General features: G+C 67.1%; 47 protein-coding genes and 1 tRNA gene (1 of these 48 running past the window's edge). 13 read left to right on the top strand and 35 right to left on the bottom strand.

Translation table 11 applies throughout. The annotated features are described in order from the left end of the window. On the top strand, nt 1–781 hold the 3' portion of the coding sequence (locus Q0Z44_RS03335) for a deoxyribodipyrimidine photo-lyase (RefSeq protein WP_298010277.1). The gene continues 779 nt to the left of window position 1, outside the view; 781 of the gene's 1,560 nt are visible here — the last part of the coding sequence; its start codon lies beyond the left edge, outside the window; it ends in the stop codon at nt 779–781. Between the two features lie 27 nt (nt 782–808). On the opposite strand, the gene Q0Z44_RS03330 is transcribed toward Q0Z44_RS03335, so the two are convergent. The 7 genes from Q0Z44_RS03330 to Q0Z44_RS03300 form a co-directional block, all read right to left on the bottom strand. Next, nucleotides 809–1,927, bottom strand: coding sequence for a GGDEF domain-containing protein (locus tag Q0Z44_RS03330; RefSeq protein ID WP_298010273.1), 1,119 nt, complete (start codon nt 1,925–1,927; stop codon nt 809–811). 11 nt (nt 1,928–1,938) lie between these two features. Beyond that, entirely contained in the window at nt 1,939–8,760 is a 6,822-nt protein-coding gene (locus Q0Z44_RS03325) for an Hpt domain-containing protein (RefSeq protein ID WP_298010270.1), read from the bottom strand. A gap of 18 nt (nt 8,761–8,778) precedes the next feature. Then, nucleotides 8,779–11,109, bottom strand: coding sequence for a methyl-accepting chemotaxis protein (locus Q0Z44_RS03320; protein ID WP_298010267.1), 2,331 nt, complete (start codon nt 11,107–11,109; stop codon nt 8,779–8,781). Nucleotides 11,110–11,160: 51 nt separating this feature from the next. Then, nucleotides 11,161–11,697 (bottom strand): chemotaxis protein CheW, encoded by a 537-nt coding sequence (locus tag Q0Z44_RS03315; protein ID WP_298010263.1) that lies wholly within the window; start codon nt 11,695–11,697, stop codon nt 11,161–11,163. A 13-nt stretch (nt 11,698–11,710) separates the two neighbouring features. Further along, nucleotides 11,711–12,076: a response regulator gene (locus Q0Z44_RS03310; RefSeq protein WP_109037213.1), complete on the bottom strand. Its 366-nt coding sequence runs from the start codon at nt 12,074–12,076 to the stop codon at nt 11,711–11,713. 97 nt (nt 12,077–12,173) lie between these two features. Next, nucleotides 12,174–12,551, bottom strand: a complete 378-nt coding sequence (locus Q0Z44_RS03305; protein ID WP_109037214.1) for a response regulator — start codon at nt 12,549–12,551, stop codon at nt 12,174–12,176. A gap of 86 nt (nt 12,552–12,637) precedes the next feature. After that, nucleotides 12,638–12,790 (bottom strand): rubredoxin, encoded by a 153-nt coding sequence (locus Q0Z44_RS03300; RefSeq protein ID WP_109037215.1) that lies wholly within the window; start codon nt 12,788–12,790, stop codon nt 12,638–12,640. Between the two features lie 129 nt (nt 12,791–12,919). Here Q0Z44_RS03300 and Q0Z44_RS03295 point away from each other — a divergent pair, with 129 nt between their 5' ends. The 3 genes from Q0Z44_RS03295 (at nt 12,920) to mpl (ending at nt 16,640) form a co-directional block, all read left to right on the top strand. Further along, entirely contained in the window at nt 12,920–13,867 is a 948-nt protein-coding gene (locus Q0Z44_RS03295; protein WP_298010259.1) for a hydroxymethylpyrimidine/phosphomethylpyrimidine kinase, read from the top strand. Continuing rightward, on the top strand, nt 13,857–15,149 hold the full coding sequence (gene hemL / locus Q0Z44_RS03290; RefSeq protein WP_298010256.1) for a glutamate-1-semialdehyde 2,1-aminomutase: 1,293 nt from the start codon (nt 13,857–13,859) through the stop codon (nt 15,147–15,149). Before Q0Z44_RS03295 ends, hemL begins: the two co-directional genes overlap by 11 nt. A 114-nt stretch (nt 15,150–15,263) precedes the next feature. After that, a complete protein-coding gene (gene mpl / locus Q0Z44_RS03285; protein WP_298010253.1) occupies nt 15,264–16,640 on the top strand; it encodes a UDP-N-acetylmuramate:L-alanyl-gamma-D-glutamyl-meso-diaminopimelate ligase in 1,377 nt (458 codons plus the stop codon). An 81-nt stretch (nt 16,641–16,721) separates the two neighbouring features. Here mpl and ugpQ read toward each other — a convergent pair whose 3' ends face one another. Further along, complete coding sequence (gene ugpQ, locus Q0Z44_RS03280; RefSeq protein WP_298010250.1) at nt 16,722–17,537, bottom strand: glycerophosphodiester phosphodiesterase; 816 nt, start codon at nt 17,535–17,537, stop codon at nt 16,722–16,724. A gap of 285 nt (nt 17,538–17,822) precedes the next feature. On the opposite strand from ugpQ, the gene Q0Z44_RS03275 reads away from it, so the two are divergent. After that, entirely contained in the window at nt 17,823–21,830 is a 4,008-nt protein-coding gene (locus Q0Z44_RS03275) for an FAD/FMN-binding oxidoreductase (RefSeq protein WP_298010247.1), read from the top strand. Nucleotides 21,831–21,832: 2 nt separating this feature from the next. Further along, nucleotides 21,833–22,291, top strand: coding sequence for an HIT family protein (locus Q0Z44_RS03270; protein ID WP_298010244.1), 459 nt, complete (start codon nt 21,833–21,835; stop codon nt 22,289–22,291). 86 nt (nt 22,292–22,377) lie between these two features. On the opposite strand, the gene Q0Z44_RS03265 is transcribed toward Q0Z44_RS03270, so the two are convergent. The 4 genes from Q0Z44_RS03265 to Q0Z44_RS03250 all read right to left on the bottom strand — a co-directional run bounded on the left by Q0Z44_RS03265 (nt 22,378) and on the right by Q0Z44_RS03250 (nt 26,026). Next, the gene (locus Q0Z44_RS03265; protein WP_298010240.1) at nt 22,378–22,854 is read right to left on the bottom strand and encodes a chemotaxis protein CheW; all 477 of its coding nucleotides are present in this window, start codon (nt 22,852–22,854) and stop codon (nt 22,378–22,380) included. 29 nt (nt 22,855–22,883) lie between these two features. Continuing rightward, nucleotides 22,884–25,061, bottom strand: coding sequence for a chemotaxis protein CheW (locus tag Q0Z44_RS03260; RefSeq protein ID WP_298010236.1), 2,178 nt, complete (start codon nt 25,059–25,061; stop codon nt 22,884–22,886). 56 nt (nt 25,062–25,117) lie between these two features. Next, nucleotides 25,118–25,480 (bottom strand): response regulator, encoded by a 363-nt coding sequence (locus Q0Z44_RS03255; RefSeq protein WP_109037223.1) that lies wholly within the window; start codon nt 25,478–25,480, stop codon nt 25,118–25,120. A gap of 96 nt (nt 25,481–25,576) precedes the next feature. Beyond that, the gene (locus tag Q0Z44_RS03250; protein WP_298010231.1) at nt 25,577–26,026 is read right to left on the bottom strand and encodes a hypothetical protein; all 450 of its coding nucleotides are present in this window, start codon (nt 26,024–26,026) and stop codon (nt 25,577–25,579) included. A 284-nt stretch (nt 26,027–26,310) separates the two neighbouring features. On the opposite strand from Q0Z44_RS03250, the gene Q0Z44_RS03245 reads away from it, so the two are divergent. Next, nucleotides 26,311–27,450: a response regulator gene (locus Q0Z44_RS03245; protein ID WP_298010378.1), complete on the top strand. Its 1,140-nt coding sequence runs from the start codon at nt 26,311–26,313 to the stop codon at nt 27,448–27,450. Between the two features lie 4 nt (nt 27,451–27,454). Further along, nucleotides 27,455–28,084, top strand: a complete 630-nt coding sequence (locus tag Q0Z44_RS03240; protein WP_298010228.1) for a response regulator transcription factor — start codon at nt 27,455–27,457, stop codon at nt 28,082–28,084. A 30-nt stretch (nt 28,085–28,114) separates the two neighbouring features. Here the strand turns inward: Q0Z44_RS03240 and Q0Z44_RS03235 are convergent, their stop codons facing one another. From Q0Z44_RS03235 to Q0Z44_RS03200, 8 genes are all read right to left on the bottom strand, one after another. Next, the gene (locus Q0Z44_RS03235) at nt 28,115–28,660 is read right to left on the bottom strand and encodes a Dps family protein (RefSeq protein WP_298010225.1); all 546 of its coding nucleotides are present in this window, start codon (nt 28,658–28,660) and stop codon (nt 28,115–28,117) included. A 157-nt stretch (nt 28,661–28,817) separates the two neighbouring features. Beyond that, complete coding sequence (locus tag Q0Z44_RS03230; protein ID WP_298010222.1) at nt 28,818–29,549, bottom strand: hypothetical protein; 732 nt, start codon at nt 29,547–29,549, stop codon at nt 28,818–28,820. Between the two features lie 47 nt (nt 29,550–29,596). Continuing rightward, nucleotides 29,597–32,080, bottom strand: coding sequence for a UvrD-helicase domain-containing protein (locus Q0Z44_RS03225; RefSeq protein WP_298010219.1), 2,484 nt, complete (start codon nt 32,078–32,080; stop codon nt 29,597–29,599). Between the two features lie 50 nt (nt 32,081–32,130). Beyond that, on the bottom strand, nt 32,131–33,372 hold the full coding sequence (locus tag Q0Z44_RS03220; protein ID WP_298010216.1) for a nitronate monooxygenase family protein: 1,242 nt from the start codon (nt 33,370–33,372) through the stop codon (nt 32,131–32,133). Nucleotides 33,373–33,450: 78 nt separating this feature from the next. Next, nucleotides 33,451–33,867, bottom strand: coding sequence for a YqjK family protein (locus Q0Z44_RS03215; protein WP_298010213.1), 417 nt, complete (start codon nt 33,865–33,867; stop codon nt 33,451–33,453). Further along, a complete protein-coding gene (locus Q0Z44_RS03210) occupies nt 33,864–34,289 on the bottom strand; it encodes a phage holin family protein (protein ID WP_298010210.1) in 426 nt (141 codons plus the stop codon). Before Q0Z44_RS03210 ends, Q0Z44_RS03215 begins: the two co-directional genes overlap by 4 nt. Nucleotides 34,290–34,310: 21 nt before the next feature. Next, nucleotides 34,311–34,622 carry a DUF883 family protein gene (locus tag Q0Z44_RS03205; RefSeq protein WP_298010207.1) on the bottom strand — a complete coding sequence of 104 codons (312 nt, stop codon included), beginning with the start codon at nt 34,620–34,622 and terminating at the stop codon, nt 34,311–34,313. Between the two features lie 37 nt (nt 34,623–34,659). After that, on the bottom strand, nt 34,660–35,109 hold the full coding sequence (locus Q0Z44_RS03200; RefSeq protein ID WP_298010204.1) for a universal stress protein: 450 nt from the start codon (nt 35,107–35,109) through the stop codon (nt 34,660–34,662). 249 nt (nt 35,110–35,358) lie between these two features. Between Q0Z44_RS03200 and Q0Z44_RS03195 the strand changes: the two genes are divergently transcribed. After that, the gene (locus Q0Z44_RS03195; RefSeq protein ID WP_298010199.1) at nt 35,359–38,193 is read left to right on the top strand and encodes a valine--tRNA ligase; all 2,835 of its coding nucleotides are present in this window, start codon (nt 35,359–35,361) and stop codon (nt 38,191–38,193) included. Nucleotides 38,194–38,308: 115 nt separating this feature from the next. Here the strand turns inward: Q0Z44_RS03195 and Q0Z44_RS03190 are convergent, their stop codons facing one another. Genes Q0Z44_RS03190 through Q0Z44_RS03165 form a run of 6 tightly spaced genes read right to left on the bottom strand, consistent with a single transcriptional unit; the run spans nt 38,309 to nt 44,015 of the window. Further along, nucleotides 38,309–38,857 (bottom strand): shikimate kinase, encoded by a 549-nt coding sequence (locus Q0Z44_RS03190; protein WP_298010196.1) that lies wholly within the window; start codon nt 38,855–38,857, stop codon nt 38,309–38,311. A 10-nt stretch (nt 38,858–38,867) separates the two neighbouring features. After that, nucleotides 38,868–41,003 carry a type IV pilus secretin PilQ gene (locus tag Q0Z44_RS03185; protein WP_298010193.1) on the bottom strand — a complete coding sequence of 712 codons (2,136 nt, stop codon included), beginning with the start codon at nt 41,001–41,003 and terminating at the stop codon, nt 38,868–38,870. Between the two features lie 23 nt (nt 41,004–41,026). Next, on the bottom strand, nt 41,027–41,560 hold the full coding sequence (locus tag Q0Z44_RS03180) for a pilus assembly protein PilP (RefSeq protein ID WP_245932784.1): 534 nt from the start codon (nt 41,558–41,560) through the stop codon (nt 41,027–41,029). Further along, nucleotides 41,560–42,234, bottom strand: coding sequence for a type 4a pilus biogenesis protein PilO (locus tag Q0Z44_RS03175; RefSeq protein ID WP_298010190.1), 675 nt, complete (start codon nt 42,232–42,234; stop codon nt 41,560–41,562). The genes Q0Z44_RS03180 and Q0Z44_RS03175 overlap by 1 nt, the downstream gene beginning before the upstream one ends. A gap of 9 nt (nt 42,235–42,243) precedes the next feature. Next, complete coding sequence (locus Q0Z44_RS03170; RefSeq protein ID WP_298010187.1) at nt 42,244–42,939, bottom strand: PilN domain-containing protein; 696 nt, start codon at nt 42,937–42,939, stop codon at nt 42,244–42,246. Beyond that, the gene (locus tag Q0Z44_RS03165; RefSeq protein WP_109038388.1) at nt 42,936–44,015 is read right to left on the bottom strand and encodes a pilus assembly protein PilM; all 1,080 of its coding nucleotides are present in this window, start codon (nt 44,013–44,015) and stop codon (nt 42,936–42,938) included. Before Q0Z44_RS03165 ends, Q0Z44_RS03170 begins: the two co-directional genes overlap by 4 nt. Before the next feature lie 243 nt (nt 44,016–44,258). Here Q0Z44_RS03165 and Q0Z44_RS03160 point away from each other — a divergent pair, with 243 nt between their 5' ends. Continuing rightward, entirely contained in the window at nt 44,259–46,658 is a 2,400-nt protein-coding gene (locus Q0Z44_RS03160; protein ID WP_298010181.1) for a penicillin-binding protein 1A, read from the top strand. A gap of 16 nt (nt 46,659–46,674) precedes the next feature. On the opposite strand, the gene cyaY is transcribed toward Q0Z44_RS03160, so the two are convergent. Beyond that, entirely contained in the window at nt 46,675–47,037 is a 363-nt protein-coding gene (cyaY, locus tag Q0Z44_RS03155; RefSeq protein WP_109037239.1) for an iron donor protein CyaY, read from the bottom strand. A 24-nt stretch (nt 47,038–47,061) separates the two neighbouring features. Here cyaY and Q0Z44_RS18285 point away from each other — a divergent pair, with 24 nt between their 5' ends. Together Q0Z44_RS18285 and lysA are read left to right on the top strand one after the other, a co-directional pair. After that, a complete protein-coding gene (locus tag Q0Z44_RS18285) occupies nt 47,062–47,277 on the top strand; it encodes a lipoprotein (RefSeq protein WP_109037240.1) in 216 nt (71 codons plus the stop codon). Continuing rightward, nucleotides 47,274–48,545: a diaminopimelate decarboxylase gene (gene lysA, locus Q0Z44_RS03150; RefSeq protein ID WP_298010176.1), complete on the top strand. Its 1,272-nt coding sequence runs from the start codon at nt 47,274–47,276 to the stop codon at nt 48,543–48,545. The genes Q0Z44_RS18285 and lysA overlap by 4 nt, the downstream gene beginning before the upstream one ends. Before the next feature lie 140 nt (nt 48,546–48,685). On the opposite strand, the gene Q0Z44_RS03145 is transcribed toward lysA, so the two are convergent. Next, a complete protein-coding gene (locus Q0Z44_RS03145; RefSeq protein WP_298010173.1) occupies nt 48,686–49,972 on the bottom strand; it encodes a porin in 1,287 nt (428 codons plus the stop codon). A gap of 274 nt (nt 49,973–50,246) precedes the next feature. Further along, nucleotides 50,247–51,293, bottom strand: a complete 1,047-nt coding sequence (locus Q0Z44_RS03140) for a porin (RefSeq protein WP_298010170.1) — start codon at nt 51,291–51,293, stop codon at nt 50,247–50,249. A 313-nt stretch (nt 51,294–51,606) separates the two neighbouring features. Between Q0Z44_RS03140 and ruvB the strand changes: the two genes are divergently transcribed. Further along, the gene (gene ruvB, locus Q0Z44_RS03135) at nt 51,607–52,722 is read left to right on the top strand and encodes a Holliday junction branch migration DNA helicase RuvB (protein ID WP_298010167.1); all 1,116 of its coding nucleotides are present in this window, start codon (nt 51,607–51,609) and stop codon (nt 52,720–52,722) included. A 34-nt stretch (nt 52,723–52,756) separates the two neighbouring features. Here ruvB and Q0Z44_RS03130 read toward each other — a convergent pair whose 3' ends face one another. The 6 genes from Q0Z44_RS03130 to Q0Z44_RS03105 form a co-directional block, all read right to left on the bottom strand. Continuing rightward, nucleotides 52,757–52,996, bottom strand: a complete 240-nt coding sequence (locus tag Q0Z44_RS03130) for a sulfurtransferase TusA family protein (RefSeq protein ID WP_298010371.1) — start codon at nt 52,994–52,996, stop codon at nt 52,757–52,759. 38 nt (nt 52,997–53,034) lie between these two features. Continuing rightward, complete coding sequence (gene cysM, locus Q0Z44_RS03125) at nt 53,035–53,937, bottom strand: cysteine synthase CysM (RefSeq protein WP_298010164.1); 903 nt, start codon at nt 53,935–53,937, stop codon at nt 53,035–53,037. Nucleotides 53,938–53,983: 46 nt separating this feature from the next. After that, nucleotides 53,984–54,068, bottom strand: a tRNA-Leu gene (locus Q0Z44_RS03120). Between the two features lie 52 nt (nt 54,069–54,120). Next, complete coding sequence (locus Q0Z44_RS03115) at nt 54,121–55,392, bottom strand: amidohydrolase family protein (protein ID WP_298010161.1); 1,272 nt, start codon at nt 55,390–55,392, stop codon at nt 54,121–54,123. A 15-nt stretch (nt 55,393–55,407) separates the two neighbouring features. After that, nucleotides 55,408–56,049, bottom strand: a complete 642-nt coding sequence (gene upp / locus Q0Z44_RS03110; protein ID WP_298010158.1) for a uracil phosphoribosyltransferase — start codon at nt 56,047–56,049, stop codon at nt 55,408–55,410. A 24-nt stretch (nt 56,050–56,073) separates the two neighbouring features. After that, on the bottom strand, nt 56,074–57,324 hold the full coding sequence (locus Q0Z44_RS03105; protein ID WP_298010155.1) for a DUF1688 family protein: 1,251 nt from the start codon (nt 57,322–57,324) through the stop codon (nt 56,074–56,076). Nucleotides 57,325–57,671 lie beyond the last annotated feature (347 nt).

Here is a 57,671-nt window from a genome sequence, read left to right as displayed (position 1 = left end):
CCTGTCGACCCACCTGCGCTTCGGCACCGTGTCGGTCCGGCAGCTCGCGGGCCTGGCCTGGGAGCGCATGCAGGCCGGCTCGGCTGGCGCGCAGACGTGGCTGTCGGAACTGATCTGGCGCGATTTCTATCACCAGATCCTGCACCACCACCCGCATGTGGTCGGCCATGCCTACAAGCGCGAGTACGACCGCATCAAGTGGGCGCACGGGGCGAAGGCAGAAGCCCACTTTCAGGCCTGGTGCGGCGGCCGCACGGGCTACCCGCTGGTGGACGCGGCCATGCGCCAACTCAACCAGACGGGCTACATGCACAACCGCCTGCGGATGGTGACGGCCAGTTTCCTCGTCAAGGACCTGGGCATCGACTGGCGGCGCGGCGAAGCTTACTTTGCCGAGAAGCTGCTGGATTTCGACCTGGCAGCCAACAACGGCGGCTGGCAATGGGCGGCCTCCACCGGCTGCGACGCCCAGCCCTACTTCCGCATCTTCAACCCCATCAGCCAGAGCGAGAAGTTCGATCCGCAGGCGCGCTTCATCCGCCGCTACGTGCCCGAGCTGGCCGCCCTCCCGGACGCAGCCCTGCACGCCCCGTGGCTGGCGCGCCCGGCCGATCTGGCCGCTGCCCAGGACGTGGTGCTGGGACGCGACTACCCGCACCCCATCGTGCAGCATGACGAAGCTCGTGCCGAGACGCTGGCGCGTTACGCGGTGGTGAAGGAAGGAACGGAGCCCGGCCGCGCCGGCGCCCGCAAGACCCCGGCGCGCAAACGCGCGAAGTGAGCCCGGCGCACAGGCAGCCGTGGCCGGTCAGAACAGCTCGACGTCGCCGATGTGCTGCCCGTTGTCCGTCAGCAGGCCCGAGCGCACCAGCGACTCGAAGCCCACTACCCGGTTGCGCCCCTGGTGCTTGGCGAGATAGACCGACTGGTCGGCGCGCGAGAACGCGGCGTTGGGCGTGTCCTGCAGTTGCACCTCGGTGAAACCGATGCTGACCGTGACCCGGCCAACCTGCGGGAAGGCGTAACCCTCGACCAGTTCGCGGAAACGCTCGAAGGCGCCGAAGGCATCGGCCTCGGTGCCGCCGCGCAGCAACACCACGAACTCTTCACCGCCGAAGCGGTAGAGCCGGTCGGAGTGGCGAAAGGTTTGACGCATGATGCGGGCCAGCAGCACCAGCACCTCGTCACCGATCAGGTGGCCGTAGCCGTCGTTGACTTTCTTGAAATGGTCAATGTCGATGACGCCAAGCCAGTAGCCGGTGGTGCCGCCCACGCGGCGCTCAGGCTCGACTGGCACGCCACCCCGCTCGGAAGGCATCGAGGCCCGCAGAAAGGTGGCGTCGAAGGTCTGGCGGTTCAGCAGGCCGGTCAGGGCATCGCGCTGGCTGGACTCCAGCAGGCTCTGGAAATTGGCGAACACGCGCAGCAGCGTCTGAATCGGGCGCAGCGCGGCCGGGGTGAGCGGGCGCTCCGAACGCACTTCGAGCACCCCGGGCGAGCCGATTTCGACCAGCAGGGGCAGCACGCAGACGAATCGCCCTTCGGTTTCCGGGCCGGCCGACGCAGGCAACTCGGCCTGGGCGATGGCCCGATTGCCCACCGCCTGTTGCCGCAAGGGGAAATGGCTTTCGCTCGGCAAGGCGTCCATGTCGGCCCACACCGGATCGCTCACGGTGAGCTGACCGCGCCGAGCCAGGCCGCTGCACAGCCAGTGCCGCGCTTCCTCTTCCGGCCCCACGAGGCGGTACACCCCCACACTCGCGGCCCCCAGCAACTCCAGCACCCCTTGTGCGAGGGAGACGTCCAGCAACTCGCGATCGCGCTGGGCCGTGAGGGAGGCCAGGTGCGAGATCGCGTCGTCTGCCAGCGGCTCCCCCGACGAGAAGGGCGCCGGGGCGGGGTGAGAGGGACGGTGAGAGGCGTTCACAAAGTGGGCAGTCAGACCAGCTCCGGTCGCTTCAGAGCATAACGCGCAACCAGCGCCAGCAGCTCTTCTTCGCCATACGGCTTGCCAAGGTAATGGTTCGCGCCGAGCTCCATCGCGACATCGCGGTGCTTCTGCGCGATCCGGGAGGTGATCATGATGACCGGCAGATCGGCCAGCTGCCCGTCGGCGCGGACGTTGCGCAGGAGGTCGAAACCGTCCATGCGCGGCATCTCGATGTCGGACAGGACGACGGTCGGGCGTTCCTGGGCGAGGCGCTCCAGGGCTTCCAGGCCGTCCTTGGCCAGAATGACGCGGTAGCCTTCGCGCACCAGCAGGCGCTGCGTGACCTTGCGCACCGTGAGCGAGTCGTCCACCACCAGCACCAGCGGCGCCTCCGTCTCGGACGCCGCCGGGGGCACATCAGGGTCGACCGTGGTCGACGGCGCGGCATGCGACAGCCAGCCTTGTGGCGATGCGCCCAGCGCCTGCAGCGACGCCGCCGTGGCCGCCCGCGCAGCATCGCCGTACACCGTGGCCAGGGCCACCGGGTTGTAGATGAGCGAGACGGCGCCGGAGGCCAGCAGCGTCATGCCGGCCAGACCGGGCAGGCGCGACAGCTGGGGGCCGAGGTGCTTCACGACCACTTCCTGGTTGCCCAGCACTTCGTCGACGTGCAGGGCCACGCGCTGCTGCGCCGAGCGCACCACCACCACCGGCAGGCTGCGGCCGCCCTCGCTGCCCCGTGGCGACGCGCTCAGCAGGGCCCCCAGCCAGTAGAACGGCAGCACGTGGTCGCCGAAGGGGAAGCGGCCCTCGCGGTAGGCCTGCTCGACTTCCTGCGGTCGGGCGCGGCGCACGATCTCGATCAGGTGCGTGGGCACCGCCACGGTGGCCGTGCCGAAGCGCAGCATCACCACCTTCGTGACGGCCGTCGTCAGGGGCAGCACCAGCGTGAAGCTCGTGCCCTGGCCCGCGGCCGAAGCGGTCTCAATGCGGCCGCCCATCGCGTTGACTTCCGATCGCACCACGTCCATGCCGATCCCGCGGCCGGCCAGCTCCGTCACCACCTCGGCTGTCGAGAACCCAGGCGTGAAGATCAGCTGGGCCAACTCGGCCTCGGTGGGCTCGGCATCGGCGGCGAGTAGCCCCGACGCGCGTGCCCGGGCGGCGATGCGCTGGAGGTCGAGTCCAGCGCCGTCATCCCGGAAGGAGATGACAACTTCGTTGCCTTCCTGCTTGAGTGCCACGGTAATCTGGCCGCTGGCGTCCTTGCCTGCAGCCTGACGCTGTTCCGGCGATTCGATGCCATGGGTGATGCAGTTGCGCAGCAGGTGCTCGAATGCGCCGGTCATGCGCTCCAGCACGCCGCGGTCGACTTCGGTCTGCCCGCCCACCACGTCCAGGCGCACCTGCTTGCCGGTTTCCTTGGCCGCCTGCCGCACGACACGGTAGAGGCGATCGGACAGGCTGTCGAACTCGACCATGCGGGTACGCAGCAGGTCGTCTTGCAGGTCGCGCGTGAGGCGGGCCTGGGCGGCGAGCTGGTCTTCTGCGGTTTCGAGGTTGCGCTGCAATGTGCGCTGCACCGTGGCCACGTCGTTGACCGACTCGGCCATCATCCGCGTCAGCTCCTGGAAGCGGGTGTAGCGGTCGAATTCGAGCGGATCGAAATTCTGGGCGGCCGCACGGGCGGCTTCCATGCGGGTGCTCAGCTGGGTCTCGGCCTGCAGCTCGATGTCCCGCAGCTGCTGACGCAGACGATCCAGGTTGTCCGTCAGATCGGTCAGCGACCCGCGGATCTGACCCACCTGCGACTGCAAACGGGTGCGGGTGATCGACACCTCGCCAGCGTGGTTCACCAGGCGGTCGAGCAGCTGGGGGCGTACGCGCACCGCAGCCTGGGAAGGCTGGGCTGGTGCGTCACGCGCCGTGCGCACGGCGGGCGCCGAGGCCGGTCGATCCAGTTGCGTCCAGTCGATGCCCTGGCCCGTTTCGGGAAGCGATGCCCCTGGCTCTTCCGACGTGGCCCCGGGAGGCACGCCGTCCGCCGTGCGAGGTCGTCCGCCTTCGGGCTCATCTGCCGCGGGATGCGGCGATGCATCCATGTCCGGAGACTGCTCGGTCGCGCCGTCGCCCACCGGTTCGGGTGACACGGGCTCAGCGAACGGCTCGGGGGAGGCCTCCGGCCAGGGCGGCACCAGGTCCTGCGACTCCTTGTGGCGCAGCCCTTCGAACAACTCCACAAGGCGATCCACACGCGACTCCAGCGGCGCGACGTCGTCATGCTGGACGGATTCGGCTGCCAGCAGGCGCTCGATGCGCGACTCCAGCCGATGCGCGAGTTCGCCGAGGCGCATGGCCCCCGCGAGGCGCGCGCCGCCCTTGAAAGTGTGGAGCGTGCGCATGCACGCAGTGGCGGCTGCCGGGTTCTCGGGCATGTCCAGCCACTGGCGGATCTGGTTGGCCAGCTGGGGCAGCAGCTCTTGTGCCTCTTCCTCGAAAATGGGGAACAGGTCCGGGTCGACGTGGTCTTCCGCATCGACGTCGGCCTCGTCATCCCAGTCGGCCTGGCTGGAGAGCGCGGCGGCAGACGGAGGGAGCTGCCCTGGCTGAGGCACGGGCACCTCATCCAGCGCGCGGAACTCGGGCACGCCCAGGGGCGCGGGCTGCGTGTAGCCCGGGGCTGCCGCGTCGAGCTCGATCACCTCGTCGGGCTGGGCCATGGCATCCGGTGTGATCGTGTCAACGGGCGCATCGTTGGTGGCGGGCGCGTCACTGGCGGTCGCTGCTTCGGCTTCGGCAGCATCCAGTGCAGGCGCTTCCTGGACTTCGTTGAGCTCGCCGAGATCAAGGTCGATGTCGATCCCGACCTGCGTCTCCGTCTCCGTCATCGGCTCGTCCAGCGGCATCAAGGGCTGGGGCGTCGTGCTGGGCTCCTCGGCATCGGCGACCGTGTCGTCCACCTCGGTGGCGATTGGCTCATCGGCGGAATGCACCAGCCGCAGGTGACCACGGCCGGAAGGCGCCGCCAGGTCGTCGTCGCCCGACTCGATGGGATCGCCGCGCAGGCTGCGCGCCTCGAGCTGCTGCGACGCGGCCTGATCGTAATCGGCCAGGCGGGCCAGCAGGTCCGGGTCCGGGCTCTTGAGGAAACCGGCCGCGAACTGGTGCAGCAAGCGCCGGATCTCGTCAGCCGCCTCGTTGAAGAGCGTGGCCGCATCGGTGTCGCCCGGGCCGAGCGCCTGTGAGCGCATCAGCGCGTGCTCCAGCAGGCGGGCCAGCTGGGACAGCCCGGTGTAGCCCACGGTGGCCGAATTGCCCGCCAGGGAATGCGCGAGGGCGATGGTGTCGTCGCTGACGGGGTGATGCAATTCGAGCGCCCATTCACCGAGTTGCGTGCACAAGCGGCGCGATTGTTCGTCTGCCTCGTTGAGGTAGATGTTGAACAGCGGGATGCTGATGCGCAGCGGCCCCACCACCTTCACTTGCTCGTCAGATGCTTCCGGCTCGGGCTCGGACTGCACTTCCGCCTGAGCCACAACATCCGACTCCACGGGGCCCTCCACGGGCGGGAGGGTGTCCGGCTGCGTGGCAGCGGCCTCCGACAGGTCACCAAAGTCCGAGGGCTCGAGCAAATGCATCTCAGGCATGGGCAACGCGTCCCCGGCCTCGGTTCCCGACGCCGTGGTCTCGTCATCCAGAGGGATGTCGAGCGACTCCGGGATGGACTCGAGCGTCGGTGCCGCGTCAACCGCGTCGGTCCCGGGCACCGGGGGAAACTCCCCCAGGCCATCGTCCTCCCGCATGTCGAGATCGAGGCTCAGGCGCTCGATCACGGTCTCGTCCGGCACGCCCGAGTCGGCCTGAGGCAGCGTGTCGGGCGCCGAAGCCAGTGTCAGGTCTTCGCCAGGCAGGGTCTGCTCGAAATCGAACGGGGCATGCGCCAGGGCTTCGGGCGAGGCCGGAACCGGCTCATCCAGCAGCGCGACGGGCGCCATGGCGTCCTGTGCACCAGGCAGGCGGCCCTCGTCGGCCAGCCGGGCCAGGGCCTCGCTCACCACCTCGTCCGTGGCCCAATTGAGCACGGGCACGTCGGCAGGGGCGTCAACCGTCGGCAGCGGGTCGACCACAGACAGGTCAAGTGCCAGATCCAGTGACGGCAGTGGGCCCGGATCCGCAGCAGGCTCCGGCTCCGGGTCGTGCTCGAGCTCAAGCTCGGGCACGACCTCGGACTCGGACTGGGTCATCAGCCCGATGCGCTCGCCGCGAAGGCGCAGCGCATCGGCCGCCGCGATCACGGGTTCGGCCTGCCAGGCGGCATCGTTGTGGCGGGCGATCGCGTCGGTCCAGGCGGCAAAGTGGTCGAACAGTTCGTCGCTCAGGCCCAGCAGGTCGGCGCTCGCCGGTTCCTGGGCCGCGAGCGCCGCGTTGTAGAGTTGCTCGCAAGCCCACGCGGCCTCGCCGTACACCTTCAGCCCGACCATGCGCGAGCTGCCCTTGAGGGTGTGGAACGCCCGGCGCACGCCCGTCATGGCCTGCACATCGGCGGCGTTGTCCCGGAGGGCGCTCAACGCCTGTCTGGCTTCGGCAATGACCTCGGCGGCCTCTTCCAGGAAGATGCCGCGCATCTCGTCGTCTTCTTCCAGGCCCGTGGCCTGGGGAGCCGCCACCGGCGTGGGCGCCAGCGGTGCCTGCGGCGGGAAGGCGGGCGCCTCGGGCTCGACCAGTTCCGGCTCGGCGGGCGTCAGGTCGGACAGAACCTGGGCCACCTGCTCCCGCGCGGCCTCCAGCGCGGCGCCGTCGGACTGTGCCTGCGCCTCGGCCAGCGCGGCCTGTGCCGCAGCCAGGTTGTCGGCCAGCTCGCTCTGCACCTGCAGGTGCGGCGTCTCGGCCAGCTTCTGCAGTTGCTCGCTCACGTCTTCAATCGGCGCATCCGGCTGTGCCAGCGCCTGCGCCACTTCCTCGGCGACCGCCTGGGCTTCCTCGCGGTGCACCTGCTCGACATGCTGGGCCGCGGCTTCGACCGGATCCTCCTGCTGCACGCCCAGGCCCTTCTTCTCGCGGCCCATCAGCGGTGACAGCACGCCCGAGTCCTCGTCCAGCGAGAACAGGCTCTTGGCCAGCCCAGGCTGCACGCCCATCATGTCGATCAGAAAGCCGAGCGCGCCCAGGTTGCTCGCCAGACGGTCGAACACGCCCTGACGGGCCGCCTCATCCAGGTCGGCGTCGGGTTGCAGCAGGTGTTCGACGTCGCCGCGCATGCGCACGACGGCCTGCGAGGCCTGATCCAGCCCCAGCACGGCGAGCACGCCTCGCATGGACTGAAGCTGCGACGGCACGTTGACCAGCGGCGTGCGGTCCTCCGGGGCGCGGAAGAAGGCATCAATGTGCTTCTCGCACTCGCCCAGCGTGCTGCGCAACTCCTGCACCACGCTGCCCATGGTCTGGCGATCGGAGACCCGACGATACAGGTCCTCCATCCAGCCCTCCAGAGGCTCGGCTGGCTGGCCCGCATTGACATGGCGGATGCGCTCGGCCATGCGGCTCACACGCTGTACCTGCTCCGGATGCTCGAATTCGCCATCCTCCAGCGCCGCCTCCAGGTACAGCAGGCTGGTGGCCACTTCCATGGCCAGACTGGGCTCGGGCGACTGCGCCGAGTGCACCGTGCGCTGCACGGCATCGACCAGGGCATCTGCCAGGCGGTCGCCGCTCGGGAAAAGACGACGCAGCGAATCCCCGACCAACGAGAACTGCTCGTTGAGACCCGCCATGCGCAGCATCTCGCCGGCTGCCACGGCCGACCAGCCATCCTTGGCACCGGCCACACGCTTGGTGGCCTGTGCAATCCAGGACGGATCGAAGCGGCCCAACGGCGACGCTTGCAGATCGACCGGCTGGTGGCGCTCCAGCCCGAAGGTCTGGCGCACGCGGGCCAGCACCGAACGCGGGGACGCTGGCGCCTGCCCCGCCTGGGCACAGAAGAACAGCAATTCGCTGGCCAGCCGGTCCGACGGCACGCCCTGCCCCTTTGCAAGGCTACGCAGCTGGCTCAGCAGCGAGGACAGCACCCGTTTGGCATGCACGTTCAAGGGCACATGCTGCTCGGCCACGCCTTCGAGAAAGCCGCTCGCCAACAGCCAGGTGGCAGACTCCCGGTGGGCATGGCGCTCGGCGGCTCCGCTGGCCAGTGCCGTGCAGAGTTCAGCCAGGGCCACAGCGTCGGCCGGCTGGTTACGCTTGAGCAGCGACAGCAACCCCATCTCGAAGTCGCCGATGGTGACCTGATCGGCCTGGCGCGGCGACACGTCGTCCGGCGGCGCCAGCGGCGCTTCGAGGGACACCGTGGGCCAGTCCTGGCTCCACAGATCGGTCGGCCGCGGCAGCGGCCCGCCCGCCCGGGTGGCCAGCGCCTCGTATTGCGGGAACAGCGCCAGCGCCGACACGGGCTTGCCCGCCAGCTTGCGGCCGATGTAGTCCAGCAGGGCGAACGAGCCCTTTTCAACGTCGCGCACCGCGTCTTCGGTGATGGCCTGCGGCCGGTTCACGAACTTCTGCACCACCGCCTCGCTGGCGCGCAGTAGCGTGGCGCCCGCGGACAGCCCGGCCAGCTCCAGCGCCCCGACGCCCTGGTGAATCTGCTGGCGCGCCGTGCGCAGCACAGCCGGGTCGAGCGCGTCGAGGTCGGACAGCCCCGCGGCAGCCGAATCCTTCAGCACACGGTGCAGCGCCTTGTGCGCCGCATCCAGCGACTTGCGGAGCTCCTCATGCACCCAGGCCAGGGCACTCAGGTCATCCGAGGCAAGCGGGGCGTCTTCGTGCAGGTTGTCCATGCGTCATCCCGGGTCGGGTCAGGGAGCGATCTTGAATCGGGCCACCGATTGCTGCAGTTCTTCAGCGGTCTTGGACAGCTCGCGCACGAGCTGCGTGGTCGACCGCGTGCCTTCACCGGTCTGCTCCGTCACCGCGAAGATGTGCTGGATGTTGGCCACCACCACATTGGCGGACTCGGCCTCTCTCAACGCCTGCGCCGAGATCTGCTCAATCAGTTCAGCGAGTCGGCGGGACACGCGGTCGATGTCACCCAGTGCGGAACCGGCGGCGTCAGACAGCCGGGCCCCTTCCACCACCCCTTGCGTGGAGCGCTCCATGGCGGCCACGGCGTCCTGGGTGTCGGTCTGAATGGTACGCACCAGCGCGGCAATTTCGCGGGTCGCGTCGGCCGAGCGTTCGGCCAGACGCTGCACTTCTTCGGCCACCACCGAGAAACCGCGACCGGCTTCACCGGCCGAGGCCGCCTGGATGGCGGCGTTCAGCGCCAGCACGTTGGTCTGTTCGGTAATGTCCGAGATCAGCTCGGTGATTTCACCGATCTCCTGCGACGATTCACCCAGTCGCTTGATGCGCTTGGAGGTTTCCTGGATCTGCTCGCGAATGGTGTCCATACCGCCGATGGCGTTCTGCACGGCCTGCAGGCCCTGGTCGGCAGCGTCCAGCGACTGGCGCGCCACTTCAGCGGAATGCTGTGCCTGAGCCGACACCTCGTTGATTCGCCCAGCCATCTGCAGCACCGATTCACCTGTTTCGCGGATCTCGCGCAGCTGCTCGTCGGAGGCGGCCAGCAGTTCGGTCGACGTCGCATCCACCTGCACAGTCGTTTCGGTCACCCGTTGCACCGTGCCCTGCACCTGCGCCACCAGCGTGCGCAGCTCTTCCACCGTGAAGTTCACCGAGTCGGCGATGGCGCCCGTGATGTCTTCGGTCACGGTGGCCTGCTGTGTCAGGTCACCTTCGGCCACCATCTGCAGTTCGTTCATCAGCCGCAGAATGGCCGCCTGGTTGGCGTCGTTCACGCGCTTGGCTTCACGCTCCTGGCGCTCGGCCTCCTGGCGCTGGAATTCGGCAATGCGGGCGCGGTGGCGCTGGTCGGTCAAGAAGACGCGCAGCAGGCCCCAGGCGGAGGCCGCCGTGGCCAGCAGGAAGACCAGAATCATCGCGACGTTCAGGCCACCGATGCCGGCTCCGTCGTTCAGGCGCTTCTGCACCTCTTCCAGGCCCTTGCGCAGCGGCTCGGAGTCGTCGATGACGGCCACCTGTGCATCACGGGCAGCCACCAGGCCCTGCAGCGAACCCAGGATGAAGGTCGACTGCGTGCGGGTGCGTTCGAAGATCTTCAGCAGCGCTTCCAGCTGCTCGCGCAGCGCCGGGTCGCGCGCGGCGCTCAGTTGCAGCTCGGCGTTGCCCGACAGCAGGCCTTCGCCAAGTTCCTTGAAGGCATTGAGGTCCTTGCCCAGCAGGAACACGGCCTCGGTCGACACGCCTTCCACCGTCAGGAATTCGTTGGCCGACTTGCCGATGCGCTGCGTCAGCATCACGAGCTGGTTCAGCGCCAGCGATTCAGCGGGGGGCACGCCGCCCTTTTCGAGGCGCGCGGTGGCGATGCCTTCGGCCAGGTCCAGCAGCTCAGAAGACTGGGCGTTGACCTCGCGCAGCGCCTGGCTCACCTGCGTCAGCGTCTGCTTCTGCGACAGCACGAAGTTGGCGTTCTTCTCGGCACGGTCGACCAGCTGCAGCAGGGGCGTCAGCGCCTCGCGGGCACCGCCGGACACCTCACTGAGGCCCAGCGTGCTGTCTCCCTTGGCCAGACCGCGCACGTTCGCGGCCAGCACCTTGGCGCTCTCGGACACTTCCGAGAAGGCCTGGGCGCGACCCACCAGCGCCTGGGACACCGACTTCGCCAGCCGCTGGGATTGCATCAGCGCCTGGCCGGTGGCCCCCGTCTGTGCGGCACGGCGGTCGGCAGAGTTCACCGACAGAAACGCGCTGAGCATCAAGCCCAGCACGCCGACGGCCAGCGCGCCACCGAGCACGCGCTGCTGGCGGTCCAGGCGGAGGTGGCCCACCAGGGGCAGCCCCGACTGTGGCTCCAGACTGGCGCCGTCCATGGCGTCGTCGCGACGGCGGTTGTCGAGGTAGTCCGCCGGAAACTCCGACGGTGCGGCCTCGGAAATCACCGAGTCCGCTGTGGTGCCGCCAGGCTGGAGCGTCGACTGCGCCGACTGCGTGTCCACCGTCTGGACGCCAGACGCCACCACCAGCCTGTCGGCGCTGAGGGCCTCGGGCTGGACTTCGTCCTCTTCACGTGGCTTGCCCAGCTCCTTGATACGACTCAGGAAACTCATGTGAACTTGCTCCAAACTGACTACGGGTGTGCCTGCGGCGTGGGGTGCCGCTCAGGCATCGATCTTGAGAAACGCTTCGTCGGACGCGAGCGCGGCCAGGTCCAGCTCGTACCAGACGCGGCCCTGGGTGTCGGCCAGCTCCTGGACCACGAAGTGGGGGGCGCTGCGGCCTCGCTCGGTGGGGTGCATCGCCCCGGCCTGGCGCAAACCCAGCAGGCGATCCACCAGGAGGCAGGCGTTGACCTGAAGGCCCTGGTTGAAGGCGATGAGCCGTCCGGCATCGCGGGCCTGCGGCTCGGTGGGCAGGCGCGGTGTGCGCCGGCTCAGCCCCAGGAAGCCGCTGAGGTCAACCACGCCATGAAGCTGGCCGCGCAAGTTGGCCACGCCGAGAAACCAGGGCTGGCTGTGCGGCACGGTCTGGACAGCGCCCAGCGGGAAGATCTCGCCGGCCTGGTCCAGCGGCAGCAGGAACCCGTGTCCGGCCATCTCGACGGCCAGCCAGTTTCGCGTGGGCGCCTGCTGACGCACCTTCTGCAGCCGGTCGGCCAGGCGCTGCTGCAGTTCCCGAAGGGCTTCCTTGTTGGCCATGTGCCCTGCCCTCTCAGCCGAAGGCCTTGATCTTCGACAGCAGCTCTTCCGGGTTCACGGGCTTGACCACGTAGTCGCGCGCGCCCTGGCGCATGCCCCAGACGCGGTCGGTTTCCTGGTTCTTGCTGGAACAGATGATCACCGGGATCGACGCGTACTGCGGATCTCGGGTGATCGTGCGCGTGAGCTGGAAGCCGTTCTGGCCGGGCATCACGACGTCCATCAGGATCAGGTCGGGCTTGTCTTCCTGCAGGCGGCGCAGCGCCTCCTCGCCGTTTTCTGCGGTGCGGACCTGGTAACCCTTTTTGGTCAGCAGGTCGGACAGCACGTGCAATTCGGTCTTGGAATCGTCGACAAGCAGTATTTTCTGGATCGGCATGCAATTACCTCAACACACCACAGGCTGCCACAAGGTCGTGGCCGCATATGTTTCCAAACATCAACAGCGCGCCGGATGGCGACACGCCGCGCTCACCTCAGGCTCCCATGTACTGGGAAACGGCCTGCAGCAGCTGGTCTTTCGTGAACGGCTTGGTCAGGTAGTCCTGCGACCCCACCATGCGGCCACGCGCCTTGTCGAACAGGCCGTCCTTCGAGGACAGCATGATCACAGGCGTGCGCGCAAAACGCGGATTGCGCTTGATGATGGCGCAGGTCTGGTAGCCATCGAGCCGCGGCATCAGGATGTCGCAGAAGATGACATCCGGCGCGTGGTCGTTCACTTTCGAGAGGGCATCAAAGCCATCCTCGGCCAGCACGACCTCGTACCCACCCTGCTTCAGGAAGATCTCGGCGCTGCGCCGGATGGTGTTGCTGTCGTCGATGACGAGCACCTTCCTGACGCTGTTTTCCATTTCAGACACGGACCCGCTCCTCCAAACTTCGAGACCCGCATCGTGGGCGGGTCGCCGTGGTCACAGCTTATATCGGCCGGAGGTCGTCAGACCTGAACCATCTCAAAGTCTTCCTTGCGGGCGCCACATTCCGGGCACACCCAGTTCATCGGCACGTCTTCCCAGCGGGTTCCGGCGGGAATGCCCTCTTCCGGTACGCCGGCGGCCTCGTCATAAATCCAGCCACAGATCAGGCACATCCAGGTTCGGAATTCGGTCACGTCTGCAAGTTCAGCTTGAATACAATGGGCCGATTGTAGCCACCCCCCGCCCCGGAAAATCCCAGGGTTTGTGGGCACGGCTCGCCCATCTGAGATACCGTTGAACGCATGAATTCACCCCAGAACAGCGCTGAAACCGCCCCGGTTGCCGGCGAACAGGATTCCGGTGCGCCGGCATGCGTCCTGAGCTTCAATGCCAATGACCCGAGCGGCGCATCCGGCATCGGCGCCGACATCGCCACGATTGCCGCCATGGGCGCGCATGCCCTGCCCGTGGTCACCAGCCTGCTGATCCGCGACACCGCCGAAGTGTTCGAGTCTCATGAGATCGACCCGGACGCCGTGGTCGATCAAGCGCGATCCATCCTCGAAGACTGCACGATTGCCGCCTGGAAGGTGGGCTTCCTGGGCAGCGCCGAGGGCGTCAGCGCGGTGGCGGAGATCCTGTCGGATTACTCGGACGTGCCGCTCGTGTCCTTCCTCCCCAACCTGTCGTGGATGGACGAAGACCCGCAGATGGCCTACCTGGATGCCTTCCGCGAACTGATCCTGCCCGCCACGCGGGTGTTGGTCGGCAGCCACAAGACGCTCACCGACTTCCTGCTGCCCGAGTGGGACGCCGAGCGCCAGCCTTCTGCACGCGAGCTGGCTGTGGCCGCCGGCGAACTCGGTTCAGACTATGTGCTCGTCACCGGCATCCAGCTGCCCGACCAGTTCATCGACAACGTGCTGGCCTCCCCCCAGGGTGCCCTGTGCGGCGAGCGCTTCGAGCGCTTCGACACCGCCTTCGTGGGCGCGGGCGACACGCTCTCGGCCGCGCTGGCTGCCATCCTTTCGTCGGGCACCGAGCTCGACGTCGCCGTGTCCGAGGCGCTGAGCTTCCTTGACCAGGCGCTGGACGCCGGCTTCCGCCCCGGCATGGGCGGCGTCGTCCCTGACCGATTCTTCTGGGCCCTGCCGCCCGGCGAGCAACCCGCCGAGGGCGAAGCCGCCCCGGAGCAGGGTCCCACGCTCGATGACACCACGTCCCCGCCATCTTCCCGCCATGTCCACTAACACCCAGTTGTTCGAGCGCGCCCAGCGCGTCATCCCGGGCGGCGTGAACTCGCCCGTGCGCGCTTTCCGCGCCGTCGGCGGCACGCCCCGCTTCATTCAGCGCGCCCAAGGCGCCTACATGTGGGACGCCGAAGGCACCCGCTACATCGACTACATCGGCTCGTGGGGTCCGATGATCCTGGGTCACGGCCACCCCGAGGTGCTCGAGGCGGTGCAGAAGGCGGCCGTCGACGGCTTCTCGTTCGGCGCCCCCACCGAGCGCGAGGTCGAACTGGCCGAGGCCATCCTGGCCCACGTGCCCAGCGCCGAACAGGTGCGCCTGGTCAGTTCGGGCACCGAAGCCGGCATGAGCGCCATCCGCCTGGCGCGCGGCGTGACCGGCCGCAGCAAGCTGATCAAGTTCGAGGGCTGCTACCACGGCCATGCCGACGCCCTGCTGGTCAAGGCCGGCTCGGGTCTGGCCACCTTCGGCCACCCCACCAGCGCCGGCGTGCCCCCTGAGGTGGTGCAGCACACGCTGGTGCTCGAGTACAACAACATCGAGCAGATCGAGCACGCGTTTGCCACGCAGGGCGACGAGATCGCCTGCGTGATGATCGAGCCGATCGCCGGCAACATGAACTTCGTGCGCGCCAGCGTGCCCTTCGTGAAGCGCATTCGCGAGTTGTGCGACCAGCACGGCGCGCTGTTCGTGTTCGACGAGGTGATGAGCGGCTTCCGCGTGGCCCTGGGCAGCGCGCAGAGCCTGTACGCGCAGGCCATCCCCGGCTTCCGCCCGGACATCAGCGTGTTCGGCAAGGTGATCGGCGGCGGCATGCCGCTGGCCGCGTTTGCCAGCACCCGCGCCATCATGTCCAAGCTGGCGCCGCTGGGCCCGGTCTACCAGGCCGGCACGCTGTCGGGCAACCCGGTCGCCACGGCCTGCGGCCTGACCACACTCAAGCTCATCAGCCAGCCGGGCTTCTTCGACATGCTGGGCGAACGCACCCGCAGCCTGATGTCCGGCCTGGACGGCGCCGCCCGGGCCGCCGGCATCGACTTCTGCACCGACAGCCAGGGCGGCATGTTCGGCTTCTTCTTCGCGCCGGAACTGCCTCAGCACTACCAGGCCGTGATGGCGCGTGGCACCGACACGTTCAACCGCTTCTTCCACCTGATGCTGGACCAGGGCGTGTACCTGGCCCCGGCCATGTACGAAGCCGGATTTGTCAGCGCGGCGCACACCGAGCAGGACATCGCCGACACGGTGGCAGCCGCCGCCAACGCCTTCCGCCAGCTCTGAACTCGGATCAAGGCCTCTCCGGCCCTCGTCCTTTCAGCCCAGCCACCCCTCAGCGGGTGGCCTTTGCATTCGGAAGCACAAGAACGTGCCGGTGCGCTGCCTACAATGCGCGCCATGCACATCCACATCCTTGGCATCTGCGGCACCTTCATGGGTGGCGTGGCCGCTCTGGCCCGTGAGGCGGGCCACCGTGTGACCGGCTGCGACGCCGGCGTCTATCCGCCGATGAGCGACCAGCTGCGCGCCCTGGGCATCGAGCTGATCGAAGGCTACACGGTGGACCAGCTCGCACTGAAGCCCGACCTGTTCGTGATCGGCAACGTCGTCAGCCGGGGCAACCCGTTGATGGAAGCCATTCTGGACGGTGGCCTGCCGTACACCAGCGGCCCGCAGTGGCTGAGCGAAAACGTGCTCCAGGGACGCCATGTGCTGGCCGTGGCCGGCACGCACGGCAAGACGACCACGACGTCGATGCTGACCTGGATTCTGGAACACGCCGGCAAGCAGCCCGGCTTTCTGGTGGGCGGCGTGCCGCAGAATTTCGGCGTGTCGGCCCGGTTGGGCGACACCCGCGCCGAGACGCGCCCGGCCAGCGGCCACCCCTTCGTCATCGAAGCCGACGAGTACGACACGGCCTTCTTCGACAAGCGCAGCAAGTTCGTGCACTACCGTCCCCGCACGGCGGTGCTCAACAACCTCGAGTTCGACCACGCCGACATCTTTGCCGACCTGGCGGCGATCGAGACGCAGTTCCACCACCTGGTGCGCACCGTGCCGGCCAGTGGCCGCCTGGTGGTCAATGCGCGCGAAGAAGCGCTGCAGCGCGTGCTGGACCGCGGTTGCTGGAGCGATGTCGCGCGCTTCGGTGTGCGCGGTGACACGCCGGGCTTCCGCGCACGCGGTGAGCCCCACGCCTTTGACGTGCTGAAGGCCGGCGTGCTGGTGGGCCGCGTGGAGTGGGCGCTGCTGGGCGAGCACAATCAGATGAACGCGCTGGCCGCCATCGCCGCCGCTGAGCACGTGGGTGTGGCGCCGCAGCAGGCGTGCGAGGCCCTGGGGCAGTTCGCCAACGTGAAACGCCGCCTTGAACTCCGCGGCGAGGTGCGCGGCATCACCGTGTACGACGATTTCGCCCACCACCCCACCGCGATCCGCACCACGGTGGACGGTCTGCGTCGCAAGGTGGGCCCGGACGCGCGCATCCTGGCCGTGTTCGAGCCGCGTTCCAACACCATGAAGCTCGGCACGATGAAGGCGCTGCTGCCTTGGTCGCTGGAAGAGGCCGACCTGGCCTTCTGCCACAGTGGCGGCCTCGGCTGGGACGCCCACGAAGCACTGGCCGAGATGGGCGCACGCGCCGTGGTGGCCGACACCATCGACGTGCTGGTGGCCAAGGTGGCCAAGGTGGCGCGTCCGGGCGACCAGATCCTGTGCATGAGCAACGGCGGCTTCGGCGGCATCCACGACAAGCTGCTGGCCGCACTGGCCTGACGCTCAGCGCAGGCACCAACAAAAACGGCGACCTTGCGGGGTCGCCGTTTGACTTTCGGCGCATCGCGCCAGGGATGCCGATCAGACGGCCAGCGCGTCGGCCGCCAGCGTCATCAGACGGGCCGGGTTGGCACCCAGGCGCGCCTGCGGCTCGAAGGTGTCCACGCGGTCGGTGATCAGTCCATCCAGCCCCGACAACCACAGCGCCGCGGCCTGCCCCGGTTCGTTGACGGTGTAGGTCAGCACTTTCAGGCCAGCCGCCTGCGCGGCGCGGATGCGCTCACGGTCCAGTTCGGGGTGGTGCACGACAATCGCCTGGCAACCCAGGTCGAGCGCGAGCTTGACGCCGTCGACCGCCCAGCGCTCGAGCAGGAGCGCGCGCGGCAGATCGGGGCAGGTGCGCTGCACCGCCCGCAAGGCCTCGACGCTGAAGGAGCTCAACAAAGGCTTCACATGCGCATGGGCCCACAACCGCGCCACATGTTCAGCCACGACGCGGCCCGTGCGCTGTTCGTCGCCCGGCGTGGGCTTGATCTCGAGGTTGACCAGCAGCCCCAGCGACTGCAGCCAGCGCGAGAGGGCCTCCAGGCGCAGCAGCGGCTCGCCAGCGTACATGCGGCCGTGCCAGCTGCCGGCGTCCAGGCGGGACAGCGCATCCCACGAGTGCGCACCGGCCACGCCGCGCCCGTTCGTGGTGCGATCGAGTTCTGCGTCGTGCAGCAGAAAGGGCTCACCGTCGGCGCTGAGCTTCACATCGCACTCGAACATGGCAAACCCGTGCTCGGCCCCCATGCGGAAGGCCGCGAGGGTGTTTTCCGGCGCCAGCTTGCCGGCGCCACGGTGGGCGATCCAGCAGGGATAGGGCCAGGCAGGGGTCGAACGGGAAGAAGGGCTCATGACTGCTTGATAAGAGACCGGTGGAACGGGGATGCCCCTTCGCCACCAGCCGCGGCCGCCGGAGAGAAACATCGCATGACAGTCAGGATAGCCATTCTGCGCCCGGGGCAAAGCCCGCCACAAGGCCGTGAGGAGTGCCCATTTCTGGCGCATGGGGGATGGGGGTGCGGTACCATCTCGCCTCAGGCGCGAAAACCACCCCCACTGGACAACGTGCCTGGGTGCATCCCCGGCCCCAGGCGCGTTCATCTTTTCTGTATCAGGCACTTCGCACCTGGCGCCCGCATGAACGCACTGACCGAGCTGACCCACATGACCGCCCAGGCCGCCGACGCTCACGCCGCCGGCCAGCCCCGCCTGCGCGAGATCCCCTACAACTACACTTCCTTCTCGGATCGCGAAATTGTCCAGCGCCTGCTGGGTCAGCGCGCCTGGGAGGTTCTGAGCCAGTTGCGCACCGAGCGCCAGACGGGCCGCTCGGCCCGCATGCTCTACGAGGTGCTGGGCGACATCTGGGTGGTGCAGCGCAACCCCTATCTGCAGGACGACCTGCTGGACAATCCCAAGCGCCGCGGCCAGCTGATCGACGCCCTGCACCACCGCCTCGGCGAGGTCGACAAGCGCCGCACGCCCAGCGCCGACGCCTCGCGCGACAAGCTCGTGGCCGAATTGCTGGATGCCGCCCGGGTCACCGTGGACCGCTTTGCGCGCGCCTTCGATGACATGGCCGCCCTGCGCGAACGCGCCACCCGTGTTCTGCGCAAGGTCACGCGGCACGACAACATCAAGTTCGACGCGCTGAGCCGCGTCTCGCACGTGACGGACGCCACCGACTGGCGCGTCGAGTACCCCTTCGTCGTGCTCACGCCGGACACCGAGGCCGAAATGGCCGCGCTGGTCAAGGGCTGCGTCGAACTCGGGCTCACCATCATCCCGCGCGGGGGTGGCACCGGCTACACCGGTGGCGCCGTGCCGCTGACCTGGAAGAGCGCGGTCATCAACACCGAAAAGCTCGAACAGATGACCGAGGTCGAGCTGGTCGACCTGCCGGGCGTGCAGCACAAGGTGCCCACCATCTGGACCGGCGCCGGCGTCGTCACGCAGCGCGTGGCCGATGCGGCCGAGCGTGGCGGCTACGTCTTCGCGGTCGACCCGACCTCGGCCGAGGCCAGCTGCATCGGCGGCAACATCGCGATGAACGCGGGCGGCAAGAAGGCCGTGCTGTGGGGCACCGCGCTGGACAACCTCGCCTCGTGGCGCATGGTCACGCCCGATGCCGAGTGGCTGGACGTGGTCCGCATGGACCACAACCTGGGCAAGATCCACGATGTGGCCGAGGCGCGCTTCGAGCTGCGCTACTTTGCCGCCGATGGCAAGACGCCGCTGCGCACCGAAACGCTGGTCATCCCCGGCAGTGTCTTCCGCAAGGAAGGCCTGGGCAAGGACGTCACCGACAAGTTCCTGGCCGGCCTGCCCGGTATCCAGAAGGAAGGCTGCGACGGCCTGATCACCAGCGCGCGCTGGGTCGTGCACCGCATGCCCAAGCACGTGCGCACGGTGTGCCTGGAGTTCTTCGGCAACCCGACGGAATGCGTGCCGTCGATCGTCGACATCAAGGACTTCATGTTCGAGGAGATGAAGCAGCCGGGCGGCGCCATCCTGGCCGGGCTGGAGCACCTCGACGACCGTTACCTGCGCGCCGTGGGCTACGCCACCAAGAGCAAGCGCAATGTGGGCGGCTCGGGCCTGCCCAAGATGGTCCTGATCGGCGACATCGTCGGTGACGACGAAGACCGCGTGGCCCGCGCCACCAGCGAAGTCATCCGCCTGGCCAACGGCCGCTCGGGTGAAGGCTTCGTGGCCGTCAGCGCCGACGCTCGCAAGAAGTTCTGGGCCGACCGCAAGCGCACCGCCGCCATCGCCAAGCACACAAACGCCTTCAAGGTGAACGAAGACGTCGTGATCCCGCTGCCGCGCATGGGCGAGTACACGCTGGGCATCGAGCGCATCAACATCGAACTGAGCCTGCGCAACAAGCTCGCGCTGCTGGATGCCATCGACGCCTTCTTCGGCAGTGGCCGCCTGACTGTGGCCGCCGCGCTGCGCAAGGCCGAAGACCCGATCGAACTGCCAAGCGCAGAGCAGCTGGAAGAGAAGATCGCCGCCGCCCAGGCTCATCTGGCCGAGGTGCGCGCACGCTGGACCTTCCTGCACGACCAGCTCGACGCGCCGCTGGCCGAGGTGGACGACCGCCTGGCCGCGCTGGGCTACACCCAGCACCGCGATGGCCGCTACGTACCGCAGCCTGGCGACACCATCTTCAACCTGCTGCAGACGTGGTCGGTGCGCGTGAGCTGGAAGCGCGAAGTGCGCGACGAGCTGGCCAAGGTGTTCAACGGCATGGTGCTCGGCGGCGTGGTCGACGAGCTCAAGCGCATCCACAAGCAGGTGCTGCGCGGCCGCGTGTGGGTGGCCCTGCACATGCACGCCGGCGACGGCAACGTGCACACCAACATCCCGGTCAACAGCGACAACTACGAGATGCTGCAGACGGCGCACGAGGCCGTGGCGCGCATCATGGAGCTGGCCCGCTCGCTGGACGGGGTCATCTCGGGCGAACACGGCATCGGCATCACCAAGCTCGAGTTCCTGACCGACGACGAGATGGCCAACTTCACGGCCTACAAGCAGAAGGTCGACCCGGAAGGCCGCTTCAACAAGGGCAAGCTGCTGCGCGGCCAGGCGCTGCGTGCGCTGGGCGACGACGTGCATGCCGCCGACCTGACCGAGGCCTACACGCCGTCGTTCGGGCTGATGGGCCACGAGTCGCTGATCATGCAGCAGAGCGACATCGGCAACATCGCCGAGAGCTTCAAGAACTGCCTGCGCTGCGGCAAGTGCAAGCCGGTGTGCGCGACCCACGTGCCGCGCGCCAACCTGCTCTACAGCCCGCGCAACAAGATCCTGGCCACCTCGCTGCTGATCGAGGCCTTCCTGTACGAAGAGCAGACACGCCGCGGCGTGTCGATCAAGCACTGGGCCGAGTTCGAGGACGTGTCCGACCACTGCACGGTCTGCCACAAGTGCGTGACGCCCTGCCCGGTCAACATCGACTTCGGCGACGTGTCGATGGCGATGCGCAGCCTGCTGACCAAGATGGGCAAGAAGAGCTTCCGGCCCGCCGCGGCGGCCGGCATGCTGATGCTCAATGCCACGAACCCGCAAACCATCAAGTTCGTGCGCAGCGCCGTGGTCGACGTGGCCATGCCGCTGCAGCGCATGGCCAACGACGTGCTCAAGCTCGCCGCGCGCAAGCAGACGAGCGCGCCGCCGGCCACGCACGGCAAGGCCCCGTTGAAGGAAGAGGTCATCCACTTCATCAACAAGAAGATGCCGGGCGGCCTGCCCAAGAAGACCGCGCGTGCGCTGCTGGACATCGAGGACAAGAACTACGTTCCGATCATCCGCGACCCGAAGCAGACCACGGCCGACACCGAGGCGGTGTTCTACTTCCCGGGCTGCGGCTCGGAGCGCCTGTTCAGCCAGGTGGGCCTGGCCACGCAGGCCATGCTGTGGCATGCGGGCGTGCAGACGGTGCTGCCCCCGGGCTACCTGTGCTGCGGCTACCCGCAGCGCGGGGCCGGCCAGGCCGACACCGCCGAGAAGATGATCACCGACAACCGGGTGCTGTTCCACCGCGTGGCCAATACGCTGAACTACCTCGACATCAAGACGGTGGTGGTGAGCTGCGGCACCTGCTATGACCAGTTGCAGGGCTACCAGTTCGACAAGATCTTCCCGGGCTGCCGCATCATCGACATCCACGAGTACCTGCTGGAAAAGGGTGTCACGCTGCAGGGCAAGGGCGCGTTCCTGTACCACGACCCCTGCCACACACCGATGAAGCTCCAGGACCCGATGAAGACGGTCAAGGCGCTGGTGGGCGATGGCGTGATCAAGTCCGAGCGCTGCTGTGGCGAGTCAGGCACCTTCGCGGTGAACCGGCCGGACATCTCCACCCAGGTGCGCTTCCGCAAGACCGAGGAAGTGCGCAAGGGCGAGGCTGCGCTGCGCGACCAGGGCCTGGTGGGCCCGAAGGACAACGTCAAGATCCTGACTTCGTGCCCGTCGTGCCTGCAGGGGCTGAACCGCTACGGGGAAGACACGCAGAACGGGTTGCTGGAAGCCGACTACATCGTGGTCGAGATGGCCAAGCAGATCCTGGGCGAGAACTGGATGCGTGAGTACGTCGACCGGGCCAACGCCGGCGGCATCGAGCGCGTGCTGGTCTGACCATGGGGCAGCGTGATCCGGGCCGACTCGTCGGCTGCGAACTGTGCATGCAGGACGGTGGGCTGCTGGTTCACCGTGGCGTGAAGCTGCGGGTGATCCGGGCCACCGAGCCCGAACATCCGGCCTTCTACCGCGTGGTCTGGAACGACCACGTGGCTGAGTGGACGGACCTGCCGCCGGCAGACCGCAGCCACATCATGCAGGCCGTGGCCAAGGTGGAAACGGTGCTGCGTGAACACCTGCACCCCACCAAGGTGAACCTGGCTTCGCTCGGCAATGTGGTGCCGCATCTGCACTGGCATGTGATTGCCCGCTTCGACTGGGACGGCCGCTGGCCTGCCCCGGTCTGGGCGCCGCTGCGCGAGAGCGTGCCGGATGCGGAGGCCCGACTGGCGGTGCCGCTGTCGGCGCTGGACCGGCTGGTGGCCGAGGCGGTGCGCGAGCTGGATCTGGCAGCATGATCCTGCCGCCAGCATCGCACTGAAACACATGCAAAAAGGCCCGGATCAACCGGGCCTCTTTTTTTGCTGCGGTGCGCCTGACTGGCTCAGTCCACGAGCCCCATGTCCTCGCTCATCAGCATGCTTTCGATGTCGAGCAGGATCACCATGCGCTCGCCCACCTGGGCCAGGCCCTTGATGTAGGTGGCGTCAATGGCCGAACTCATCTCGGGCGCCGGACGGATGGCCTCGGCCGGAATCTCCATCACGTCGCTCACCGAGTCGACCACCGTGCCGATGGTGCGCTGCCCGATGTGCAGCACGATCGACACCGTGAAGGCGTTGTACTCGGCCGAGCTACAACCGAATCGCAGGCGCAGGTCCACGATCGGCACGATGGTGCCGCGCAGGTTCACCACGCCCTTGAGAAAGTGCGGCGCATTGGCGATGCGGGTGGGGTTCTCGTAACCGCGGATCTCCTGCACCTTCAGGATGTCGATCCCGTACTCCTCGTCACCGAGGCGGAAGGTCAGGTACTCACGTGCCAGATCGGTCTGCACGTCCAGTTTTTCCATCATGCCCATGGGTATGTCTCCTTCTCTGCAAGCCCGGATCAGTGACGCGAGCGGCGCACGAGGCTGCCCACGTCCAGAATCAGAGCCACGCGGCCGTCACCCATGATGGTGGCGCCCGACACGTCATTGACCTTGCGGTAGTTCGATTCGAGGTTCTTGACCACGACCTGCTGCTGGCCGAGCAACTCGTCGACCAGCAGGGCCACGCGCCCGCTCTCGGCTTCCACCACCACCATGATCCCGCTGTTGTGCTCCCAGTCGAAACGGGGCACCTGGAACACCTTCTCCAGTTCGATCACCGGCATGTATTCCTCGCGGACCTCGACCACGCGGCCGGAGCCGCCGATCGTCTTGACCATCTCGGGGCTGACCTGGAAGGACTCGACCACCGACGACAGCGGCAGGATGTAGACCTCTTCGCCCACACCCACGCTCATGCCGTCCATGATGGCCAGGGTCAGCGGCAGGCGCACCGCCACCCGCATGCCGTAGCCTTCGGCCGAGTCGATTTCGACCGTGCCGCCCAGCGAGGTGATGTTCTTCTTGACCACGTCCATGCCGACACCGCGGCCGGACACATCGGTCACCTCTTCGGCCGTCGAGAAGCCGGGCGCGAAGATCAGGTTCCACACTTCCTGGTCGGTCAGAGTGTCCGGTGCGTCGATGCCCTTCTCACGGGCTTTCTTCAGCAGCTTCTCGCGCGACAGGCCGCGGCCATCGTCGCGCACCTCGATCACGATGGAGCCGCCCTGGTGCGAGGCCGCCAGCGTGATGGTGCCGACCTCCGGCTTGCCGTTGGCCAGACGCACGTCGGGCATTTCGATGCCGTGGTCGCAGCTGTTGCGTACCAGGTGGGTCAGCGGGTCGGTGATCTTCTCGACCAGGCCCTTGTCCAGTTCGGTGGCTTCACCCTGCGTGACCAGCTCGACCTTCTTGCCCAGCTTGTTGGCCAGGTCGCGCAGCATGCGCGGGAAGCGGCTGAACACCGTCGACATCGGAATCATCCGGATCGACATCACGGCCTCTTGCAGGTCGCGGGTGTTGCGGTCCAGATCGGTCAGGCCAGACACCAGTTGCTGGTAGACGACCGGGTCCAGGCCGCGGCTGTTCTGGGCCAGCATGGCCTGGGTGATGACGAGCTCGCCCACCAGGTTGATGAGCTGGTCGACCTTTTCGACGGACACGCGGATGGTCGAGGCTTCGAGGCCGGCGTGCGGCTTCTCGGCCTTGGCCGCCACGGGCGCAGGCTTGGGGGCCGGTGCCGGCTTGGCCGCTTCCACCGCGACCGGTGCAGGTGCCGGCGCTTCGGGGGCGCCCGGCGCGTTGTCGAAGAAGCCATAGCCCTTTTCGGCCGCCGGCGCAGCGGGCGCCGCCGCCACCGGTGCAGGCTCGTCGAAGAAGCCATAGCCCGGATCGACCGCCGGGGCGGCCACGGCACCGGCGTCTGCCAGGGCGACAAAGCTCACTTGTTCGCGGGCGACATGGAAGGTGAACAGATCCAGCAGTTCGGATTCGGCGGTGGCGGTGCTGACCTTGAAGCGGCGCAGACCGGCCAGCGCCGCATCATCGGGCAGCGGCTCGATCGTGCCGAGGTCGGTGATTTCCTTGAACAGGTCCACCAGGTTGTCGGCCTGCGAAGGGTCGGCCAGGGGCCCGACGCGCAGTTCGACGGTGCGCTGGCCCGAGGTCGGCGCGGCCGTTGCAGAAGCAGGCGCTGCCTCGGCGGGTGCAGGTGCCGGTGCGGATGGGGCCGGCGCGGCAACCGCCGGAGCCGCCGCCACGGCGGCCGGTGCTTCGCCCGACGCCATCGCACGGATGTGGAACAGCAGTTCCGTCGTGTCGACTTCGCCGCCGCCCGAGCCCTGGTGACGTGCCAGCATGGCCTTGAGCGCATCGCCCGACTGCAGCAGCACGTCGACCATCGGGGCCGTCGGCGCGAGCTCGTGGCGGCGCAGCTTGTCCAGCAGCGTCTCCATCTGGTGGGTCAGTTCGGCCACGTCACTGAAGCCGAAGGTCGCGGCGCCACCCTTGATCGAGTGGGCGCAACGGAAGATCGCATTGAGCTCTTCGTCATCGGCGGCGGTGATGTCCAGCTCCAGCAGGAGCTGTTCCATGTTCTCGAGGTTCTCGCCGGCTTCTTCGAAGAAGACCTGGTAGAACTGGCTCAGGTCGATGCCGGCCGATGAAGTGCTGTTGTCCGTGCTGGTCTCTGCCATGTCAGGCTCCTGGAGATTGTCGTGCGCTGCGCGGGCCCATGTGCCCCGACGTCAGGTCAGCGGATGACCTTCTGGATCACCTCGATGAGCTTGTTCGGGTCGAAGGGCTTGACCAGCCAGCCCGTCGCGCCAGCCGCGCGCCCCGCCTGCTTCATCTGATCGCTCGACTCGGTCGTCAGGATGAGGATGGGCGTGGTCTTGAACTGGGGGTTCTCACGCAGCTTCTTGGTCAGGCTGATGCCGTCCATGCGGGGCATGTTCTGATCGGTCAGCACCAGATCAAAGCTGCGGCCGCCGGCCTTCTCGTAGGCATCCTGACCGTCCACGGCCTCGACGACGTTGTAGCCGGCGCTCTTGAGGGTAAAGGAAACCATTTGGCGCATGGACGCAGAATCGTCGACGGCAAGGATCGAATGCATGTCGCTCTCCGGTACTTGAAATAGCTGGACAGATCGGCTGTCTGGAAAAAATGAAACCAGTCGCTTGACGGGATTTCGACAGATGGGACGGAATCTTTAGAACAACTCGACCGACCCGGCGTCCATCTCGTCCTGGGTCACCGGGTTGGGTTTCATCGGGGCATCCGCCACCACCGCCGCGCCGTCCGGGTCGTCGTCGCCCAGTGCGTCGCGCGCGATCTGGTCGGCACAGTTCCGCAATCGGTTGTTGGTGTGGGCGATCAGCTGGGTCGCCATGTCCTGGAACTGCAGGGCCGTGACCGTGCGGTACAGGGTCTGCCGCACCTCTTCCAGGTGCGGCGTGACGGCGTGCCCCTGGTCAATCACGTCACTGAGCTGCCCGGCCGTCCCGTGGAAACCTTCCATGAGCACGACACAAGCGTCGTCCAGAAGCCGCTGCAGGCGCTCCAGATCGTTGGACGCCGTCATCAGGTGGTCCTGCAACTCCGCTGCGAGGAGGAGGGGCATCTCCGCAGGGGGGTTGGCGACCGGTTCGTCGTAACTCATCGTGGCTCCACTCAACCAGTTTGTATGTCGCGCCATCCGAGGGGAGACGCGATGAAGGATGTGCCGGCACACCCAGGATCCCCCTGTCATCGGCACAGTGAGGCCCCGGCTTAAACCGGTTGTTAGAATTTTTCGCATTTCAAGGCGCCAGTTGTTCACAATCACGTGGCAATTCCAGGCACTCATCCACGGATCGAAGGCAGCGCGTGTCCGATTTCACACCCCAGCCCCCTGTTGACGCCGTAGCGCCATCCCCGGGTTCAGACGGCCTCCCGCCGGTGCGACTGAAGGTCCTGCACATCGAGGACAACGAGGAGGACGCGGCGCTGGTCGCCATCCACCTGCACCGCGGCGGCATCAATGCAGACATCCACCGCATCGACACCGAGGTGGCCCTGTCCGATGCCCTGCATGAGGACTGGGACCTGATCCTGTCGGACTACAACCTGCCCGGCTACTCCGGCCTGGCCGCGCTGGACAAGATCCGCGCGCTGGGCAAGCTGGTGCCCTTCATCCTCGTCTCGGGCGAGATCGGCGAGGACATCGCCGTGCAGGCCATGCGCAACGGCGCCAACGACTACCTGCTCAAGAGCAACCTGACACGGCTGGCGCCGGCCGCCCTGCTGGCCATCGAGGCCAATCGCATCCGGATCGCCAAGCAGCGGGCCGACCTGGCCCTGAGCCGTTCGCGGCAGCAATTGCGCGAGCTGGCCCAGCACCTGCAGACCAGCATCGAGCAGGAGCGGGCCGCCATCGCGCGCGAGATCCACGACGACGTGGGTGGCGCGCTGACGGCGATCAAGTTCGATCTGGCGTGGATGGCCCGCCATGCACCGAATCCCCAGATTGCCGACCGCGTGCAACAGGCACTGGAAGCCGTGAACCATGCGCACGAGGCCAGCCAGCGCATCATGCACAACCTGCGGCCTGCCATCCTCGAGCAGGGGCTGGTGCCCGCACTGCAATGGATGACCGACCGCTTCGGCAAGCGGACCGGCCTGCAGGCGCGTTTTCGAACCAGCCAGGAACAGCTCGAACTGCCCGCCGGCGTGCCCCTCGTGGCGTACCGATTCGCGCAGGAGGCGCTTACCAATGTCTCCAAACACGCACAGGCCACCCAGGTCAGCGTCGATGTCACCCAGGCCGGCGGCGTGCTGTCCATCGAAGTCACCGACAATGGCCGGGGGCTGAGTGCCGACGATCTGGCCAAGGCGAGGTCGTTCGGCATCCGCGGCCTGCACGAACGCGCGGAGACGGTAGGCGGCTGGGTCGACATCAGCAGCAACCCCGGCGGCACCACGCTGATCCTCTCCGTCCCGTTGTCAGGGCCGGAAAATGGCTTCATCGACCAACTGTTCACGAACCTGGACGCGGACGCCCCGGCCAGCGACACGGACCCCGACGATCCCACGGTATGGGGCTGAGCACATGATCAAAGTCATACTCTGTGACGACCACGCGCTGATCCGGCGCGGCATCCGCGACACGCTGGCCGATGCCGCCGACATCGAGGTCGTGGGCGAGGCTGCCGATTACGGCGAGCTGCGCGCGCTGCTGCGTGACAAGAATTGCGATGTGCTGGTGCTCGACATCAACCTGCCCGGCCGCAGTGGCCTGGACGTGCTGCACGTGCTCAAGGAAGAAGGCAGCACGCTGAAGGTGCTGGTGGTGTCGATGTACCCGGAAGACCAGTACGCCATGCGGGCGCTCAAGGCCGGCGCCTCGGGCTACCTGAACAAGGGCAGCGATGCCGCGCAGATCGTGGCGGCCGTGCGCACGGTGGCTCAGGGCAAGAAGTACGTGACGCCCGAGATGGCGCAGATGCTGGTCGACAACCTCACCACGCCGGCGCAGGAAGACCTGCACCAGAAGCTGTCCGATCGCGAACTGCAGACGCTGGTGATGATCGCCTCGGGCAAGCGCCTGTCCGACATCGCCGAACAGCTGCTGCTGAGCCCGAAGACCGTCAGCGTCTACCGGGCCCGCGTGCTCGAAAAGCTCGGGCTGACGAACAACTCCGAGCTGACGGTCTACGCGATCCGCAACGGGCTGGTCTGACGCCCTGCCCGCTGCGGCGGGTTCAACGGCTCACTCTTCCAGCATCGAGCGCAGCATCCAGGCGGCCTTCTCGTGCACGTCCAGGCGCTGCGTCAGCAGGTCGGCGGTGGGCTCGTCCGAAGCCTCCTCCACCAGAGGATAGAGGCTGCGGGCCGTGCGGGCCACGGCTTCATGGCCGGCCACCAGAATGCGGATCATCTCCTTGGCCTTGGGCGGCGTGGTCGGCGCATCCGGCAGGGTGCTGATGCCACCGAAATCGGCGAACGAGCCCATGGCCGGGAAGCCCAGCGCGCGGATGCGCTCGGCGATCGGGTCCACCGCGTTCCACAACTCGGTGTACTGCGCCATGAACATGGTGTGCAGGGTGTTGAACATCGGCCCCGTCACGTTCCAGTGGAAGTTGTGCGTGGTCAGGTAGAGCGTGAAGGTGTCGGCCAGCAGGCCATTGAGGCCCTTGGCAATGGCCGCGCGGTGCTCGGCGCTGATGCCGATGTCGATCGGCGCACTGCCCGCAGAAACGGGCAGCAGGACCGCCTTGGCGGCTTTGGAAGAAGACTTCTTGTCGGACTTGGCCATGCGGTGTGACTCCTGAATGGAATGAGAAGGCGTCGCGGTGAATGCGACCGAAGCAATCTGCCGATCACTTTAGCGCGCTCGCGGCCCCTCGCACAGCGTGGCCTTTGAATTGGCTCAATGACCGCGTTCGTCGCGTTCAATGAGCCAGCAGATCCGGTCAGAAGCGCAGACCGGCCTTGATGCTGGCACTGGTGGCGTCGCCGGTGCGATCGGCTTCGAAGGCCAGGTTCACCAGCAGCAGGTTGACGCTGACACCGGCAAACAGACGGGTCTGCGTGTAGCGCTCGCGGGCCCAGCGGCCGGCATCATCGGAGGCGCGACTCTGCACCAGGCCCACGCCGCCGTACGGGGTCACGTTGGCAAAGCCCTTGGACACCGACAGGTCGCCCCCCTGGCTGCGCAGGTTCATGTCGCCCAGGCCGCTGGTCTGCGTGTAGAAGGCGCGCACGGCCACGGCCGGGGTCAGCACACCGCCTTCGATGAAAGCCCACTTCACGTTACCGCTCAGGGCGCGCACCGAGGTGCCAGGGATCAGGGTGTAGGACCCGCCCACATCGATGCCGAAGGGCAGGCCCTTGTCAGCGCGCAGCGTGACGGTGGGCAGCGTGCTCGGCACGTTGTCGGAACCGGTGGCGCGCTCGACGACGCGGTGGCTCTTGATGTTCGTGCCACCCAGGCTCACCCCCACGTCGAAGCCGGTGATGCCGAGCGCTTCTGCCGGAGCCTGCGGCTTGTAGGCCAGCGTGGCGCTCAGGTCTTCGGCGAGCTGGCGGAATTCGCCTTGCGAGGCAAGCTGGTCCAGTGCGTCGAATTCATAGGCGTGGGCGCCAGCGGCCCAGGTCAGGGCGGCAACAGCCAGTGCGGCGCGCCGGAAAGCAGCGTGTGTCATGAACGGTCTCTTCTGAGTGAAAAACAAAAAGCGGAGCCCGAACGGGCTCATTCGATCCGGGTGAGCTTGGCCACGCTCAGCATCAGCCACTTCGTGCCGTGCCGGCCGAAGTTGACCTGCACGCGCGCGTCGGCACCGCTGCCTTCCAGCGTCAGCACCACGCCTTCGCCGAACTTGGTGTGGAACACGCCCTGCCCCACCCGCAGCCCGCCTTCGTTCTTGGCTTCGGCCATGGCCTTCGGCAGCGGCGCGGTCAGGTCCTTGAAGGTGTCTTCCTTGCGGGCGCCGCCCCAGGCCTGGCCGCCATAGCCACCGCGGCTGCCGCCTCCATAAGCACCCTGGCCGCTTTGCCGGTAGGGCTGCGCACCGGCGCCCACCATCGAGCCCATGCCGCGGCCGGTCGACCAGGCGTCCTGGTAGGACTTGGCAAAGCCTGAGCCGAAGCCCTGGTTGCGCGGCGTGAGCCACTTCAGCGAGGCCTCGGGCAGCTCGTCCAGGAAGCGGCTCTTGATGTTGTAGCGGGTCTGGCCGTGCAGCATCCGCGTCTGGCTGAAGCTGATGTGCAGGCGCTGGCGTGCGCGCGTGATGGCCACATACATCAGCCGGCGCTCTTCTTCCAGGCCCTCGGTGGTGTTCATCGAGTTCTCGTGCGGGAAGAGGCCTTCCTCCAGCCCGGTCAGAAACACGTTGTTGAACTCCAGGCCCTTGGCCGCGTGAATGGTCATGAGCTGGACGGCGTCCTGCCCCGCCTGAGCCTGGTTGTCACCGGCCTCGAGCGAGGCGTGCGTCAGGAAGGCCAGCAGCGGCGAGATGATCTCGCCCGTCTCGGCATCGGGCAGCGTGTTGGCGAGCGCCACGGCCGCGGGCAGGCCCTCGCTGATGGCGCCGGCAGATTCGTCCACCGGCAGGGCCACAGCATCCTTGCCAAAGCCTTCCTGCGTCACGAAGGCCTCGGCCGCGTTCACCAGTTCAGCCAGGTTCTCCAGCCGCTCCTGCCCTTCCTTCTCGGCCCGGTAGAAGTCCGCCAGGCCTGAAGCTTCGACCACGTGCTCGATGATCTGGCGCAGCGTCAGGCCGCGCGTGCACTCGCGCATGGCGTCCACCAGAGCCACAAAGCCCTGGAGGTTGGCGCCCGTCTTGCCGGGCACGGCCGTCACGCTCTGCGCCAGGCTGCGGCCCGTGCTGCGTGCGGCATCCTGCAGCAGCTCGACGCTGCGCGCCCCGATCCCCCGCGCCGGGAAGTTGACCACGCGCAGAAAACTCGTGTCGTCGTTCGGGTTCTCGATCAGGCGCAGGTAAGCCAGCGCATGCTTGATTTCGGCCCGTTCGAAGAAGCGCAGACCGCCGTACACCTTGTAGGCCACGCCCGCGTTGAACAGTGCCGATTCGATCACCCGCGACTGCGCGTTGCTGCGGTAGAGCACCGCCACCTCGTGCAGCGGGTGGCCCTCGCGGTGCAGCAGGCGGGCCTCTTCCACGATCCACTGAGCCTCGGCGTAGTCGCTCGAGGCCTCGTACACGCGGATCGGCTCACCCTGCCCCGCGTCGGTGCGCAGGTTCTTGCCCAGGCGCTTGCTGTTCTGCGCGATCAGCGTGTTGGCGGCATCCAGGATGTGGCCGAAGCTGCGGTAGTTCTGCTCCAGCTTCACCACCTTGGGCACACGGAACTCGCGCTCGAAGTCGGCCATGTTGCCCACTTGCGCGCCACGGAAGGCGTAGATGCTCTGGTCGTCGTCGCCCACGGCAAACAGACTGTTGCCGGTTTCCTCCGGGCGACCGGCAAACATCTTCAGCCACAGGTACTGCAGGCGGTTGGTGTCCTGAAATTCGTCGACCAGGATGTGTTTGAAACGGCGCTGGTAGTGGGCGCGCACCTCGGGGTGGTCCCGCATGATCTCGTAGGTGCGCAGCATCAGCTCGGCAAAGTCGACCACGCCCTCGCGGGTGCACTGGTCTTCATAGGCCTGATACACCGTCAGCTGCATGCGGCCGAGTTCGTCACGCGGCTGGATGTCCTTCGGGCGGCGGCCCTCTTCCTTGCAGTTTGCAATGAACCACGTCGTCTGCTTGGGCACGCACTTCTCTTCGTCGTACTTCAGCGCCTTGATGATGCGCTTGACGGCCGAGAGCTGGTCCTGCGTGTCGAGGATCTGGAAGGCCGACGGCAGCCCGGCGATCTTGGCGTGCGCGCGCAGAAAGCGGTTGCACAGGCCGTGGAAGGTGCCGATCCACATGGCCCGCGTGTTCACCGGCAGCATGGCCGACAGGCGGGCCTGCATCTCCTTGGCAGCCTTGTTGGTGAAGGTCACGGCCATGATGCTGGCCGGCGTGGCCTGGCCAGTCTGCAGCAGCCAGGCGATGCGGGTTGTGAGCACGCGCGTCTTGCCCGAACCGGCACCGGCCAGGATCAGGGCAGGCCCGGGCGGGGCCGTCACGGCGGCAAGCTGCTCGGGATTCAGCCCGGCCAGCAAGGAGGAGGAGCCGGCGGCGTGCGAGGCCGCCAGGCCGGAGGGCGCGTTGTGCTCGGTCATCGACCGATTTTAGGCGGCATTGCCCTGCCGCCTGGGTCGCCGCGCGCCGCTCAGGCCCCTTGGGGCACTGGCGAGCCCAAGGCCATGTCACGTGTCAGCAAACGCGACATCAGCTCGCCCACACTGCGGATCTGGTCGCCGAAAGGCAAGGCCCCCGCACCGCGGAAGAACAGCCCCTTGCTGACGTCCCCCCGCAGGGCGGCGGCCAGCTGGTTGTCGATGCAGAACTGCCCCCAGCCTGCCAGGCCATCGCGAAGCCCGCATTGCGCCAGGCAGTCGAAGGCCTTGGTGCAGCGCTTGCGCACCTGGGTCACGGCCTGCAGGCGGTCTTCCACGCGCAGATAGGCCTTGAGCCAGGGCGTCATCACGGCGCGCGCGGGCAGCCCAGCCACGCTGGTGAACGTGGTCAGGTCTTCTTCGCGGGCCTCGGCCAGCACGCGCTTGAACTCGGGGTGGGCATCCGATTCTTGCGTGACCGCGAAGGGCGTGCCCAGCTGCACCGCCGAAGCACCCAGGGCCTGCAGGCGCTGGATGTCCTCGAAGGTGCGGATGCCGCCCGCGGCAATCAGCGGCACCTCTTTCTCGACCCCCGCGTCACGCAGAAAGGCCCGCACGGCGGGGATGACGTTCTCGAAATCGAATCGCGTGTCCTGCAGGTCGGCCACCTTGGCGGCCCCCAGGTGGCCACCCGCCAGCCGGGGGTGCTCGATCACGATGGCATCGGGCAGGCGCTTCTTGCGCTCCCATTTGCGCACCACCAGCTGCACGCCCCGGGCATCCGACAGGATGGGCACCAGCAGCGCGCTCGGATGGTCCTGCGCCAGGTCAGGCAGGTCGAGCGGCAGGCCGGCACCCACCACCACGGCGTCGATGCCACACTCCAGCGCCCGTTTGATGGCCGGCGCGTACTCGCTCACCGCCCGCATCACGTTGACGGCCAGCAGGCCGCGCCCTTGCGACAGCGCACGGGCTGCCGCGATCTCGCGCTCAAGCGCTTCCAGGTTGGCCTCGTCAATCTGCGCCTTGGTGTCCTCGTCCTGCCCGATGCGCGAGGCCAGACCCTGCGTGCGCGCCATCAGGTCGGGGTGATGCCGACGCAGGTCGACGGACGACAAGGTTCCCATGCCACCCGCTGCGGCCACCGAACCGGCCAGCCGGTGCGCCGACACGCCGACACCCATACCACCCTGAACGATCGGAAGGAGGTGCCGCCCACCCAGAGACAGTGGTTGAAGGCCACTGCGCTCGAGCAGGGCAGCGAGCTCGGGGTGGACGTGCGGAAGATCGGTCATGACAGGGCGATGCGGTTGCGCACAGGGGCGCGGAACCGCCACGGTAGTCCTCTCGTCCTGTGGGGCGCTTGCCCCAGGTCAAGCGCCCGGCTTGCTGTCTCGGTGCGGCGACGGGGTCGGCACGGTACCAGCCGTGCCCGCACGGTTTGCTGCGCCCGCAGCGGCCACACTGCCCGCCACGGCGAGCACCGTGCTGACCAAAGGCCGCCAGCGTTGCCACAGGGCCCAGGCACCCAATAGACGGCCACCCAGCCCCACGGCGCGGCGCGGACGCCACCACAGCCATGCCAGAGCCACGCCGCCCAGCAGCCAGGGATGACGGCGCAGCCAGTGGCCCGCGCCCACCACGCGATCAAGCACGCGCTCGGCCGGCGCCACCAGGGTGATGTAATCGTGGGCCAGATGTCGACGGAGCACGGCACTGCGCTCAATCAGGGCCCGCTTGCGCGCCGCACGCGCTGCCGCGACGCCGCCGTCCGACCAGGGCGCACTCACGGTGCGGCCCCCGGCGCGCCGCCCATCTCGCCCATCAGGGCGCGTCGGTCGGCCTCGAGTTCAGCCAGGGTGGCAGGCAGCAGGCCGGCACGGCCCGCCCACAGGCTGCGGATGCGCCACCACGCCAGCCCCGCTGCGGCACCCAGCATCAAGGTGACGCTGCCCAGCGCCAGCAGGCGGTGTGTGTCCCAGAACAGCACCGTGACGAACACCGCCGCAAACGCCAGCGCAAAGCAAGCCAGCACCACGGCCGCCGCGCCCCACGCCAGCGTGGCCAGCAGGCGGTCGCGCTCTTCTTCCAGCTCGATGCTGGCCAGCGCGAGCCGGTCATGGCCCAGCGCCACCAGGGTCGCCAGCAAGCCCCGCAAAGAGGCCGTCAGTCGACCCGATGCCGTCGCGGCATCGGCAGCCGTGTCACCCATGCGCGACGACGCCTTTCATGCTCAACGGCGGCCAATCACCACGCCGAGCAGCAGGCCCACGCCCGCCGCCACGCCGATGGCCTTCCACGGGTTCTCGTGCACATAGCCATCGGTCGCCTTCGCCGCGGCCTTGGCCTTGTCCACCACCGCAGCCTGGGCTTCGATCAACCCGTCCTTGGCCTGCGACAGCGTGGCCTGTAGTCGGCCTCGCACCTGCAACAACTCTTCGGCGCCGTCACCGGCGGTCGCCTTCAACAAGGCCTCGGCGTCGGCCAGCACCCGCTTCAGGTCGGCAACAAGAATGTCCTTCTGGGCCGCGCTCATGTCGTTCATGTTTCTGCTCCTTGTGTTGGGGTGGAAAGAAGACGGATCAGCCGTGCAGCACCAGCAATGGCACCTGGCTGTGTGCCAGCACGCTCTTGGTCAGCGAACCGTGAATCAGTGCATCCAGGCCATGCCGGCCATGGGTGGCCATCACGATCAGGTCGCAGCCCTGACGCTTGGCGGTTTCGACAATGGCGTCCTGCACGCTGTCGGTGATCACGAACTGCCCATCGAACGTCACACCGGCCGCCTTCGCCTTGTCGGCGAAGGCCTGCAGCACCTCGCGGGCATGGGCCTCACAGCGCTTTTCGTGCTCCTGGAAGGTGGCCACGTCATAGGCCACTGCCGACTGCTCGACCACCAGCACCGGCAGCGGCGGCTCGGCCGTGAAGCCGGTGATCGAAGCCCCCAGCATCTTGGCCAGACCGATGCTGTGATCGATCGCCTTGTTGGACAGCTCGCTGCCGTCGACCGGCACCAGAAGATGTTCGTACATGAGGGCCTCCTTGGCGTCAGGTGGCAGCCGGTGGGCCGCCTTTGTTCCATGCTAGGCCGACAAGACCCTGCTTGCCAAGTGCTTTACCGAGCAGACACACAGGGTCACCCGGCCAGACCTTGATCCACGGCAGCTTTCCAGCGAAGCCCTGTCGCGTGACAGGAACGCCGGCAGCCGACCTAAAATCGCACTTTGCGCCGCGCACGCCGTTCGTGCGACGACCCACCGGGCCCCGCCCCGCACCACACAATGACCGAACTCGCCAAATCCTTCGAACCCGGCCCGATTGAAGCCCTCTACGGCCCCCAGTGGGAACAACGCGGCCTCTACAAGCCCACACTCGACGAGTCCAAGCCCTCCTTCTGCATCCAGCTGCCGCCGCCCAACGTCACGGGCACGCTGCACATGGGCCACGCGTTCAACCAGACCATCATGGACTCGTTGACGCGCTACCACCGCATGCTGGGCCACAACACGCTGTGGATTCCGGGCACCGACCACGCCGGCATCGCCACGCAGATCGTGGTGGAGCGCCAGCTTCAGGACAAGGGCCAGACCCGCCATGACCTCGGCCGCAAGAACTTCGTGGCCCGCATCTGGGAGTGGAAGGAGCAGTCCGGCTCGACCATCACCCAGCAGATGCGCCGCATGGGCGACTCGGTCTCGTGGGAGCACGAGTACTTCACCATGGACGACAAGCTGTCCAAGGTCGTGGCCGACACCTTCGTGCGCCTCTATGAAGAAGGCCTGATCTACCGCGGCAAGCGCCTGGTGAGCTGGGACCCGATCCTCAAATCCGCCGTGTCCGACCTCGAGGTCGAGAGCGAGGAAGAAGAAGGCTCGATGTGGCACATCCGCTACCCCGTCGACGGCAGCGACGCGAGCCTGGTCGTGGCCACCACCCGGCCTGAAACCATGCTGGGCGACACCGCCGTCATGGTCCACCCTGAAGACGAGCGCTACACCCACCTGATCGGCAAGCAGGTGCGCCTGCCCATCACCGGTCGCCTGGTGCCGGTGATCGCCGACGAGCACGTCGACAAGGACTTCGGCACCGGCGTCGTCAAGGTCACCCCGGCCCACGACACCAACGACTACCAGGTCGGCCTGCGCCACAAGCTACCCATGCTGACCATCTTCGACCTCGAAGCCAAGGTCAGCGCGCACGAAGCCAACGACATCCCCGCCGAGTACGTGGGCCTGGACCGCTTCGTGGCCCGCAAGCAGCTGGTCGCCCGACTGGACGCCGATGGCCTGCTGGTCGAGGTCAAGAAGCACAAGCTGATGGTGCCGCGCTGCGCCCGCACCGGCCAGGTCATCGAACCCATGCTGACCGACCAGTGGTTCGTGGCCATGACCAAGCCCGGCGCCGGCGGCAAGTCGATAGCCCAGCAGGCCATCGAGGCCGTGGACTCGGGCGAAGTGAAGTTCGTGCCCGAGAACTGGGTCAACACCTACAACCAGTGGATGAAGAACATCCAGGACTGGTGCATCAGCCGCCAGCTGTGGTGGGGCCACCAGATCCCGGCCTGGTACGGCAGCAACGGCGAGGTCTTCGTGGCCCGCTCGGAAGAAGACGCGCGCGCCAAGGCGACGGCCGCCGGCTACACCGGTGAGCTCACCCGAGACGAAGACGTGCTCGACACCTGGTACTCGTCGGCGCTGGTGCCGTTCTCGACGCTCGGCTGGCCCGAGCAGACCAAGGAACAGGACCTCTTCCTGCCCTCCTCCGTGCTGGTCACCGGCTACGACATCATCTTCTTCTGGGTTGCCCGGATGATCATGATGACCAAGCACTTCACCGGCAAGGTGCCCTTCAAGCACGTCTACATCCACGGCCTGGTGCTCGACGCCCAGGGCAACAAGATGTCGAAGTCGGAAGGCAACGTGCTCGACCCGGTCGACCTGATCGACGGCATCGAGCTCGCGCCGCTGCTGGACAAGCGCACCAGCGGCCTGCGCAAGCCCGAGATCGCACCCAAGGTGCGCAAGGCCACCGAGAAGGAGTTCCCGGACGGCATCCCCGGCTACGGTGCCGACGCGCTGCGCTTTACCTTCGCTGCGCTGGCCAGCCTGGGCCGCGCCATCAACTTCGACAGCAAGCGCTGCGAGGGCTACCGCAACTTCTGCAACAAGCTCTGGAACGCCACGCGCTTCGTGCTGATGAACTGTGAAGGCCACGACTGCGGTCTGGCCGCCCACGAACCCGGCGTCTGCGCGGCCGGTGGCTACCTCGACTTCAGCCCGGCCGACAAGTGGATCGTCGGCGAGCTGCAGCGCGTGGAAGCGGCCGTGGCCCAGGGCTTTGCCGAGTTCCGCCTCGACAACGTCGCCAACGCGCTCTACCAGTTCGTGTGGGACGAGTACTGTGACTGGTACCTGGAAATCGCCAAGGTCCAGATCCAGACCGGCAACGAGGCCCAGCAGCGCGCCACCCGCCGCACCCTGATCCGCGTGCTGGAAACCGTGCTGCGCCTGCTGCACCCCATAACCCCCTTCATCACCGAAGCCCTGTGGCAGGTGGTGGCCCCGGTGGCGGGCCGCAAGCAGGCCGACAGCGACGCCAGCATCGTGGTGGCGCCCTACCCCGTGGCCGACCTGGGCCGCGTCGACCCGGCGGCCGACGCCTGGGTGGCACGCCTGAAGGCCGTGGTCGGCAGCGTGCGCAACCTGCGCGGCGAGATGAAGCTCTCGCCCGCCGAGCGCGTGCCCCTGCTCACCACCGGCGACGCGGACTTCATCCGCCAGGCCGGTGCCATCCTCAAGGCGCTGGGCAAGCTGGGCGAAGTGCAGGTGCTCGACGAGGCTGCCTTCGTGGCTGCCACCACCATGGCCCCCGTGGCTGTGCAGGGCGAAGCCCGCCTGGCGCTGCACGTCGAGATCGACGTGGCCGCCGAGAAGGAGCGCCTGTCGAAGGAGATCGCCCGCCTGCAGGGCGAGATCGCCAAGGCCGAAGCCAAACTGGGCAACGAAGGCTTCGTGGCCCGCGCCCCGGCCGCCGTGGTCGAGCAGGAAAAGCAGCGTGTGGCCGACTTCAGCGCCGCACTCGCCCGCGTGAAGGACCAGTTCCAGCGGCTGGGTTGAGACGTGAGGGGCCGCGCGGCCCTTCACCGGAAACGACAAGGGCGCACCATGGTGCGCCCTTTTTCATGCCTCGCTCGGCGTTCAGGTCGGCGCAGGACTCGCGCCAGCCGCTCGGTCAGGCGGGGTCACCGTCCTTCGGCAGACAGCCGGCCTGCTCCAGTTGCGACAGGATCAGCCCGACCAGCATCGACACCGACGGGCGGCCCGTGTCCACGCAGAAGTGAGCGGTCTCTTCGTACAGGGGATGCCGCTGGGCGTGCAGATCCCGCAAGCGGGACAGCGGGTCGGCCACCTGCAGCAAGGGCCGCTGGGTGTCATGGCGGAGGCGCCGGAACAGCTCCTCCGGCGTCGAGCGCAGGTAGACCACCGTGGTGCGATCGCGAAGGTGGGCCCGATTGGGCTCGCGCAGCACCGCGCCCCCACCGGTGGCCAGCACCAGCGGCTCGCCAGTGTGCCCCGTCAGTTCGTCAATGACCTGCTCTTCCAGATCCCGGAAGGCGGGTTCGCCGTGCTGCTCGAAGAACGCGCGGATCGGCATGCCGAGGCGCTCTTCCAGCACATGGTCCGCATCCACAAAGCGGGCACCCAGGCGCCGCGCAAGCTGGCGCCCCACGGTGGTCTTGCCACCGCCGGGCAGGCCGATCAGAGAAACAACAGAAACCAAGCCGGTCAGATCAACGCAGGGCGGTCTTGTCCGAAACCACCTTCGGGGTCAGGAAGACGAGCAACTCCGACCGGGCACGGTTGCGGACGTTGTTCTTGAAGAAGAAACCGACCACCGGGATGTCGCCAAGCAGCGGCACCTTGTTTTCCGTTTCGTCTTCGGACTGCGTGAAGATACCACCGATGACCACGGTGCCGCCGTTCTCGACCAGCACCTGGGTCTCCACGTGCTTGGTGTTGATCGCAAAGCCGGCGGTGGTCACGCGGCCCACGCTGTCCTTGTTGATGTCCACCGACATGATGATGCTGCCTTCCGGCGTGATCTGCGGCGTGACTTCCAGCTTCAGGTTGGCCTTGCGGAAGGTGACCGAGGTCGCCCCGCTCGACGTGGCCTGCTGGTAAGGCAGTTCCTCACCCGACTCGATGATGGCCTTGACCTGATCGGCCGTGATCACACGCGGGCTGGACACGACCTTGCCCTTGCCGTCGGCTTCCAGCGCCGAGATCTCGAGGTTCAGCGCATGGTTCACGCTCGACGAGAACAGCGAGACGCCCAGCGTGGCCGCCGACGCACCCGTGGACAAGGCCTGGGCCGGCAGGTTCACGAAGTAGCTGTTGGCGACGCTGGCTGCCGAGCCGCTGAGGCTCTGGCCGGTCTCTGCGACCACACCCGAATAGTTCCCGGACAAGCCGAGGTTCAGCTTGCCCGCCGACGCCACCGCTGTTTGGTTGGAAGTACCCAGACGCGCACCCAGCGTGCGACCGAACGAATCGACCGCCTCGATGATGCGGGCCTCGATCAGCACCTGGCGCACCGGGATGTCGATCTTGGCAATCATCTGCTGCACTTCCTCCAGCTTGGAGGGGATGTCGCTGACGAAGAGCTGGTTGGTGCGGGTTTCGAAGATCACACTGCCGCGCGGCGACAGGATGCGCGACGCCGTGCTGCCACTGCTGCCCCCCGTGCTGGTGCCCAACAGGCCCCGCGCAATGACTTCGGCCTTGGTGTAGTTCAGCTGGAACGACTGCGTGCGCGTGGGCTCCAGCTGGGCCACCTGGGCCTTGGCCTCCAGATCCAGCTTTTCCTTGGCGTTGATCTCGTCCTTCGGTGCGATCCACAGCACGTTGCCCGACTTGCGCACCCCCAGGCCCTTGGCCTGCAGAATGATGTCGAGCGCCTGGTCCCAGGGCACGTCCTTCAGGCGCAGGGTCACGTTACCGGTCACGCTGTCACTCGTCACCACGTTGAAGTTGGTGAAGTCGGCAATGACTTGCAGCAGCGAGCGCACTTCGATGTTCTGGAAGTTCAGCGACAGGCGCTCACCCGCGTAGCCCGGTCCCGGGGTCAGCTTGTTGGGATCGGCCTTGCGCTGGCGCACCTCGAGCACGAACTGGTTGTCGGTCTGGTAGGCCGAGTGTTCCCAGTCGCCCTTGGGCTCGACCAGCAAGCGCACGCGGTCACCCGACTGGCTGGCCGACATCTGACGCACCGGGGTGCCGAAGTCGGTCACATCGAAGCGGCGGCGCAGGCGCTCCGGCAGGTCGGTCTTGAGGAACTCGACCATCAGGCTCTGGCCCTGCTGCTTGATGTCGACGCCCACCTGGTTGTTCGGCAATTCGACCACGACCCGGCCGGCACCATCCTGACCACGGCGGAAGTCGATGTCCTTGAGCGCCAGCGGCGTGGCATTGCGGCTGTCGGCGAAGTGCACCGCATCGTCGGCCTTGGCCGCACGGGCCACCGGCGCCGATTCCGGCGTGCCGGCGGCGGCCGGATCGAGAACCAGCAGCAGCGCATTGCCCTGCAACTGGGCCTTGTAAGTTGCCGCCTGGCGAAGGTTGAGCACCAGACGGGTGCGCTCACCTGCCTGGGCCACGTTCACCGAACGGAGGTTGCCCTGGTTGATCTCGACCTGGTTGCGAGCCAGCGAGCTCGTCACGCCCGGCAGATCGATCGCAATGCGCGGGGGGGTCTGCACGACGAAGCCGGCCGGCAACGCGGTCAGCGGTTCGCTGAGCTCGATGCGCACAACCTCGGCACCCGCCTGCTGAGCACTGCTGATGGCCTGAATGGCGGCGGCAGCCCAGGACAGCGGCGACACACATGCCAGCGAGAGGCCGGCCAACGCCATACGCCACGGTTTCATAGTCAGTTTCTCCAGCTTCAATGTCATCGCCCACTCTCCTGCAGTTGCAGCGTCGTGGGACGTTCAATCCATTCGCCCGCGGCGTCCTGGACGATCTCTCGCAAGGTGATCTCGGTTTCGGTGATCCGGGTGATCTTGCCGAAGTTCTGGCCGAGGTATTCGCCTGCCTTCACCTGATACAGCAGGTTGTCGACCTTGAGCAGGGCGTAGGGCGTGCCGCGCTTGTTGACGCTGCCCACCATGGTCATGCTGTCGAGCGGGAAGGACTCGAGCGGCTCCTTGCGGCGGTTGAGCTCGGCCGCCACAGCCGAGTTCGGCTGGCGGGCCTCCTGGCGCAGCGCGCCGGTCAGCTTCTGCACACTGAAGGGCTCGACGCCGTCCATGCCACTGTAGGCCTGCGGGTTGAACTTCTGAGGCGGCGACAGCGGGGTGACGCTCGGCCGCACCTCATGGCGCTGCTGCTCCATCCAGGCGTTGAGCTCATCCTGCTCGGCACTGCACCCGGCCAGCAGGGCCACGCCCAGCAGCGCGGTCAGCCAACGTTGAGACTGCGGGATCACTTGGCTTTCCCCTTCTGCTTGTCGGCGCGCATGGCGTCCACTTCGGCCTGGTCCAGGTAGCGGTAGGTGCGTGCCGTGGCTTCCATGGACAGCGCGCTGTTCGCGTCCTTCGACACGCCCAGGATGACCAGGTTGTGCAGGGTCACGATCCGCGACAGGTTGGCGATGTCGGCCGTGAAGGCCCCGATGTCGTGGTAGCGGCCGGACACCTTGATAGAGATCGGCAGCTCGGCGTAGTAGTCCTTCACCGAGACCTGACCCGGTCGGAACAGCTCGAACTCGAGGCCACGGCCCAGACCGGCCTGGTTGATGTCGGACAGCAGTGCGTCCATCTCGGCTTTGCCGGGCAGCTGCTTTTCCAGCTGCTTGACGTATTCCTCGACCTGCACGCGCTGCTTGCGCAACTCGCTGAGGTTCACGGCTTGCGCCACCTTGCCGCGGTACTCTTCCTTCAGTCTCGGCTCGGTGTCCACCTGCGCCTGGAGCTCCTCGCTCTGGCCGGACACCAGCGTGAACCAGCCGAACGCCAGCACGCCCAGGGTGGTGGCGGCAAACGTGGCCAGCTTGGGCAGCAAAGGCCACTGTCCGGGCTCGTTGGGGTTGAGCCCGCGGAACTGCTCTTGGGCCTGCTCGAACCAGGCGTTGAGATCGATGTTGATGTTCTTGGCCATGGCCTTGCCTCAGGATGACGCGGCGGCGGAGGCCGGCACGACAGGGGCCGACGCGGGTGCCGCCGGGGCCGATGCGCCCGGAGCAGGCGCAGAAGGCGCAGAAGGCGCGGCGGGCGCCGATGCGGCCGCGGCAGCCGCAGCGCTGACGTCCTGCGGACGCTTCAGGCTGACCCGCATGGAGAAGTCGAACAGGCGCTTGTTGTCGCGGGCGTTGCTCGCCACCGCCTTGATCTCCTGCAGGTCGGCGCGCTCCAGCCACTGGGAATTGGCATTGGTGTTGCGCAGGAACTCGGCCACACGCTCGTTGGTCTGGGCCTGCCCGTTGACCAGCACCGACTGGCCGTCCTGGCGGATGGCCGTCAGGTACACCCCTTCTGGCGTCTGGCGCACCAGCTCATTGAGCAGGTAGACCGGCATGTTCCGGTCGGTCTGCAGGTCTTCCACGGCACGCTGACGGGCCTTCAGCGCCTCGATCTCGCCCTTGAGCGACGAGACGTCCTTGATCTCTTCGTCCAGCTTGGTGATCGCACCACGCAGGAAGTCGTTGCGCTCCATCTGCGAGGCGGTCATCTGCTGCAGGACGACGTACCAGAGCGCGACCAGAACCGCGCCGGCCACGGCCGACAGCCCCAGCCCGACGAAGAAGGCCTGCTTGCGAAGCCGGCGTTTTTCCTCGCGGTGAGGCAGGAGGTTGATGAGGATCATGCGAGGAACCTCCGCATCGCCAGGCCACAGGCCGTCAGGTAGGAAGGCGCCTCGCGGCGGAGCTTGCTTTCACGCACGGCCGAACCGAGCTTCATGCCTTCGAAGGGGTTGATCACCATCGAGGCAAAGCCGGTGAGTTCGGTCACGCGGTCCTTGAGGCCGGGCAGCGTGGCAGTGCCACCGGCGAGCATCACATAGTGCACCTTGTGGTGCGGCGTGCTGGTGAAGAAGTACTGCAAGGCGCGCCCGATCTCCTGCGAGAGGCTGTCCACAAAGGGGCCGAGGATGGTCGACTGGAAGTCCTCGGGAAGGTCACCCGACAGCTTCTTGAGTTCGGCTTCCTCGAACGAGAAACCGTACTGACGCGAGATGAGCTGGGTCAGTTGCGCGCCGCCAAAAGCCTGGTCACGGTCGTACAGCAACTCGTTGTCGCGCAGCACCTTGAGGCTGGTGTTCTCGGCACCGATCTCGAACAGCGCCACCAGCGCATCCTTGCCCTGCCCCGGCAGAGCTTCGATGAGCCGCTGCACGGCCAGGCGCGAGGCGTAGGACTCGATGTCGAGGATGGCGGGCTTCATGCCAGCGGCTTCGGCGAGACCCTGCCTGTCCTGCACGCGGTCCTTGCGGGAGGCGGCGATCATCACCTCGACGTCGCCGGCAGAGGACGGGCTCGGGCCGATGACGCAGAAATCGAGGCTCACCTCGTCGAGCGAGAACGGGATGTACTGGTTGGCTTCCGCCTCCACCTGCATCTCCATTTCTTCCTCGCGCAGGCCGGCCGGCAGCATGATCTTTTTGGTGATCACGGCCGACTGCGGCATCGCCATCGCGACGTGCTTGGTGCGCGTGCCGCTCTTGGTCACGACCTTGCGCACCGCTTCCGCCACCTCATCGAATTTCTCGATCTGGCCGTCGGCAATCCAGCCCTTCTCGAAGGGTTCTGAAGCAAACCGTTCCAATACGTAATCGCCAGATGCAGACTGGCTCAATTCGACCAGCTTCACGCTCGATGAACTGATGTCCAGTCCGATCATCGGCGGGTGCTTGCGGCCCAAGAGCGTGTCAAGAAAGCTCACACGATCCCCCATGCGTCGGGGCCCGACGCTGGAAAGTTAATAAACCAGATCAATGCTAGCAGCAAAGAAAATGGGGTTGCGCTGAGAGAAAGCAGGAGAATCCCCCGTCCCGTTGCGAGTTGCACACGCCTTACAAGCCGTTGCAAACATCCGCAATCTGATGCGTCTTGTCGAATCAGGGTGGTGTAACGGCGCGGATGCAACTGGTTTCTATAATCCGCGCACCTTCCCCGGTCAGAGACGATGAGCGACACGCAGCAGCCTTCCAGCCCCCCTTCTCCCAGCGGCGCCCCCGCGCGTGGCCGCCCCTGGTGGGTCACCTGGCTGCTGCGCCCCCTTGCGGCCCTGTGCGGACTGGCTCTCGCCGGCGTGCTGTCCGTGCTGCTGCTGGCCGCACTTGGCTTGGCGGTCGCCTATCCCAACCTTCCCGAGGTGCGCGGCCTTGCAGATTACCGGCCCAAGATCCCGCTGCGCGTCTATTCGTCGGACGGCGTGCTGATTGGCGAATATGGCGAGGAAAAACGTGAATTCACCCCGATCCGGGCCATCCCGAAGGTGATGCGCGACGCCGTGCTGGCCATTGAAGACGCCCGTTTCTACCAGCACGGGGGGGTCGACTACGTCGGTGTGCTGCGTGCCGGTCTGGCGAACTTCAGCGAGTCGCGTAGCCAGGGCGCGTCCACCATCACGATGCAGGTGGCACGCAACTTCTACCTGCCCACCGAAAAGACGTTCACCCGCAAGATCTACGAGATCCTGCTGGCGATCAAGATCGAGCGTCAATTGAGCAAGGACCAGATCCTCGAGCTCTACATGAACCAGATCTACCTCGGGCAGCGGGCGTATGGCTTTGCTGCGGCCTGCGACACCTACTTCGGCAAGCCCCTGCGCGAGATCACGATCGCCGAGGCCGCCATGCTCGCGGGTCTGCCCAAGGCGCCGTCTGCATACAACCCGGTGCGCAACCCGAAGCGTGCCACGTTGCGGCAGCAGTACATCATCGACCGGATGCTCGAGAACGGCTTCATCACCGCAGACGAGCGCGACGTGGCCAAGGCAGAAACGCTGCGCTACCGGGCGAAGGCCCCGATCCCGCTGCACGCGGATTACGCAGCCGAAGCCGCTCGCCTGCTGATGATCGAACAGTACGGCGCCGAGGCCTACACGCGCGGCCTGAACGTCTACACGTCGATCGACATGGCGGAGCAGACCGCCGCCTGGACGGCCTTGCGCAAGGGCCTGCTGGACTATGACCGGCGCCAGGCGTGGCGTGGGCCGCAGGGCTCCATCGAGCTGCCGAGCGACCCCAGACAGGTCGACGTGCGCGTGGCCGAGGCGCTGGAAGACCACCCGGACAGCGACACCAACCGCGCCGCCGTGGTGCTGCAGGCCGAGCCCCGCCAGATCGTCGCCGTGCTGCAGAGCGGCGAGCAGCTGGTGATCGGCCCCGAGGGCCTGAAGGCCGTGGGGCAGGCGTTGACCGACAAGGCCAGCCCCAAGCATCAGATCCGCCGCGGCGCCATCATCCGGGTCAACCGCAACGGTGATGGCAAATGGTTCGTGCAGCAGCTGCCCGACGTCGAGGGGGCCTTTGTGTCGATGGACCCGCGCACGGGCCTGATCCGCGCCATGGTGGGCGGCTTCGATTTCCGCCGCAACAAGTTCAACCACGTCACCCAGGCGTGGCGGCAGCCGGGCTCGAGCTTCAAGCCCTTCATCTATTCGGCCGCCCTCGAAAAGGGGTTCACCCCTGCCACGACGGTCAATGATGCCCCGCTGTTCTTCGACACCGGCGTGACCGGCAGCCAGCCGTGGGAGCCCAAGAACTACGACGGCAAGTACGAAGGCCCGATGTCCCTGCGCCGCGGGCTCGCGAAGTCGAAAAACATGATTTCGATCCGCGTGCTGAAGTCGGTCGGTGCGCGCTACGCCCAGGACTGGATCACGCGCTTCGGGTTCGACGCCGAGAAGCACCCGGCCTACCTGACGATGGCGCTGGGCGCCGGCTCTGTGACGCCGCTGCAGATGGCGAATGCCTATGCGGTCTTTGCCAACGGGGGCTACCGCGTGAACCCCATGCTGGTGACGCGCGTGACCGACAACCGCGGCATGGTGCTGGCGCAGAACCGCCCCACGCCGCTGGACGAACGCATGCGCAGCATCGACGCGCGCAACGCGTTCATCATGACCAGCCTGCTGCAGGAGGTGACCCGCTCGGGCACCGCCGCACGCGCGCAGGCCACACTCAAGCGCCCGGACCTGTACGGCAAGACCGGCACGACCAACGACTCGATGGACGCCTGGTTTGCGGGCTACAGCAGCACCAATGTGGCGGTGGTGTGGATCGGCTACGACCAGCCGCGCAAGCTGGGTGACCGCGAGACAGGCGGTGGTCTGGCGCTGCCGGTATGGATCGAATTCATGGGCACGGCGCTGCGGGATACCCCGGTGACCGAGCCCGCGGTGCCGCCCGGCGTGGTACAGATCGGCGGCGAGTGGTTCTACGAGGAATACACCGCGGGCACGGGCGTGCGCGAACTGGCACCGGACGGCAGTGACTCACCGGCCAGCGCGCCGCCCCCCACCTCGCCGGAGGAAAAGCGCGGCATTCTCGACATGTTTGGCGGCGACAAGCAGCCCTGAGCTGCCTCGCCTGCCGTCAGAACTGCAGGCCGGGGCAATTGCCCTGTTCGCTGGCGCAACTGGAAAGCAGGCTGAAGAATTCCTCGCCCGTGCGCGTGTCCAGCCACCGGCCCGTGGCAAGGTCGTGGCGGAAATGGAAGCCGCCGCGCCGGGCCGCGAGCCACAGCTCGTGCAACGGCGGCTGCGCATTGACGATGAGCTGACTGCGGTTCGGCAGTGACAGCGTGATCATGCTGCCAGTGCGCGCCGAGTCGATGTCGATCACGTCGTCCTCGAGCCAGCGGTCCACGGTGGTTTCGATGCGCGCGAGCGCGACCCGGATCGCCTCGTCGTACTGGGCGTCGGTGAGCCCGGAGGTCGTATCGAGGGAGGTGCTCATGGCAGGGATCCTTAGAATGTCGGAATGAGTCGCAAGTTCGAAATTCTAGGCAGCCCGGAACCGCAAGGGCACCGCACCGACCGATCTCCACTGAAAACGTGGGGCCGGCGCCGCGCCGTTGTGGCGTGCGCGCTGCTTGGCGTCCTCGCGGGCCTGTCGGCCTGCGGCCAGAAAGGCTCGCTCTACCTGCCCGACCGAGACGGCAGCGAACCGCCACCCCCAACCCTCCCCAGAAAATGACCCTTCCCGGCTCCCCCTTCCTGGCCTACCGCGGCAATGACCTTCACCTGGAAGGCGTTTCGCTGAAGGCCCTTGCTCAGACGCACGGCACGCCGCTGTACGTGTACTCGCGCCAGGCCATGCTCGCGGCGCTCGCGCCCTATCAGAAGGCGCTGCAGGGCCGCCCTCACCTCGTATGCTACGCGGTGAAGGCCAACTCGAACCTCGCCGTGCTGCAAACCTTTGCCGAGGCCGGCTGCGGCTTCGACATCGTGTCGGGCGGCGAGCTGGCCCGCGTGCTGGCCGCCGGCGGCGATCCGGCCAAGGTCGTCTTCTCGGGCGTGGGCAAGACGCGCGCCGAGATGAAGCAGGCCCTGGAGGCCGGCGTGCGCTGCTTCAACGTGGAGAGCACCGCTGAACTGGAGGTGCTTTCGCAAGTGGCCTCGGGCCTGGGGCGCACGGCACAAGTCAGCCTGCGCGTGAATCCGGATGTGGATGCCGGCACGCACCCCTATATCTCGACCGGACTGAAAGGCAACAAGTTCGGCGTGGCGCACGAACTGGCTCTGGCCACCTACCGCCGCGCCGCCAGCCTGCCTGGCATCGCGGTGACGGGGATCGACTGCCACATCGGCTCGCAGATCACCGAGGTGTCGCCTTACCTTGACGCCCTGGATCGCGTGCTGGACCTGGTCGAAGCCATCGAGGCGGCCGGCGTGCCGATCCACCATCTGGACCTGGGCGGTGGCCTGGGCATCACCTACACCGACGAGACGCCACCCGGCGCCGACGTGCTGATCGGCCAGCTGCTGGCCCGCATTGACGCGCGCGGCCATGGCCACCGCGAGCTGCTGTTCGAGCCGGGTCGCTCGCTGGTCGGGAACGCCGGGGTGCTGCTCACCGAGGTGATGTACCTCAAGCCGGGTGAGCACAAGAACTTCTGCGTGGTGGACGCGGCGATGAACGACCTGGCGCGCCCGGCGCTGTACGAAGCGTGGATGGCCATCGTGAACACGCAGGTTCGCGAAGGCGACGCGCCGGTGTGGGACGTGGTGGGGCCGGTGTGCGAATCGGGTGACTGGCTGGGGCGCGACCGCGCGCTGGCCGTGCAGCCGGGCGACGTGCTGGCTGTGCTGTCGGCCGGGGCGTATGGCATGACAATGGCCAGCAACTACAACACGCGCGGGCGGGCCGCCGAATTGATGGTGGACGGCGAGCAGGTGTGGGTGGTGCGCGAGCGCGAGGCCGTGAACGACCTGTTCAGCCTGGAACGCCGGATGCCGCGCTGAGCACATGGGCCGCACCTGGCCAGCATGACAAAGGGGCGCCACAGGCGCCCCTTTTGCTTGTTGTTGTCAGGTCTGAACGGGAAAACCGCCCCGAAGGGCGGCTCCGTTTCTTCTTTTTATTGTCTCCTCGTCACCGAAGATCAGAAGGTGTGGCGGATGCCAGCGCCCACGTAGCGAGCGGTGCCGCCCGGGTTGATGCCAGCGCCAGCGAAGACCGGGGTCTCGCGGAAGCCGAACGTGGTGGCAATGACGTCCGGACCGCCCTGGATCGGGGCGCCGACGCCAGCGTCAGCGGCGTTGCCTTCGTCGTCACGAATCTGCACGGCACGCGCGAACAGCGAGGTCCGCTTGGACAGTGCGTACTCGGCACCCAGCATCACGCCGGTGTCCTTGCCCTTCGTGAAGTTGGCAAACTTGATCTGCGACGCCTGGGCCGAGAAGGTCCACTGGTTCACAGGAATACGCGTGCCGATGGCGAAGAAGCGCAGACGCATGTGGTTGTCGCTGGTGGTGAAGTCATAACGACCTTGACCGAACGCACCGTCGATCATGATGCCGTTCTCGAAGGTGTACTTGGCGCCCAGGTTGGCCGCGTCGTAACGCTCAAGGCGGTAGGTCGAGGTGGTGGTGGCATTGGCCGCCGCGCTGTAAATGCCGAACTGAGCACCACCGAAGAGGTTGCGGTGCAGACCCAGGGTGACGTTGAAGTTGGGGCTGAACGCGTAGTTACCGAAGGCGCCCAGGGCACGGCCGGTGTTGTCGGCGGCTTCGGAGCCCGAGCCTGCCGAACCCAGGATACCGCCGTTGTTCGTCGAAGCCGCAGCGCCACGAGCCGCCGACACCTTGCTCAGGGAGCCAGCATTCGGCGAATAGGCGATCGAACCGGTGAACCCACCGGCCTGCACCCAGTAGCTGACCTGGTTGTCCTGACGGACCTGCAGGTTGTTCGTGGCACCGCCCTCGATGAACAGGTCAGTGGCGCCGAAACGCTCGCCGGTCACGAAAGCCGTCGAGTAGAAGATCGGGGCGTATTGACGACCCAGGCGAATTTCACCGACGGGGGTCGTCAGGCCGACATAGCTCTGGCGGCCGAAGATACGACCGTCCTGGCTCAGTGCACCTGTGTCGTGACTCAACTGGCCTTCCAGCACGAAGCTCGCCTTCATGCCTCCACCGAGGTCTTCCGTGCCCTTGAAGCCAAAAGCCGTCTGCGACGATGCACTGGGGGAAACGCGCGTCACGGTGGAGTCCGTGCCCTGCGTACGGGGGTCAGCCGGCAGGAGTCGCACGCCGGCGGTCTTGTGAACGTTGTCGACGCTGACGTCGGCGGTGCCGTAAATGGTCAGACTGGACTGGGCAAACGCTGCACCAGCGCCGAAGGTGGCCAGGGCCAGCGTGACAGCACTGGTGAGGACGGATTTCTGCATTTGTTTCTCCTTGGTACCCCCTCAGCAGAGGGACGAGGAAATTGTTGCGGAACGGTCGTTTGGCGCCTCCTGAGGTTTACGCGATGTGTCGCGAAATGACTACACCCGATGGGGGAGGTTTGACCTGCCGGATTAAGTCGTTGAGGCGAAGAGCGGGTGCAGGCAGCCCAGGAAAGCAGCGGCGCCTGCTATGAGAAGGGCTGAATCCACGCACTGCGCGTAGCCATGAAAAAAGGGCCCGAAGGCCCTTTCTGGGATGTCCGATTAACTTGAATCAGAACTTGTGAGCAACGCCCACAGCCAGACCGCGGGCAGTGTTGCCAGCAGTGTTGGCATAGCCAGCCACGTTCAGGTTGGCAGCGTCGCCGTTGTTCACGTTGGTGAACAGGCCGTACACCGAAGTGCGCTTCGACAGGGCGTAGACACCCTTCAGAGCGACGATGGTGGCGTTGTCTTCGTCACCGCGGATTGCGGTGGTGGCGTTCTTCACCTTCGACACCGAAGCCTGGACAGCGAACTGCTGGCTCACCGGCACGTCCACACGCACGCCAACGAGACGGCGGATCTCAGCGGCGTCGGTGGTCTTGTCCATGTTGTAGTAGCCGGTCAGCTTGGCCACCGAGAAGTCGTAGCCAGCGTAAACCACGGCGCCGGTGTCCTTCTCCGAACCAGATGCGTTGGCCTTACCGTTCAGATAACCCAGGCCAGCAACCAGGCCGTTGGCGGCGTACTGGGCGTTGAAGCCCCAGGTCTTGCCGGTGTCAACGCCGTAGGTTTCGGTGCCAGCAGCAGCCGACGTGCCAGCAGCGGTGCTGTATTGCACTTGGGCAGTCAGGCCCGGGACCATGGCGGGAGCCACATAGGTCACGGTGTTGTCCAGGCGACGGTACTTGTCACCAGCGAACGTGCCGGCGATCTTGAAGTCGTCATAGCCCTGAGCGCCCAGCAGCGCGGTGTTGCCGACCAGCAGGCCAGCCGACGAATCCTGACGACCCAGGCGCAGTTCGCCGAAGCCACCGGACAGACCCAGCCATGCGGCGCGTTCGAAGAAGCGAGCGGAGTTGCCCTGGGCGCCCGTGTCAGCCTTGACAGCGGTTTCCAGAACGAAGTTGCCCTTCAGGCCGCCACCCAGGTCTTCCGTGCCACGGAAACCCAGACGCGAGGTGGCCAGGTTGTCCGACGACACGCGGGTCACGGTGTTATCGCCGCCCTTGACGCTTTCCAGCGAGGCGTCGACCACGCCGTACAGGGTGACGGACGATTGAGCGAAGGAAGCAGAGGATGCGGCGATGGCAGCCAGAGCCAGCAGAGTCTTTTTCATGGACTTCTCCAGTTAGTTTCGAACGCTTCAGACGGGTTGCGATGGGGACCACAAGGGATTCACCGTATGAAAACTTGCCGACGCGAAAACCGGCAGGTCCGTCTGAAACTGAGATGCATTGCAGCAGACTTTTTCCGGGAACGTGATGACACGGTTGTCATAAACGGGTCTCTCCACCGGCTTGCGTTGCCATCGTGCAACAAAGATGTCCGGAAATCCCGGCGAACCAGCCATGTGGGGAGGGCCTGCACGCGCTCGCAAAACGGCGACACACGTGCTGTCTGCACGGGCCGGATCGGCCGATAATCACTGTATGAGTATCCAGACCGACGACTTCAGTCCGGCCCCTGCCCGCAAGACACGCAGCGGGGGTGCGGCCTCGCCCTTTCTGGAAGAGCTGGGGGCCGCAGACCGTGTGGTGGGCGCTTCGGTGGCGTCCAGCAACGAGGATGCGCTGGAGCGGGCGTTGCGCCCGAAGGACCTCGACGAGTATGTCGGTCAGGCCAAGGCCCGGGAGCAGCTCGAAATCTTCATCGGCGCAGCGCGCAAGCGTCAGGAGGCGCTCGACCACGTGCTGTTGTTCGGCCCCCCGGGGCTGGGCAAGACGACGCTGAGCCACATCATCGCGACCGAGCTGGGGGTGAACCTGCGGCAGACCTCGGGCCCGGTGCTGGAAAAGCCGAAGGATCTGGCGGCCATCCTGACCAACCTCGAGCGGCATGATGTGCTGTTCATTGACGAGATCCACCGACTGAGCCCCGTGGTGGAGGAAATCCTCTACCCGGCGCTGGAGGATTACCAGATCGACATCATGATTGGCGAAGGGCCAGCGGCGCGGTCGATCAAGCTGGATCTGCAGCCGTTCACGCTGGTGGGTGCCACGACGCGGGCCGGCATGCTGACGAACCCCTTGCGGGACCGCTTCGGCATCGTCGCACGACTGGAGTTCTATTCCGCCGAGGAACTGGGACGCATCGTGACGCGCTCGGCCCGGTTGCTGGGCGCGCCGATTGACGAAGAAGGCGCGATGGAGGTGGCGAGACGTTCACGGGGCACGCCCCGGATTGCGAACCGCCTGCTGCGGCGTGTGCGCGACTACGCCGAGGTCAAGGGCGATGGGCGCATCACCCGGCCCATGGCCGACAAAGCCCTGGCCATGCTGGACGTGGACCCGGTGGGCTTTGATGTGATGGACCGCAAGCTGCTGGAGGCCATCATCCACCGCTTCGATGGCGGGCCGGTGGGACTGGACAACGTGGCCGCGGCCATTGGCGAGGCGCGCGACACGATCGAAGACGTGATCGAGCCGTATCTGATTCAGCAGGGTTACCTGCAGCGCACGCCGCGCGGGCGCGTGGCCACGGCGACGGCGTTCCGGCATCTGGGGCTGCAGCCGCCACAGGCGGGCGACCTGCTGGACGGGATCTGACTGGCCGCGGCCCGTCGAGGGCCGCCCCAATGATTCAGCGGCGGCGCAGCAGGTGGACGAATTCCTCGCGGCCCCCGGCTTCGTCGGCCTGCTGGTCGATCAGTTCGTTGCCGGTCTGGCGGGCGAAGGCCTGGAAGTCGCGCACCGAACCGGGGTCGGTGGCCAGCACCTTGAGGACTTCGCCGCTGTGCATGTCGGACAGCGCCTTCTTGGCCTTGAGGATGGGCAGCGGGCAGGTCAGGCCGCGGGCGTCGAGTTCTTTGGCGATGGTGATGGACATGGCTGGTGCCTTTTCAGGGGGAACGCCGGTCGTCAGGCCGGGAAGACGCCGGTGGAGAGATAGCGGTCGCCTCGGTCACACACGATGAAGACAATCGTGGCGTTGCTCAGATTCTGCGCCAGTTGCAGTGCCGCCCAGCAGGCACCGGCAGCGGAGATGCCACAGAACAGCCCTTCCTCGCGTGCGAGGCGGCGGGCCATGTCTTCGGCATCGGCCTGGCCCACATAGAACAGTTCGTCGACCCGGCTCGGTTCGTAAATCTTGGGCAGGTACGCTTCGGGCCACTTGCGGATGCCGGGGATGCGCGAGCCTTCCTGGGGCTGGGCACCGACGATGCGCACCTCGGGGTTCTGCTCTTTCAGGAAGCGCGAGGTGCCGGTGATGGTGCCGGTGGTGCCCATGGCGCTCACGAAGTGGGTGATGCGGCCCTGGGTGTCGGCCCAGATCTCGGGGCCCGTGGTGTCGTAATGCACCGCGGGGTTGTCGGGGTTGGCGAACTGATCGAGCACCACGCCCTTGCCTTCGCGCACCATCTGGTCGGCCAGGTCGCGGGCGTATTCCATGCCGCCGCTCTTGGGCGTGAGGATGAGCTCGGCGCCGAAGGCCTTCATGGTCTGCGCGCGCTCGATGGAGAGGTCCTCCGGCATGATGAGGATCATGCGGTACCCGCGGATGGCGGCCGCCATGGCGAGCGCGATGCCGGTGTTGCCCGAGGTGGCCTCGATCAGCGTGTCGCCGGGCTTGATGTGGCCGCGCTCTTCGGCACGGCGAATCATGTTGATCGCGGGACGGTCCTTGACGGAGCCGGCCGGGTTGTTGCCCTCGAGCTTGGCGAGGATCACGTTGCCGCGGGCGTCGTTGTCGGCGCCGGGCACCCGTTGCAGGCGGACGAGCGGGGTCTTGCCGATGGCGTCTTCGAGGGTCGGGTAGTGCATGCCCGCTATTGTGGCAGGCTGCCGAAGCCCTCACGGGCGGCCCGACTGGTGCCCCGGGCCGGACTCGAACCGGCACTCCTTGCGGAACCGGATTTTGAATCCGGCGCGTCTACCAATTTCACCACCAGGGCACGGGGGAAAGACCAAAAGGATAGCACAGGGGTGACGTCCCGCTGCGCCGCGTCACGGCTGGAACGACACACCGGCTGGCCGGCCCGGCAGGCGAAGGGTGGCGGTGGCAGGCGGCGTTTGCGCCACCAGTTGGCCAGCACGCCACACCATCAGACGGGTGGCACGCAGGCGGATGGCCTCTACCGGGTCTCGTGCCTGCAACAACACCAGATCGGCTCGGCAGCCAGGGGCGATGCCGTAGCCGTCCAGGCCGAGGATGGCGGCCGGGGTGGCGGTGACGGCGTCGAAGCACTGCCGCATCGCGGTCTGGCTCGTCATCTGCGCCACATGCAGCCCCATGTGGGCGACCTCGAGCATGTCGCCACTGCCCAGGCCGTACCAGGGGTCCATCACACAGTCGTGTCCGAAGGCGACCGGGATGCCGGCGGCGAGCAGCTCGGGCACGCGGGTCATGCCGCGGCGCTTGGGGTAGGTGTCGTGGCGGCCCTGCAGGGTGATGTTGATGAGCGGGTTAGCGATGGCGGCCACGCCGGCCTCGCGCATCAGGGGCAGCAGCTTGCTGACGTAGTAGTTGTCCATGCTGTGCATGGAGGTGAGGTGCGAGCCGGCCACCCGGCCCTGCAGGCCCAACCGCTGCGCGTGAAAAGCCAGCGTCTCGATGTGGCGCGAAAGGGGGTCGTCGGTTTCGTCGCAGTGCAGGTCGACGCGCAGGCCGCGCTCGGCGGCCAGCTCGCACAGCAGGCGAACGGATTCCGCGCCCTGCTCGGCCGTGCGCTCGAAATGCGGGATCCCACCCACGACGTCGACGCCCATGTCGAGCGCGCGACGCAGGGTGTCGAGCGCACCCGGGCTGCGCAGGACGCCGTCCTGCGGGAACGCCACCAGCTGCAGATCCAGATAGGGCTTCACGCGCTCACGCACGTGCAGCAGGGCCTCGACCGCCAGCAGGCGCGGATCGCACACGTCGACGTGCGAGCGGATGGCGAGCAGCCCCCGGGCCACGGCCCAGTCGCAGTACGCCAGGGCCCGCTCGACGAGGGCCTGCTGCGTGAGCAGGGGCTTGAGCTCGCCCCACAGCGCGATGCCTTCCAGCAGCGTGCCGGACGCGTTGACCCGGGGCTGGCCGTAGCTCAGCGTCGAGTCCATGTGGAAGTGGGCGTCGACGAAGGGGGGTGTGAGCAGCTGGCCCTGGGCGTCGACCTCGGTGGCAGCCTGCGACGCGAGCGCCGGCTGCACCGCGATGATGCGGCCGTTCTGGATGCCGACGTCCTGGTCGGTGCGCCCGTCGGGCAGCGTGCAGTGGCGGATGAGGAGGTCGAGCACCGTGGGGCCCTTTCGTCAGACCGTGCCGAAGATGCGGTCGCCGGCGTCGCCGAGGCCGGGCACGATGTAGCCGTGGTCGTTGAGGTGGCTGTCGAGCGCGGCCATGACGATGGGCACGTCGGGGTGGTGTTCGAGCATGTTGCGCACGCCTTCGGGCGCGCCCAGCAGGCACAGCAGCTTGATGCTGCCGCAGCCCAGGGCCTTGATGCGGTCGATGGCGGCCACGGCCGAGTTGCCGGTGGCGAGCATGGGGTCGACGACGATGATCTGGCGCTCGGCGATGTCGGACGGCGCCTTGAAGTAGTACTCGACGGGCTGCAGGGTCTGCGGATCCCGGTACAGGCCCAGGTGGGCCACGCGCGCCAGCGGCAGCACGGACAGGGCGCCATCCAGCAGGCCGTTGCCGGCGCGCAGGATGGACACGAGGCACAGCTTCTTGCCGCTGATGATCGGGGACTGCATCTCGCAGATCGGCGTGCGGATGGTCTGCAGCTCGGTGGGCAGGTCGCGCGTGGCCTCGTAGACCAGCATCTGGCTGACCTCGCGGAGCAGGTTGCGGAAGGAGTCGGTGTTCGTCTCTTCGGCGCGCAGCCATGTCAGCTTGTGCTGGACGAGCGGGTGGTCAACGAGCGTGAGGTTCGGAAAGTCGGTGGTCATGGTTCGCAATGCATCGAAGGTCGATCAGAACACGGTGCCATCGCTGTCGATGTGCACGGGGGGCGGGCCACCGGGGCGCTTGGCCTGCGCGATGCGACGGCCCGCGGCCCAGCTGCCCCCTTCCAGCACGCGCGACAGCGGCAGTTGCTCGGGCGTGAGCCGCAACTCGCCGCGCACCGCCTCGGCCAGATGATCCATGATCACCACGGTGAGCGCACGCCATTCGACGATGGGCTCGGCGTCGGCACGCCACCGCGTGGTGTGGAAGGCACGGTCGCGCGCCTGCAGGAGCCCCAGGTCGAGCAGCAGGCCTCCGTTGCGGCAATCGGGCAAGGCCGTCAGCTCATCGAGCCCCACCACGGTGAGGCCGGCCTCTTCCAGCGGCTCGACGAGCGCATAGGTCATCCACTGGCTCAGCTGGTGCAGCGGCACCCAGCCACCCGGGACATCGGGGTGGGGCCAGCAGTCGCCGAGCGGGATGCCGTCCAGCGCGGGTCGCTCGGGCCAGATGCCGCCCAGGGTGGTGAGCAGCAGGCGCAACACGGCTTCAGCGTGCACGCAACCCGTGGGAGACCGCCGCAAGAGCGTGTCGACCAGGTGGCCGGGCCGCAGACCGGAGGCCTCGGGGTGGCCATAGACATCGGGATGGCTGCGCAGCGCGAGTGCAAGCTGGCGCAACAGATTGGCCCGCCCTTCCAACCCCGGCAGCACGTTGTGCTCATTCACCTGAAAGGCCAGCGCCAGATCAGCGGTCGGCAGGCGCTCCAGCCCGACGGCATCCGCACGACACGGATGGTGGGGGTCGCTGGACAGGGCGCCGCCGGCCCACCAGTGCAGACTCGCCACGCCCAGCCCTTCGGCCCCGGCCAGTTGCTGGCCCGTCGACAGGTCGGCATAGCCCCACGCTGCGCCCGCACTGGCATCGAGCAGCACGCTGATCACGGCCAGATCGACACGGGCCCGAGCCCGCTCCAGCCGCATCGCGGGGCGATCCAGGCCGTGGCGCGAAGCGACCTGCGCCCAACGGTCCACGTTGCCCGCCGCGAAATGGCGCCAGCGGCTGTGGCGTGGCACCCGAAGATCTGGATGCCGCTCGCGGATCACCTGCGTGACGTAGGCCGAGACGAGGGCCATGCGCTCGGGATGCCAGGTGAAATGCCGGGCGAGACCCGCCTGGGCCTGCGCCATCAGCGCCTGGCAGTGCAAGCGCACGGCCTGCGCGGACAGGAGGCGGTCGGCCAGCCCTGTCGGGGCGACATTTCGGCGGGCGCTCATGAGCGGAACCCAGGGTGAGGTGACATGGTTTGCGGCCTCCTGCAAGAAGGGGCCCGGCAATCGGCCCCTTCCCTGCCTTAGCCAGTTGCGTGCCAAGGTGCCACGCCACTGACGCTCCCACGCTCCTGGCCAGGGATCCGGGCCGCGGGTGCGATGCGGGCAGGCGGCCGGCCCTATGATGTCGGCTCACTGACTGAGGAAACCACACGCGCATGCCTCCGATGCCCCCGATCACTCAGGCCCTGCTCCTCGTGAATGTGGGCGTGTTCTGTCTGGACCTCGCTCTCGGCGGGATGTTGTCGCAGTTCATGGCCCTGTGGCCGGTGCAAGGGCCGTTCTTCTACCCC

Source organism: uncultured Aquabacterium sp. (assembly GCF_947366995.1).
Taxonomy (GTDB): domain Bacteria; phylum Pseudomonadota; class Gammaproteobacteria; order Burkholderiales; family Burkholderiaceae_C; genus Aquabacterium.
The sequence above is the reverse complement of the archived record's forward strand: the minus strand, read 5'-3'. Positions and strand labels throughout refer to the sequence as shown.

What these genes read in the sequence shown, in the direction of transcription:
- lysA (WP_298010176.1), top strand. Translation starts at nt 47,274, where the DNA reads ATGACCCTTCCCGGCTCCCCCTTCCTGGCCTACCGCGGCAATGACCTT.
- Q0Z44_RS03270 (WP_298010244.1), top strand. Translation starts at nt 21,833, where the DNA reads ATGGGGCAGCGTGATCCGGGCCGACTCGTCGGCTGCGAACTGTGCATG.
- Q0Z44_RS03185 (WP_298010193.1), bottom strand. Translation starts at nt 41,003, where the DNA reads ATGAAACCGTGGCGTATGGCGTTGGCCGGCCTCTCGCTGGCATGTGTG.
- Q0Z44_RS03170 (WP_298010187.1), bottom strand. Translation starts at nt 42,939, where the DNA reads ATGATCCTCATCAACCTCCTGCCTCACCGCGAGGAAAAACGCCGGCTT.
- Q0Z44_RS03260 (WP_298010236.1), bottom strand. Translation starts at nt 25,061, where the DNA reads ATGGCAGAGACCAGCACGGACAACAGCACTTCATCGGCCGGCATCGAC.
- Q0Z44_RS03225 (WP_298010219.1), bottom strand. Translation starts at nt 32,080, where the DNA reads ATGACCGAGCACAACGCGCCCTCCGGCCTGGCGGCCTCGCACGCCGCC.
- Q0Z44_RS03105 (WP_298010155.1), bottom strand. Translation starts at nt 57,324, where the DNA reads ATGAGCGCCCGCCGAAATGTCGCCCCGACAGGGCTGGCCGACCGCCTC.
- Q0Z44_RS03325 (WP_298010270.1), bottom strand. Translation starts at nt 8,760, where the DNA reads ATGGACAACCTGCACGAAGACGCCCCGCTTGCCTCGGATGACCTGAGT.
- Q0Z44_RS03200 (WP_298010204.1), bottom strand. Translation starts at nt 35,109, where the DNA reads ATGTACGAACATCTTCTGGTGCCGGTCGACGGCAGCGAGCTGTCCAAC.
- Q0Z44_RS03210 (WP_298010210.1), bottom strand. Translation starts at nt 34,289, where the DNA reads ATGGGTGACACGGCTGCCGATGCCGCGACGGCATCGGGTCGACTGACG.
- Q0Z44_RS03240 (WP_298010228.1), top strand. Translation starts at nt 27,455, where the DNA reads ATGATCAAAGTCATACTCTGTGACGACCACGCGCTGATCCGGCGCGGC.
- Q0Z44_RS03195 (WP_298010199.1), top strand. Translation starts at nt 35,359, where the DNA reads ATGACCGAACTCGCCAAATCCTTCGAACCCGGCCCGATTGAAGCCCTC.
- Q0Z44_RS03235 (WP_298010225.1), bottom strand. Translation starts at nt 28,660, where the DNA reads ATGGCCAAGTCCGACAAGAAGTCTTCTTCCAAAGCCGCCAAGGCGGTC.
- ruvB (WP_298010167.1), top strand. Translation starts at nt 51,607, where the DNA reads ATGAGTATCCAGACCGACGACTTCAGTCCGGCCCCTGCCCGCAAGACA.
- upp (WP_298010158.1), bottom strand. Translation starts at nt 56,049, where the DNA reads ATGACCACCGACTTTCCGAACCTCACGCTCGTTGACCACCCGCTCGTC.
- Q0Z44_RS03315 (WP_298010263.1), bottom strand. Translation starts at nt 11,697, where the DNA reads ATGGCCAACAAGGAAGCCCTTCGGGAACTGCAGCAGCGCCTGGCCGAC.
- Q0Z44_RS03305 (WP_109037214.1), bottom strand. Translation starts at nt 12,551, where the DNA reads ATGGAAAACAGCGTCAGGAAGGTGCTCGTCATCGACGACAGCAACACC.
- ugpQ (WP_298010250.1), bottom strand. Translation starts at nt 17,537, where the DNA reads ATGAGCCCTTCTTCCCGTTCGACCCCTGCCTGGCCCTATCCCTGCTGG.
- Q0Z44_RS18285 (WP_109037240.1), top strand. Translation starts at nt 47,062, where the DNA reads ATGAGTCGCAAGTTCGAAATTCTAGGCAGCCCGGAACCGCAAGGGCAC.
- cysM (WP_298010164.1), bottom strand. Translation starts at nt 53,937, where the DNA reads ATGCACTACCCGACCCTCGAAGACGCCATCGGCAAGACCCCGCTCGTC.
- Q0Z44_RS03250 (WP_298010231.1), bottom strand. Translation starts at nt 26,026, where the DNA reads ATGAGTTACGACGAACCGGTCGCCAACCCCCCTGCGGAGATGCCCCTC.
- Q0Z44_RS03275 (WP_298010247.1), top strand. Translation starts at nt 17,823, where the DNA reads ATGAACGCACTGACCGAGCTGACCCACATGACCGCCCAGGCCGCCGAC.
- mpl (WP_298010253.1), top strand. Translation starts at nt 15,264, where the DNA reads ATGCACATCCACATCCTTGGCATCTGCGGCACCTTCATGGGTGGCGTG.
- Q0Z44_RS03175 (WP_298010190.1), bottom strand. Translation starts at nt 42,234, where the DNA reads ATGGCCAAGAACATCAACATCGATCTCAACGCCTGGTTCGAGCAGGCC.
- Q0Z44_RS03300 (WP_109037215.1), bottom strand. Translation starts at nt 12,790, where the DNA reads ATGTGCCTGATCTGTGGCTGGATTTATGACGAGGCCGCCGGCGTACCG.
- hemL (WP_298010256.1), top strand. Translation starts at nt 13,857, where the DNA reads ATGTCCACTAACACCCAGTTGTTCGAGCGCGCCCAGCGCGTCATCCCG.
- Q0Z44_RS03140 (WP_298010170.1), bottom strand. Translation starts at nt 51,293, where the DNA reads ATGAAAAAGACTCTGCTGGCTCTGGCTGCCATCGCCGCATCCTCTGCT.
- Q0Z44_RS03255 (WP_109037223.1), bottom strand. Translation starts at nt 25,480, where the DNA reads ATGCATTCGATCCTTGCCGTCGACGATTCTGCGTCCATGCGCCAAATG.
- Q0Z44_RS03220 (WP_298010216.1), bottom strand. Translation starts at nt 33,372, where the DNA reads ATGACCGATCTTCCGCACGTCCACCCCGAGCTCGCTGCCCTGCTCGAG.
- Q0Z44_RS03265 (WP_298010240.1), bottom strand. Translation starts at nt 22,854, where the DNA reads ATGGGCATGATGGAAAAACTGGACGTGCAGACCGATCTGGCACGTGAG.
- Q0Z44_RS03320 (WP_298010267.1), bottom strand. Translation starts at nt 11,109, where the DNA reads ATGAGTTTCCTGAGTCGTATCAAGGAGCTGGGCAAGCCACGTGAAGAG.
- Q0Z44_RS03310 (WP_109037213.1), bottom strand. Translation starts at nt 12,076, where the DNA reads ATGCCGATCCAGAAAATACTGCTTGTCGACGATTCCAAGACCGAATTG.
- Q0Z44_RS03230 (WP_298010222.1), bottom strand. Translation starts at nt 29,549, where the DNA reads ATGACACACGCTGCTTTCCGGCGCGCCGCACTGGCTGTTGCCGCCCTG.
- Q0Z44_RS03205 (WP_298010207.1), bottom strand. Translation starts at nt 34,622, where the DNA reads ATGAACGACATGAGCGCGGCCCAGAAGGACATTCTTGTTGCCGACCTG.
- Q0Z44_RS03160 (WP_298010181.1), top strand. Translation starts at nt 44,259, where the DNA reads ATGAGCGACACGCAGCAGCCTTCCAGCCCCCCTTCTCCCAGCGGCGCC.
- Q0Z44_RS03295 (WP_298010259.1), top strand. Translation starts at nt 12,920, where the DNA reads ATGAATTCACCCCAGAACAGCGCTGAAACCGCCCCGGTTGCCGGCGAA.
- Q0Z44_RS03145 (WP_298010173.1), bottom strand. Translation starts at nt 49,972, where the DNA reads ATGCAGAAATCCGTCCTCACCAGTGCTGTCACGCTGGCCCTGGCCACC.
- cyaY (WP_109037239.1), bottom strand. Translation starts at nt 47,037, where the DNA reads ATGAGCACCTCCCTCGATACGACCTCCGGGCTCACCGACGCCCAGTAC.